The sequence below is a fragment of the Streptomyces sp. WAC00040 genome (genome assembly GCF_056835925.1).
The window spans coordinates 223675-279936 of record NZ_JAKQZE010000001.1 but is presented as its reverse complement, the minus strand read 5'-3'; the positions used below and the strand labels follow the sequence as shown (position 1 = coordinate 279936).

Sequence of the window (56262 nt, the reverse complement as noted above, 5' to 3'; positions counted from 1 at the left end):
ACGCTACGTCGGCCGCGGCCTGACCATGCTCGACCTCGTCCAGGAGGGGAATCTCGGCCTGATCAGGGCGGTGGAGAAGTTCGACTACGCCCGCGGCTACAAGTTCTCCACGTACGCGACCTGGTGGATCCGCCAGGCCATGTCCCGCGCCCTCGCCGACCAGGCCCGCACCATCCGGGTGCCCGTCCATGTCGTCGAACTGATCAACCGGGTGGTGCGGGTCCAGCGCCGGATGCTCCAGGAACGCGGCTACGAGCCCACACCGGAGGAGGTCGCCACGTACCTCGAACTGACCTCGGAGCGGGTCAGCGAGGTCCTGCGGCTGGCCCAGGAGCCGGTGTCCCTGCACGCCCCGGTGGGCGAGGAGGACGACGTCGCCCTCGGCGACCTCATCGAGGACGGCGACGCGGCGTCCCCGGTCGAGTCAGCCGCGTTCCTGCTGCTGCGAGAACACCTGGACGCGGTGCTGTCCACGCTGGGCGAGCGTGAACGCAAGGTGGTCCAGCTGCGCTACGGCCTGGACGACGGCCGCCCCCGCACACTCGAGGAGATCGGCCGCCTGTTCGGCGTGACCCGCGAACGCATCCGCCAGATCGAGTCGAAGACCCTCAACAAGCTCCGCGACCACGCGTTCGCGGACCAACTCCGCGGCTACCTCGACTGACCGGGGTCTTCGCCCCGACCCGTGCCGACCTCGGCGGTGTCTTCGCGCCGGGGTTCCTGGTGCCGGCCCCAGGAACCTCCGTCACTCGACCTCCACCACCGCCTGCGCGAACTGAGCCGAATACAGGCGCGCGTACGCCCCTTCCGCCGCCAGCAGCTCCTCGTGCGTGCCCTGTTCGACGATCGACCCGTCCTCCATCACCAGGATCACGTCCGCGTCCCGGATGGTCGAGAGCCGGTGCGCGATCACGAAGCTCGTCCGTCCGTGCGCGAGCCGCGCCATCGCCTTCTGGATCAGCACCTCCGTGCGGGTGTCGACGGAGCTCGTCGCCTCGTCCAACACCAGGATCACCGGATCGGACAGGAACGCCCGCGCGATGGTGATCAGCTGCTTCTCGCCCGCGCTGACGCCCGAACCCTCGTCGTCGATGACGGTGTCGTAGCCGTCGGGCAGCGTGCGGACGAACCGGTCGGCGTGTGCGGCCCGGGCCGCCTCCTCGATCTCCTCGCGAGTGACCTCACGGGAGGCCCCGTACGCGATGTTCTCCGCGATCGTGCCCCCGAACAGCCAGGTGTCCTGGAGCACCATGCCTATCTCGGAACGCAGGTCCTCGCGGGACATCTTGGCGATGTCGACGCCGTCGAGCGCGATCCGTCCGCCGGTCACCTCGTAGAACCGCATCAGCAGATTGACCAGCGTGGTCTTGCCCGCACCGGTCGGGCCCACGATCGCGACGGTGTGACCCGGTTCGACGGCGAGCGACAGATTCTCGATGAGGGGCTTGTCGGGGTCGTAGCGGAACGACACCTTCTCCAGCGACACCTGGCCGCGGGGGCGCTCCAGCCGCTCCGCGGACGGGGCGTCCGTCTCCTGCTCCTCGGCGTCCAGCAGCTCGAAGATGCGCTCGGCGGACGCGACGCCCGACTGGACCAGGTTCGCCATCGAGGCGACCTGGGTCAACGGCATCGAGAACTGCCGCGAGTACTGGATGAACGCCTGCACATCACCGATCGACAGCGAACCGGACGCGACCCGCAGACCGCCGACGACCGCCACCAGCACGTAGTTCAGGTTGGAGATGAAGAACATCAGCGGCTGCATCATGCCGCTGTTGAACTGCGCCTTGAACCCGGCCTCGTACAGTGCCTCGTTCTGCTCGGCGAAGTCCCGCGCCGACTCGTCCTGGCGACCGAAGACCTTCACCAGCGAGTGGCCGGTGTACATCTCCTCGATATGGGCGTTCAGCGTGCCCGTCGACTTCCACTGCGCCACGAACTGCGGCTGCGACCGCTTGCCGACCTTCGCCGCCACGAAGACGGACACGGGCACCGTCACCAGCGCGACCAGCGCCAGCAGCGGCGAGATCCAGAACATCATCGCCAGCACACCGACGATGGTCAGCAGCGAGTTGATCATCTGACCCATCGTCTGCTGCAGGGTCTGGGAGATGTTGTCGATGTCGTTGGTGGCCCGGCTGAGCACCTCGCCGCGCTTGGCCCTGTCGAAGTACGACAGCGGCAGCCGCGACAGCTTCGCCTGCACGTCCTCGCGCATCCGGTACACGGTGCGGTTGATGACCGTGATCGACAGTCGCGTCGCCACCAGCATCGTCAGTCCGGCGGCCACGAAAACCGCCAGCGCCAGCAGCAGGACCTCGCCGACGGCGTTGAAGTCGATGCCCTCGCCGGGGACGAAGTCCACACCGGAGAGCATGTCCGCGAGACCGTCGTCGCCGCTGTGCCGCATGCCCTCCAGGGCCTGTTCCTTGGAGGTGCCCTCCGGCATCTGCCGGCCGACGATCCCGGCGAAGATCAGGTCGGTCGCCCGGCCGAGGATCTTCGGCCCTACCACCGCGAAGGAGACACTCAGCACACCGGCCGCGAGCATCACCCACAGCGTCGCCCGCTCGGGAGCGAGCTGCCGCAGCAGTCGCTTGCCCGAGCCCTTGAAGTCCATCGATCGCTCGACGGGACCCGTCATCATGCGTCCACCCGGCCCGCTCATGCGGCCTCAGCCTCCGTCAGCTGCGAGAGCACGATCTCTCGGTACGTCTCATTGCTCTCCATCAGTTCGTGATGGCTTCCGGTCCCCACGACCCTGCCCTCGTCGAGGACCACGATCCGGTCCGCGTCACGGATCGTCGAAACCCGCTGGGCGACGATCACGACCGTCGCGCCCGACGTCTCACGGGCGAGCGCCTCACGCAGCGCCGCGTCCGTGGCGTAGTCGAGCGCCGAGAACGAATCGTCGAAAAGGTAGATCTCCGGCCGCTGGACGAGCGTCCTCGCGATCGCGAGCCGCTGACGCTGCCCGCCGGACACGTTCGTGCCGCCCTGGGCGATGGGCGCGTTGAGCCCGCCCTCCAGCCCGCGTACGAAGTCGGCCGCCTGCGCTGTCTCGAGCGCCTGCCACAGTTCCTCTTCGCTGGCGTCGGGCTTGCCGTAGCGCAGGTTGGTCGCCACGGTCCCGGAGAAGAGGTACGGCTTCTGCGGCACGAGACCCACGGTCCTCGCCATCAGCGCCGGCTCGAGCTCGCGCACGTCGACCCCGTCGACGAGCACCTCGCCGCCCGTCACGTCGAACAGCCTCGGCACCAGGCCGAGCAGTGTCGACTTGCCGCTGCCCGTGGAGCCGATGATCGCGGTCGTCTCACCCTGGTGCGCCACCAGGTCGACGCCCCGCAGCACCGACTCCTCGGCCCCCGGGTATCGGAAGTCGACGCCCCGGACCTCCAGCCGGCCGCGGCCGCGCAGCTCCGTCACGGGAGCGAGCGGCGGCACCACGCTCGAGTCGGTGTCCAGCACCTCCTGGATGCGCTCCGCGCACACCTCGGCGCGCGGCACCATCATGAACATGAAGGTGGCCATCATCACGGCCATCACGATCTGCATCAGGTAGGCGAGGAAGGCGGTCAGCGCACCGATCTGTATGGCGCCGCTGTCGATACGCTGCGCGCCGAACCAGACGACGGCGACCGAGGAGACGTTCACGACCGTCATCACCGTCGGGAACATCAGCGCCATCAGCCGGCCGGTGGACATCGAAACGTCGGTCAGGTCCTTGTTCGCCTCGCGGAAGCGCCCCTTCTCGTACTCGTCCCGTACGAAGGCCCGGATCACGCGGTTGCCGGTGATCTGCTCGCGCAGCACCCGGTTCACGGTGTCGAGCCGCTCCTGCATGGTGCGGAACAGCGGCCGCATCTTCTTCACGATCAGCGAGACGCAGATGCCGAGCACCGGCACGACCGCGAGGAGCACCGCCGACAGCGGCACGTCCTGGCCGAGCGCCATCACTATGCCGCCGACGCACATGATCGGCGCCGACACCATCAGCGTGAACGCCATCAGCACCAGCATCTGGACCTGCTGGACGTCATTGGTGGTGCGGGTGATGAGCGACGGCGCCCCGAAGTGGCCGACCTCACGGGCGGAGAAGCTCTGCACCCGGCCGAAGACGCCTGCTCGGACGTCGCGGCCGAGCGCGGCCGCCGTCCGCGCCCCGTAGAACACTGCCCCGATGTTGCAGAGCACCTGGACCACGCTGACGCCGATCATCAGGGCGCCGAGGGCCAGGATGTAGCCGGTGTCGCCCTTGACGACACCGTTGTCAATGATGTCCGCGTTCAGGGTGGGCAGATAGAGGGTGGCGCTGGTCTGCAGCAGTTGCAGTGCCACCAGGAGGCCAATGGGTCTCTTGTACGGACGGAGATAGGTCCGCAGCAGTCGTATCAGCACGCGCTGTCTCTCGGGCTCGGCAAGATCGGGGGTCACCCCATCTTCCGACACCGGGTCGGCAAAACCCCAAGAGTTTTCCCCAAGCGCCGGTCAAGAACAGCTGATACGACCGCGCGTCACGACATGGCGTCGAAGGCCCCGGGGTGGATCTGGTCCCGCGTCGCACCGTACTGCTGACGCACCGCCTGTCCCACCGCCAGTTCCTCACCCGGCTCGAAGACCTGCGCCGCGGCGCCCTGCCAGGCCGGCGGAGCCTGCGGGGACAGCGTGCCCTGCGCGGCGCCCAGCGCCCATGCGGCCTGCCGGGCCGCGCCCAGGGCCGCGTAGTCGGCCGGCTGAGGCACGACGACCTGCGCGCCGAAGATCGCGGGCGCGAGCGCCTGCACGGCGGGCAGCTCGGCGGCCGCCCCCAGCAGGAACACCCGGCGCACCTCCACGCCCCGCCGGCGCAGCACGTCCATGGCGTCCGCCAGCGAGCAGAGCATGCCCTCGAACGAGGCCCGCGCCAGGTGCTCCGGCTTCATCGACTCGCGTCGCAGACCGGTCAGCGTGCCCGCGGTGTGCGGCAGCTGCGGTGTCCGCTCGCCCTCCAGGTACGGCAGCAGCACCAGCCCTGACGAGCCGGGCGTGGACTTCAGAGCCAGCGCCGAGAGCTCGGAAAGGTCGGCGACCCCCAGCAGTTCGGCGCTGCCGCGCAGGGCCCGCACGGCGTTGAGGGTGTGCACGACCGGCAGGTGCATTCCGGTCGCGTCGGCGAACGAGGTGATCGTCCCGCTCGGGTCGGGCAGCGCCTGGTGGTGCACGGCCATCACGGAACCGGACGCCCCGAGCGAAACCACCGCGTCCCCGACGGCCACACCGAGACCGAAGGCCGCCGCCATCGTCTCGCCGGTGCCCGCCGAGATCAGCAGCCCTTCCGGTGTGGTGCCCGCGGCCTCGGCGGGGCCGAGCACCTCGGGAAGGGCGCACTGCCGTCCGAGCGCCAGCTCGACGAGATCGGAGCGGTACGCCCCCGTGCCGGCCGACCAGTAGCCGGTGCCGGACGCGTCGCCGCGGTCCGTGGTCCTGCGGGCCGGCCGGCCCAGCAGCTGCCACACCAGCCAGTCGTGCGGCTGCATCACGGCGGCGACCCGACGTGCCGCGTCCGGCTCAGCGCGGGCGAGCCAGCGGAGCTTCGCCACCGGCTGACCGGCCTGCGGCACAGAACCGACCGCTTCCGCCCAGGCCTGCCGGCCGCCGAGGGCGTCGATGAGGTCGGCCGCGGCGGCCTGCGCCCGTTTGTCGTTGCCGAGCAGGGCGGGGCGTACCGGAGCGCCCTGGGCGTCCAGGGTGATCAGGCCGTGCTGCTGCGCGGAGACCCCGATGGCCTGGACGCCCTCGAGCAGACCGCCGGTGGCCGCATCGCCGAGCGAGAGCAGCCACGCCTGCGGATCGATGTCGGTGGCCTTGGGTTCCACGGGGTGCGGCGCACACCCCTGACGCAGCACGGCTCCCGTGTCCGCGTCGCAGACGACGATGCGCGTGAACCCCGATGAACTGTCCAACCCTGCGACTATCCCCATGTCCGGAATTCTGCCGTACGCGGGCGGTGTCCGGCGTCACGCCCGCCGGGCACCGGGACCCGCCGCCTCAGGTGTTCGTCGTTCCCCAGTCGTCCTCGGCGCCGCCGCCCCGCTCCCTGAGCGCCCGTACCCGGTCCGCCACAGAGTCGGGGACCCGGTCGCCGACCTTGTCGCTGACCGCGTGGAAGGCTTTGCCTGCCGCCTCGCGACCGTTGTGGGCGGCGGACTCGGCGGCGTTGCGGACCGCCGGGTTCTGCGAGATCTGTCGCGCGGACTTCTTGAGCTGCTCGTAGCGCTCGCGCCCGGCCCGTGTCCCGAGCACGAAGCCGATGGCCAGTCCCGCGACGAACGTGAGCTTGTACCGCATGGGTGACACCCTTCCGTTGCGTCGGTGCTGCCCGCCTACCCGTCGGGAGCTGTGATCACCCGGCGCCATACCGATTGGCGGAGCACCCCCCTGGTTGCGCTAATGTATGTGTCGCAGCGAGCGCACGCCCCCTGGGACGCCCCGGGTAGGTACGTTCGGTGCACACGCAGCAATCCCCTGTAGCTCAATTGGCAGAGCAGCCGGCTGTTAACCGGCAGGTTACTGGTTCGAGTCCAGTCGGGGGAGCGCGATCCCCTGTAGCTCAATTGGCAGAGCATTCGGCTGTTAACCGGAGGGTTGCTGGTTCGAGTCCAGCCGGGGGAGCAGATGGGAAGAGGGCCCCTCGGGGGCCCTTTTTTCATGTGCGCGTACGGGAGCCCGGACAGTCCCTTCGGGGTGTTCCCGGCTACACCGGAACCGCGCGGGCCGCAGCGGAGTCCTCATGGTCGAGCGATGTCGACCATGCGAGGCAGGAGATCGTATGACCGGCTATGCTGCGGCAGACGGCGCGCACAAATGTGCGCGACGCGCCGTTAGGGGCGGTAGCTCAGCCGGTTAGAGCAGCGGACTCATAATCCGTCGGCCGTGGGTTCGAGTCCCACCCGCCCCACCCGAGGAAGGTAAGGGGAAACGCCTCCACTCCCCGTGAGGCGCGCGACATCCCTTCCGGATCCTCCGCGAGTTCACTCTCCCGGCCCCTCGAGCCCCTCGAGCCCCGAGATCAGCGGGGTGAGCTCGGTCGGTGTCCAGGCCTTCGCCGCTCCCGGGCACCGGGACAGATAGCGGGCCACGGCCGACGGCTCCCAGGTGCCGTCGGCGCACAGACCGTGGGCCAGGTGCAGCAGATACGGGGCCGAGGGTTTGTTCCAGGTCACTTCCGTCAGGCGCCACGGTGCGGTGAAGGAGAGGACCGGGATGCCCTCGAGGTGGCCAAGGAGGACCAGCGTCTCGTACCGGCCGGGGCCGAGGGCGGCCCTGCCGTCGGTGAACACCGCCGCAAGGTCGAGGTCCTCGCCGGGGACTTCGTACATCTCCTGCGCGGCGATGTCGGAGAACTGCTGCACGGTGAGGAGGTGGGCGCGGCCCCAGACGGTGCCGTCGGCGGCGGGGTCGTAGAAGGCCCGGCCGCCTTGCCATACGGGCGACTCGGTCGCGAAGTAGAGCGTCCCCGGGAACTCGACCGGTGCGGAGCGCACGGGCGGGCGCCGGTCGCGGCAGCCCGGGTAGGTCCGTGCCGCGCCGGGGGGCCGGCCGCCGGTGAGGTAGTACCGCAGCCGGCCTGTGTCCATGTTCGAGCCGTACGACGCGTACCAGATGTGCTCCGCGCCGCGCGTCGGTGCTGCCGACGCGGAAGCGAGGCGGTGGACGGTACTCACGGACGGCTCCGCTGACGTGTGTCGGGGTGGTTCCAGCCTACGGGGTGGCGTGCGGCCGGGCGGGCCGCACACACTCACCGGGGCGAAGGGCCCCAGGTCAGCCCTGGCTCTCGTTGATGTTGACCATCCAGGAGATGCCGAACCGGTCGACGCACATGCCGAACGTGTCGCCCCACATCTGCTTTTCGAGGGGGACGTTCACCGTGCCGTCGGCGGAGAGCTTCTCCCAGTATCCGCGGAGTTCGTCGGCGTCCTCGCCGCTCAGGCTGATCGAGAAGTTGTTGCCGGGCTTGTGCTCCATGCCGGGCGGGGTGTCGGCTCCCATCAGCGTGAAGCCGCGGTCGGTCTCGAGCATGCCGTGCATGATCTTGTCGGCGCTGTCGGGCGAGGTCTCGCCACCGATGTCGGCATAGGTGTTCAGCCGCAGGTTTCCGCCGAGGACGCTTTTGTAGAACTCCATGGCCTCGCGCGCGTTGCCGGCGAAGCTGATGTACGGGTTGAGGCGAGATGCCACTGGACGCTCCTTTTGTGGGGCAGGTCGGTTTCTCGCAGGGTAATTGCCCCGGTCCCGCTTTTTGCCGCCACACGCGGTCGGCGAACCGCGGGGTGCGAGCGGCTGATCCGCCCGGGTCGTCGTTGGCGGGGCGGTGGTCGTGGCCGCCGCTGGACCTGATTGCCGCTTCCGTCAACCACGGCCGTCGGAATGCTTCTCCATTGTTGTACTTACTCGACTTCCAGAAAGCGGTGTCCCTGCCCGAAAGTTGTCTTGACCGGCACGTGGTGAATGGTCGGGGTTCCAGAACTCTTGTTGCGGGCAGGCGAGTTGTGTAAGGGTGAGGCCCTCTCGTACCCGAACAGCACTGCTCAGATCAACCGTTCGAATTCTATTACGGTGGCCAACTCCAAAAGAGCGTCGAGCCGCCCCGCTCGAAGGTATGTACCAATCGGTGCACTTCTTTCGTCCCACACAGCAACCCCCCACCGCATTGCCATGGATGGAAAGACGTCAATGCAACATCCCCGCACGCCCGGAACCGCCCCTTCTCCGCAGCCCGGCCGCACCCCGGGGGTCTCCGACGAGGAGCTCGCCGCCGCACTGCAGACCGGTGGAGGGGGCCTCGAAGTCCGGCCGATGGCCGCGCTGCTCGCCCGGCACTGGCAGCCGGTGTTCGACTATGCCTCAATTTGTGCGACCTCGAACAAAACTGCTTCGATGCTGACCACCGCGGCTTTCGCGCAGCTCATGGAAAGTCTGGCGCGCAACGCGGCCGCGGGTGCGCTTCGGCCCCATCTTCTGGTGACAGCCCGTCATATCGCCAAGGCGTGGGCCGATGACCCGACGATGGCGTCGGTACTGACCGGACTCATGAATCCCGAAGGCCCTGGGGAAAACAGGCAGTTGGTCTCCCGGGCTTTCCATGTAATGCCGATGACGGCTCAGGTTCTCCTCTGGCATGCCGAGGTCGAGGCCGAGGGCATATCCATACCGGCGGGTTTGTCGGGGCTTGATCCACGTGTCGCCTCCGCCCAGCTGGAGCAGGCCCGCGACCAGTTCCGGCAGGCCTGTGTGCGGGTCCATCGGGAGTATGCGCCGACCGCGGAGTGCCGCCACTACAACCGCCTGCTCGACATCTCGCTGCGCCGGGGCGGGGTCCTGATCCCCGACATCCAGGTGCATCTGTCCGAATGCTCGTACTGCCGGTTCGCCGCCGACCAGTTGCGGCAGTCCGGCGGGCGGCTGGGCGTGCTGCTCGGGGAGGCGCTGCTCGGCGGCGCGGCCGGGCCGTATCTCGACTCGCGGCCGGGGAGGCGGCGCAGGGCCAGGGCGGCGCAGGACGCGGTCGGTGCCGGGCCCCGCGGCCCGCGGGGGAGCGGCCGGCACTCACGCGGCGGTGGGCCCCGCTCGCTGCGGAGCCTCGCCCTGAAAGGCCGGCGCATCGCGGCGGCCGGCACCGCGCCCGGAGCGCTGACCGTCGGGGCTGCCGCGGCCGCGACCGGGCTGCTCGTCATCACCCTGGCGTCGGCCCTCTGGCAGGACGACGACAGTCAGGCCGGCCCGTCCGTCCCCAGCGGCGCCGTCACCGGCACCGCCCCGCCCGCACCCGGGCCCACCACCCCCACGCCCGACCCGACGGCCACGTCGGCCAACCTTCCGGCGGCCCCGCTGACCACCCGGCTGCGCAACGCGGAGGCCGGACTGTGCCTCGACATCACCGCCCCCGCGCCGCAGGCCGGGACGGAGGTGACCATGGCGGCCTGCTCCTCCGCGGCCACCCAGAGGTGGGTGTACGAGAGCGACGGCCGGCTCCGCAGTTCCGCTGCCCCCGCGCTGTGCCTCAACTCCCACGGACTCGATGGCATCGTTGTCCTTGACGGCTGCACCAGCAGGACCGCCCCCGACGCGGTGGACGTCCGCTACGACCTGACCATCCAGGGCCAGGTGATCCCGCGGTGGAACGACCGGCTGGCCATGGTGCCCGCGTCGACGGAGCCAGGTGCGAACGTGGCGGTCAAGATCCGTGACGAATCGCCCGCCCAGGTCTGGCAGACCGACGACTCGCCCATGGGCACGCGGCAGCAGTCCGGCACGAGGCAGACCGCCCCGTACGCGGAGGAGGTCAACGGTCCGCCGGCGGCGGACCAGGGGTGCGTCCCCCAGCAGTGCCCCGCATCGCCCGCCGGCCGCGGCGCCGCGCCCGGCGACGCGGGGGGCCGCTCCGGGGCCGGCCACGGCGTTGCCCCCGAGGGCGCGAGGGACGCAGTGCGGGGAGGCGAGGCGCAGGCACCGGCGGAGGGCGATCTGCGCCGGGTCAACGATCCGCCGCCGGACCAGGAGGCGCAGCAGAGTCCGCCGCCGCCCGTGACCGCCGTGGTGAGCCGGATCGTGACGCCCCCGCCCGCCCGGCCCGCCGCCTCCGGGGTCAGGTGAACCGGGGCATCTCGCCGGCGGTCGTGGTGACGTCGATGACGGAGAACGCGGCGCCCTGCGGGTCACGGACCGACGCGTACCGTCCGTAGGGGCTGTCCAGTGGCCCACGCTGGAGCGTGCCGCCCAGCCTGGTGACCGTGTCGATCGCCGCGTCGCAGTCCTCGACGCCGAAGAACACGTTGATGTACGGGTGGAGGTCGGGTGGGAAATCGTCCGTCATGCGCAGCCGGCCCACGACGAGTTCACCACCGAGGTGCCACAGGGCGAAGTCGACCGAATCCCGCTGCATCCGCTTCGCTTCGTAAGGGAAGAGGGAGCAGAAGAAATGATCGGCCCGCTCCACGTCCCTGGTGGTGACCTCCGCCCAGCAGTACGAGCCGGGCTCGCCGGTCTTCCCGAACCCCGTGTGGGCGCCCGGTTGCCAGAGGCTGAAGAACACACCGCTGGGCTCCTCCGCCGTGACCATCGTGCCGAAGGAGCCGACCGGCATCGGATTCATCAGCAGCGCGCCGCCGTTGTCCCGGATCCTCTCCGCGGCGGAGGCCACGTCGGACGTGGCGAAGTAGAGGTTCCAGGCCGGCGGCCCGCCCGTTCCCGGCATCCGGGGAACGACGGCCGCGACGGCCTTGCCGTCGGAGAACGCCTGCGTGTAGCCGCCGAACTCGGGCGAGCCCTCGTCGAAGGTCCAGCTCAGCAGCTCGCCGTAGAAGCTCTTCGCGGCCTCCACGTCGGGGAACATCGCGTCGGCCCAGCAGGGCGTGCCTTCGGGGTGCGCTGCCATCGTCTCCAAGCCTTCCTGCCCGTCGGTCTCTCCCGTCGCACGCTATGCGCCCCCGTGCCGGGCCGCCCGTCGGACGCGCCGGGCGCCCACTGACGCGGCGGCGCAGCAGCTCATGCCCGGCTCCGGAGGGACGTCTGGCAGGTCGCCGCCATGGCACGTACCCGCTATCCGAGTCCCGTTCGCGACCTTCCACCGGGCGTTTCGAGGTGTCGTTCATGACCAGAGCACCCGCGAGACGCAGGGCCGGGCTGATCGCCGCCGGCCTGCCCCTCGTCATGCTCCCGGCCGGGCAGGCCGTCGCCGCGACCGTGGACCGGCCCCGGCCGCGGCGGGAACCGCCGCGAGGACCGCCCGGGCGGCGCACACCTTCACGCTGGTCACCGGCGACAAGGTGACCGTCACGGACCTCGGCAGCGGCCGGAAGTCGAGTCCGTCGCCAACGGCCCCGGCGCCCTCGAACAGCGCAGCGGCACCCCCGCCTACCAGGGCGGCAGCCGTGCTGAGCTCAACTGGTTCAAGCCGGTGCTGCACCCGTGGCTGGGCACCGGACTCGGCTGGGGACAGGCCCGGACCGGCAACAACCTCGAGTTCAACACCCCGGCTGGGGCGACTTCGGCCCCGACCGCACCGGCTTCGGCGACAGGTGGAACGAGCCGTCGATGACGCAGTTCACCGAGGTGTACGCGGACGGCGAGCTGGTGGACGGCAGGATGAGCTCGGGCGCCTACGCCTGGGTGCCGACCCGGCGGAGAAGACGTACAAGGTGGTCACCGATACCACCCGGACGCCGAACGGTGGCGGTTGACGACGAAGGGCCACACCGAGTGGACCGTCCGCTCCGCCGGCCGACCGGCGGACCGTGCTGCCGATGCTCAACCTCGGCTCCGACGTCGACACCGACCTGCGCGGTGACGTCCGGGCCGGCGAGCGCCTCCGTCTCGGGATCTTCGCCGAGTACATCAAGGGCGCGGCGGACACCGGCCGGATCGGCGGCGGGTCGCCGGAGGTGTCGTTCGACGACGGGAAGACCTGGACGGCCGTGGAATTCGACGGCGCCCGGCAGCTCCGCCGCCTGGGAGGGCACGGTCCGGGTCCCGGCGGACGCGCGGTACATCTCGGTCCGCGCCTCCGCGAAGGACGGCAAGGGCGGCTCGGTGCGACAGGAAATCATCCGTGCGGTGGGTGTGAAGTAGCCCGCCGGCAAAGGGGAGGCCCGGTACGTGCTCGTAACGGGCCTCGCGCCGTCACGCCGGCCCCACGATGCCCCGCACCACCCCCAGTTCGACCAGATCCTCGGGACGCAGCCGCAGCTGGTCGGCGAGGTGCGGCACCTGGTCGGGAGAGCGCTTGAGGATCGCGGCGGCGAGCTCCGGGGCGATGACGGAGAAGTAACTCGCCGGCGTGGCCCACGTGTTGCCCGGCGCGGCCAGCGCCAGCGCGCCCCCGGAGCCGCCCTCGCCGATGAGCAGGCCGGTCAGCGGTGTACGGGCGGCGGCGACAGCCGTGAACAGCTCGGCGATGGCCGCGCCGGCGCCGGAGCGTTCCGCCTCCGCGTCGTTGGCGGCCCCCGGGGTGTCGATCAGCGTCAGCACCGGCAGGCCAAGCCGGTCGGCGAGCCTCACGACCCGGGCGGCGGTACGGTAACCGGCCGGTCCGGTCGCGGTTCCGTCCTGGGCGACGTACGCGACAGGCCGCCCGTCCCGCAGGCCCACCCCGCAGAGCATGCCGGGGTCGTCCCCGCCGCACCGGTCGCCGCGCAGCGGTTCGCGGCGCGTGAAGTAGTCGTCGAGGTACGCCTCGGCCCGTGGCCTTTCCGCACCGCGCGCCTGCCGCACGGCGTCCCATCCGGTGCGCGCAGGCTCCCCGCCGGCGCCCAGCGCCCGCGGCGGGTCCACGGGTGCCCGTTCCCCGGCCGGGTTCGCAGGGGCGAGCGCCTTCACCCAGAACGCGAGCGTGTCGCGCAGGGAGCCGGGAGGGACGACGGCGTCGACCTGGCCCGCCGCGAGCTTTCCCTCCGCCGTGTACGCGGCCGGGTCCGCGTCCGCCGGACGCACGCGCGATCCGGCGAAGCCGACCTGAGCGCCGGGCAGCGCCAGGATCACGTCGGCGCCCGCGCCGAGCGTGGCCCAGCCGCCGCCGGTCGTCGGATCGCGGAGCACGGCGATGTGCGCCACACCCGCCTCCCGCAGCAGCACCGACGCACGGGCGACCCGCTGGAGCTGGCCGAGCGCGATCATCCCCTCCTGCATCCGGCTGCCGCCGGTCGCGATCAGCGAGACGAGCGGCAGCCGCCGCTCACGGGCCAGCCCGTACGCGGCCTCCAGCCGGTCCCCGGCCCGCTCGCTCAGCGAACCGCCGAGGAAGCCGAACTCGAAGGAGATCAGCACGCATTCGGCGCCGCCGAGCACCGCCGTGCCGTAGACGACGGACTCGGCCGAACCGGTCCGGAGTGAGGCGCGGTCGCGCTGTGCGCCGTAGCCCTCCCAGCCGAGCGGGCCGTCGCCCGCGTCGGGCAGGTCGGCGAGCTCCTGCTCGGTGAAGCCCTCGCTGACCAGGGCGATCGCCTCGCGGGCGGACACACGCTCAGCCATGGAGCGCCCGCTTCATGATCTTGCCCATGTCGTTGCGCGGCAGGACGTCGAGGAACCGGACCGTCCGTGGCCGCTTGTGCGGGGCGAGTTGCGAGGCGACGTGGGCGGTCAGCTCCTTTGCCGACGGCGGGTCCGCCGGGTCGGCGGCGACGATCCAGGCGACCACCCGCTCGCCCAGGTCCGCGTCGGGTTCGCCGGTCACCGCGGCCTCGCGGACGGCCGGATGGTCGAGCAGCACGTTCTCGATCTCGCCCGCCCCGATCTTGTAACCGCCGCTCTTGATCAGGTCGGTGCTCTTCCTGCCGACGATGCGCACGTAGCCGTCCGGCTCCAGCACGGCCATGTCGCCGGTGCGGAACCAGTCCCCGTCGAAGGCGGCGGCCGTGGCGTCGGGACGGTTCAGGTACTCGGTGAACAGATTGTCGCCTCGCACCTGGATCTCACCGATCGTCTCGCCGTCGCGTGCGGCGATCTCCGTACCGTCCTCGTCCACCAGCCGCAGCTCCACGCCGCGCAGCGGCACGCCGACGGTGCCCGGACGGGCCTCGCCGTCGACGCGGACGCTGGTGTTCATCAGGGTCTCCGTCATCCCGTACCGCTCGATCACCCGGCGCCCCGTCGCCTCCGCGATGCGGGCGTGGTCGGGCAGCGGCAGGGCGGCCGAACCGGAGACAAGCAGCCGCGCGCCGGACAGCGCCTTCGCCAGCTCGTCATCGCCGTCGAGCGCCTTTGCCAGCCGGTGGTACATCGTGGGCACGCCGAAGAGCATCGTGCCGCCCGAGTCCAGCTCCCGTGCCACGCCCTCCGGGCTGAAGCGGCCCAGATGGCGTACCTCGCCGCCGCGGCGCAGCGGTCCGAGGACGCCGAGGATGAGCCCGTGCACATGGAACAGCGGCAGGGCGTGGACCAGGACGTCGTCGGATCCCCACTGCCAGGCCTCCTGCAAGGCGTCGAGCGAGGCGGCTACCGCCCGCCGGGGCAGCACCGCGCCCTTGGGCGGGCCGGTGGTGCCGGAGGTGTAGACGATCAGCGCGGGTGATTCGGCCGCCGGCTCCGCGGGCAGGTCGCCCGCCGAACCCGTCACCGTGATGTCGACCCGCCTCAACGGGTGCAGGGGCGCGGGCAGTTGGTCGTCGGGGGCGGCGAGCACCGTGGTGGGCCCGCTGTCCGCCACGATGTGCGCCAGTTCCCGGTCACCGGTCCGCGGGTTCAACGGCACGACCGGTACGCCTGCCAGCAGCGCCGCCACCACACCGACCGCGGTCTCGAGGGTGGGGCCGGCCCACAGCGCGACCCGCTCCGCCCCGCCGATCCGGAGCGCGAGGGCTCCCGCCGCGCCGCGCAACTGCCCGTAGGTCAGCGACCGTTCGCCGAACCGGAGGGCTGCCCGGTCGGTGCCGGTGGCGGTCGTCGCCAGCGCTGGGAAGAGAGAACTCACTCGTCGGCCTCCTGGTGTCGTCCTATGCCGCACCCGGCGGGTTTCCCGGGACGGCCATTGTCTCCCCCGCGCGGAGGAGCCGCCGGGCGGGCGGCTCCCTCCAGGGAACGATGTGCCGGATCCCTCGAGTCCGGCAGGATCGGCGACGGCCGACGGGGGAACACCGCCGCCCGGCCGGCGTCCACGGGGGAGGCCGACCGGGCGGTGACGGTCGCTGCCGCCCGCCGACGCTTCCGGCCGGGGCGGCGTGGCTTCCCCGGCCCGGCGCCGCTCCGGGGCGGGGACGGTGAGGCTTCCGGTATACGGGACCTGTGGGCCGAGGTCGGCGCTGCTTCCCGGGCCGGCCCGCATCACAGCGCCCGGCTCGGGGCGCGTATCACAGCGGGCTGTGCCAGGTCAGCGTCGTGCCCCTGGTGCCCTCGTCGTCCAGGCCGTCGTCCGTCACCGTCAGCCGGACCGCCTGGCGTCCGTCCGGCAGCCGAACCGTCGCGTCGATGTGCACGTCGACCGACGAGACGTCACTCCTGCGGTGCGCGGCGGCCAGAGCACCGCGCAGGGCCGCCAGCAGCTCACGGTCCACCGGCTCCTGCAACAGGGTGTCGACGGCACCGCTGAAGTGCACCGACGGCAGCACACCGAGCGGCACGGCCGCCTCGCGGGTCTCGCGCAGCACCTGGCCCTTGAAGGTCGCCGGCGCGTCGGCGGGCGGCTGCTGGAGGGCGAAGATCGTGGTCCGGACCTCCTGGATGGTCGAGTCGAGCTCGTCGACGGCCTGGCTCAGCAACCGGTCCGTCGACCCGGCCTCGGCGGCCCGGCGCGTCGACTCGAGCATCATCTCGGTGGCGAACAGCCTCTGGACGACGAGGTCGTGGAGATCCCGGGCGATCCGGTCCCGGTCCTCGTACACGGCGAGCTGCTCGCGGTTGTGCCGGGCGTCCGCGAGCACCAGCGCCAGGGCGGCCTGGGAGGCGAACCGGGTGGCCAGCAGCCGTTCCGTCCCGGTGTACGGGCGGCCGCCCCGCCGCCGCGGCAGCGCCAGCACGCCGATCAGTCGCCCGCCGCTCTGCAGCGGCAGCATCATGCTCGGCCCGAAACGGCCGCGGACGGGGGCGGGCATCCGGGGGTCGGTGGCGGAGTCTTCGATGAACACCGGTTCCCCGCCGAGGAGTTGGGAGAGCACCGGCGAACCGGGCCGGATGGTCGCGGCGACGATGTCCCGCGGGTCGTCGAGGGTGGAGGCCGTGACGATCTCCATGCCGCCCTCTTCCGTGTGCCGGAGCACCACGCCGGCGGCGGCATCGGCGAGGTCGCGTGCCTGCTCGGCCACGGTCATCAGCGCGTCGTCGGCGCTCTCGCCGGTGAGCAGCGCGTCGGTGACGGCCGACGCGCCCTCGAACCACCGCTCGCGCTGCCGGGCCGTCTCGTGCAGCCGTGCGTTCCCGATGGCGATACCGGCCTGCGCCGCGAGTATCTGCAGCAGTGCCAGGTCCTCCTCGGTGCACGCGTCGCCGTCCCGTGGAGTCAGGCGCAGGTCGCCGAACCTCTCGGTGGCCACCCTGATCGGGATGCGCAGCGGCGCGGAGTCCGCCGTGGGTGCGTGCGCCGGCGTGGGAGGGCCGCCTGCCGGCCGGGGGCCGTGCCCTGCGCCGGCCTCCGTGGCCGTGAACCGCTCGACGACGCCGCCCCGCTCGGGGTCGGCCACGCCCAGGGATACGCCGTGCGCACCGGTCAGTACGGCGGCGGTGTCCACGACCTGCTGGAGGGTGGTGCGCAGATCGAGGCCGATGCCGATGCCGGTCACGGCCTCGAGGAACGCCGCGAGCCGCGGCGCCCCGGCAGGCCGCTGCCCCGGACGGCCCGTGCCGCCCGGGGTGTCCGGTTCGCTCGTGTGGGGTTCGTCGGGTTCGTCCGGGCAGCCTGTGCCCCGTCCGGCCCCGGGGTCCTCGGGGCCGGTGGTCACCGTCCCGTCTCCAGTGCCGGTGTCAGTCGGCCGTGGCGAGCGATTCGAGGTCCAGGGGCTGGATCCGGCCCTCGAGCATCGCGCCGAGCCCCTGCACCGTGCAGGTGTCGGGCCGTTCCGCGATGGTGACCGTCATCCCGGTGGCGTTGTGCAGCATCTGGTCCAGGCCCGGCAGCAGAGCGCTGCCGCCGACCATCGTGATGCCGCGGTCGACGAGGTCGGCGACGAGGTCCGGCGGGCAGTCCCGCAACACCTTGCCGATCCCGTCGAGCACCGAGGTGAGCGGGGTGTGGATCGCCTCCCTCACGGCCGCCGTGTCGACGCGGACGGAGCGGGCGAGGCCCGTGGCGACGTCCCGGCCGTGGATCTCCGTCACTTCCGGACCCTGCGAAGTGAGGCCGTTGCCGTGCAGGGCGACCTGGAGCGGCCGTACGGACTGGCTGGGAAGCATCAGCTCGTGCCGGTGGCGCAGGTGCTGGATCAACGCGTGGTCGATGGCGTTGCCGCCGATGGGGATGCGGGTGGCGGTGACGATCGAGCCGAGGGACAGGACGGCGATCTGGGTGGTCGCGGCGCCGCACACCATGATCATCGTCGCGCTCGGCTGCTCCACCGGGAGGCCGCAGCCGACGGCCGCCGCGATCAGGGTGTCCACCAGCTCGACCCGGCGGGCGCCGAGGCCGACCAGGGTCTCGACGGTGGCGCGCTGGGCGAGCGGGTCGCTGTCGTGCGGGGTGCTGGCGGCCGCGCGGAGCCGGGGCTTGCGGCGCAGCTGCCGACGGAGCTTCTCGCCGAGCAGATGACGCAGCATCCGCTGGGCCATGTCGATGTCGACGACCGTGCCGCCGGAGACGGGGCGCGCGACGCGGATGTAGTCGGGGGTGCGGCCGGTCATCTTCTCGGCGAGCTCGCCGACCGCGATCAACGCCCCCGTCCGGGTGTTCACGGCGGCGACGCTCGGTTCGTCGACGACAAGGCCGACGCCCTTGACGAAGACGCGGGTCCTGGCGGCGCCCAGATCGACTGCCACATGGCAACGGCGCAACTGGTCGAGGCTGACGGTCACGGCGGGTCCTCCCGAGTGCGGTACGTGTTCGCATCGTGCGATTGCCGCGGGCGGGGCGCGCGCTGGGCTGCGCCGGTCGGGGGTACGTACCTGACGGGCCGACAGATCAGTCCACGAGGCGTTGCAGCAGGCCCCAGGTGAACTCGGCGACGCGCATCTCGCCACCGGGCAGGGTGAACGAGAGCCGCCATCTGGTCGGTGCGGAGCCTTCCATGGGGCGGGCCGGCGGAAAGGCCTTCGCCACCTCGTCGACGGTGCACGACCAGGGCGCCAGGTCGTCCGCGGTGTGCAGTTCGGGGCCGGCCGCTCCTGGCGCGCGCACCAGCCATTCGTTCCACACGGCACCGTTGCCGGCGGCCAGAACTTCGAAGCGCAGGTCCGGCCAGAGCGGCAGTCGCCACAGCAGGGCGTCGCACTCCAGGTCGCCGATCCGCCGCCGGACGACCTGTTCGGGTTCGCCGAGCACCGAGCGGTAACGCGACAGCGCGCCGCGCGATCCGCGTGCGCGCAGCATCGCCTGCCAGCGCCGATTGGCCTCGCGCTGCTCCGCGAGTGACGCGCCCAGGGCGTGCCGCGCGTCCTCCGCGAGACCCGGCTGGAAGTCGGCCATCCGGCGCAGCAGCACCAGTTGGAAATCGAGCGGTCCGAAGCGGGCGTCAGGGGTCATGGCCGACATCCTGCCCGGTCGGCGGCGTCAACCGCGGCGAGTCGGCTCGCCGCGGAATCGAGCTTTTCACACAGGATCTGCACAGGCTGACCCACCGCAGGTGCCCGGTCGCCGAATAATCTGCGGGCGCCATGGATTACTGCCACCCGTGCGGACGGCACCTCAACGGCGCCCTGGCCTGTGCCGGGTGCGGTACACCGGTCGAGGAGCTCCGCCACCACAGCCCCCGTGCTCCCGAGCCCGACCACGTCTACGAACTGGACGTGGTGAGCGAGCCCGCGGACAGCACCGGGCCGCGCCGCTCGCACCGCCAGGCCCCGTCGCGGCGCAAGCCCGCGGGCCGCCGTGCCCGTAAGCGGCGCGGTCGCAAGGTGATGCTCGGGACGCTCGGCCTCGTGCTGGCGGCCGGGGCGCTGAGCCTGGCGGAGCTGGCCATGGAGGACTCCGGCGACGACGGCGCGGCGACGGCGGTCAAGGAGGATCCGGTCGTCGAGTCGGAGATGCCGGACCCGACGGCCTCCGAAGAGTCGCCGGACGCCCCGGGCCATGTGAAGGAGCCGGCCATCACGAAGTCCTCCTCGCCGCGGCCGGGGAAGTCCCGGACGGGCGGTGGTGGCGACGATGGCGACGGCTCGGGCCCCACGGGCCCGGGCGCCGGGAGCGGCGAGCCGTCGGAGGCCGGGCCGAGCGGCGACATCTCCCCTTCCGCGTCGTCCTCCGGCGACCCCGGGAGCAGCGAGGGGCCCGGGAGCACGGACGGGACCTCCTCCGGCCCGGCCGATCCCGAGGAGCCGGGCCAGCAGGACCCGCCGCCTCCCGAGCCGACGCCGAGCGAGACGTGCAGCCGCTTTCTGTTCTGGTGCGTCTAGGGTCTCTGGTGAGTCCAGGGTCGGGGCGGACCTGACCTCCGCCCCCACGCCGTGTGCGTCCGGGCGCCTCGCGGGTGCCGGGCGCCCCGGGGCTTCAGGAACCGGCGGCGGGCGGCTCTGACACGTCCTCGCCCAGCATCCGTCTGAGCAGGTCCCGCAGCACCGAACGCTCGACCGCCGTCAGCTGCGCCAGGGGCTCGCGCGCGAAGTCCAGCGAATCCCGCAGCCGGCGTGCCGTGCCGCGGCCCTCCTGGGTGGCAGCGGCGATCTTCACCCTGCGGTCGGCCGGGTCCGGACGGCGCTCGACCAGGCCGCGCGCCTCGAGCCGGTCCACGATCCCCGTCACGTTCGACGGCTCGCACCTCAGCTTCTGGGCAATGCGGCGCATGGGGGTGGGCTCCATGGAGAGCAGCCCCAGCACACGGGCCTGCGCCCCGGTGAGGGAGTGCTCGGCCGCGGCCTGCTCGTACTCCTCGTGGTAACGCGCCACGACGGTGCCGATGAGCTCGACGACCTCGAGGGTCAGGGGATCTGTTCGCTGGGCGGCCATGCACATCAGGATAACCCGATACTTGACAACCTGAAATATTCAGGCGCATGGTTGTTTCAAGTAATGAAGCTTTTCTAGGAGGAACGCAGCATGTCCGCACTTCCCGCGTCCGGCCGTGAATGGCACCTTGTCGCCCGCCCGCACGGCTGGCCCAAGGCCGAGGACTTCGCGCTGCGCGACGCGCCCGTCACCGAGCCCGGGGAGGGCCGCATCCTCGTGCGGAACCTCCACTTCTCCGTCGATCCCTACATGCGCGGCCGGATGAACGACGTGAAGTCGTACGTCCCGCCCTTCCAGCTCGACCGGCCCATGGACGGCGGCGCGGTCGGCGAGGTCGTCGCTTCGAACGCGGAGGGCTTCGCCGTCGGCGACCACGTGCTGCACGGCCTCGGCTGGCGGGAGTACGCGGAGGTGCCGGCCAAGAACGCCACCAAGGTCGACTCCTCGCTCGCGCCGCTCTCCGCCTACCTCGGAGTGCTCGGCATGACCGGCCTGACCGCCTACGCGGGTCTGTTCGATGTCGCGTCCTTCAAGGAGGGCGACGCCGTGTTCGTCTCCGGCGCCGCGGGTGCAGTCGGCGGCCAGGTCGGCCAGATGGCCCGGATCAAGGGTGCCTCGCGCGTCATAGGCTCGGCCGGCTCGGACGAGAAGGTCAAGCTCCTCGTCGAGGAGTACGGCTTCGACGCGGCCTTCAACTACAAGAACGGCCCCGTGGCCGCGCAGCTGAAGGAGGCCGCCCCCGACGGCATCGACGTCTACTTCGACAACGTCGGCGGCGAGCATCTCGAGGCGGCGATCTCGTCGTTCAACGTCGGCGGCCGGGCGACCATCTGCGGAATGATCGCCCAGTACAACGACACCGAGCCGACCCCCGGCCCGCGCAACCTCGCGCTCGTCATCGGCAAGCGGCTGCGCCTCCAGGGCATGCTGGTGAACGACCACACCGCGCTCCAGCCGCAGTTCGTGCAGGACGTGGCGGCCTGGATCGCCTCCGGTGAGCTCAAGTACGACGAGACCGTCGTCGAGGGCATCGAGAACGGCTACGAGGCCTTCGTCGGACTGCTCCGCGGAGAGAACACCGGCAAGATGATCGTTTCTCTCACCGGCTGATTCACCCGTTAGGCTCTTGCCCAGCCGTCGCGATCGTGGGCGCGAGTCGCGGCGAACCAGCAGGAGGAAGACTCCATGTCCATCCAGCAGTCCGACGTGCTCTACACCGCGGTGGCCACGGCGGAGAACGGCCGGGACGGCCGTGTCGCCACGCACGACGGTCAACTCGACGTCGTGGTCAACCCGCCCAAGGAGATGGGCGGCAGCGGTGCCGGCACCAACCCGGAGCAACTCTTCGCCGCCGGGTACAGCGCCTGCTTCCAAGGGGCCCTCGGTGTCGTCGCCCGCCAGGAGAAGGCGGACATCTCCGGCTCGACGGTCACCGCCGAGGTCGGTATCGGGAAGAACGACGACGGCTTCGGCATCATCGTCAAGATCTCCGCGACCATCCCGAACGTGGACGCCGCCACCGCCAAGGACCTTCTCGAGAAGGCCCACCAGGTCTGCCCGTACTCCAAGGCGACCCGCGGCAACATCACGGTCGACCTCGCGGTCTGACCGACGGCGCCGAGCGTGAAGCAGGGCCGCACCCCGCCCGGGGTGCGGCCCTGCGGCCTGTGAGGGGATCAGCGGGTCAGCAGCGCCCGGCCGATCTGAGCGAAGACACCCTTCGGGTGCGCCCGGAACATCGGCTCCGTGCCGAACAGCGCCACCGGCGTGCCGGCCGACGACGTCCCGGAGACCACGGCGGCGTGGCCCGCCGCGTCGCCCGGCCCGCCCGTGCCCTGCTCCGTGGCGCGCCAGTGGCCGGACACCAGGGGGTTGCCCGTGGCGTACGACTGGTCGACGCGCACGCCGGCGCCCGCCCCGGTGAACCACATCGGCGAGTAGACGAAGGTGTGCGCCGGAGCGCCGCCCGTGATGGGGCCGCCCGTGTTCCGCACCCGCACCACACCGTTGGCGTCGCCGTTGCCCGCCACCGCCGTGACGTCGAGGAGCGACGCTGCCTCGTTGAACGCCGCGCCCTGCTCACCGACCCCGACCACGCCGACGCCGCTCGCCTCGAACGCGGCGCGGGCGGCGGGGGTCAGCTTCGCGTGGTCCAGCCCGGACGACACGTACAGCACATCGGCCGTCGACCAGTCGAAGCCCGCGTTCAGCACCGCCGTGGAGACCGGCACCACGTCGAAGCCCATCTCGCGCAGCGCGAACAGCTCGCCCGCCGTGACGGCCGCGGCGACCCTGGTCCGCTCCAGCGCTGTCGTGCCCTTCTCCCGCGTGGCGTGGAACGCCACGCCCAGCCGGTGCGCGAGCACCGCCGCCCGGCCACGCGCCGAGCCCGGCACGATCGCCGAGCCGTCGGTTGCGCGCCGGACGTCGACCCCCTGCTTCAGCAGGGAGTTGAGAGCGGCCAGCTCCTTGGGGTCGTCCAGGCGCAGCCGGAGGTCGCCGCTCGGAGCGACGTGTCCGGTGGGTGCCGCTGCGTGGACCGTACGGGTGCGGACCCGCAGGTCACCGGAGGCGGCGGCGTCCACGTCCGCGCCCCACAGCAGGCCGAGGCTCCAGCCCGAGATGTCGTACATGGCTCCGACGTCGGCACTGATGTCGCGGCCGTCGGCGAGGATCACATTGGCGATGCCCCGCTTGGGCTGGTGCATGTCGACGATGTACGACCCGGCGGGGTACGTGCGGCCCGCGAGCCGGAAGGCGGTGAGCGCCCGCTCCACCCGGACGTCATTGGCGACAAGGTGGTCGACCAGCCGGGCCGCGGCAGTCGCCGACCGCTGCGAACGCCCGGCGGGAATGACGTACGCCCTCGGGAACTTCGTGGTGTAGACGTCCTCGGGGCCGATGCCCGGCACACCCGGGACGGTCTCCTCGGAGACGGGCCGCTGCGGCTCGCCGGCCGCGCCCCTGCGGAACGTGTCGATCTGGTCGGCCAGCACCGAGGCGCGGTGCGCGTGGGTGTGGTCGAGCGTCGCGCGCATCGCCGCGCCGGCGATGTCGGTGTTGATGGCGGCCCTGCGGCGCAGTTCCTCGACCGGCAGCGTGTTGTACGCGTTGTTGTTGACGGTCATCGGGAACTCGATGGTGTGCGAGGCGACAGCGCCATGGAAGGGCATGTACTGCGGGGTGAAGATGGGCGGCCAGTCGTCCCAGCCCTCCTCCTCGTCCCGGAAGGGGATCACGGCAGGACGCACACCGTCCTTCTCCGCCGTGTAGCCGAGGCCGTTGACGGCCTGCTCCATCCCGAGAGCGTTCGCGTAGGCGTTCTTCAGGAACAGGTCGTACTCGTAGTTCTCGCCGTGCGGCGGGGTGGTCGGCTCGATCAGTGTGCCGTTGACGTATCCGTGCAGGTCGAGCATCACGGCCGGCTGCTTGTCGATCGCGATCTGCCGGATCGCCCGTGTCTCGGGCTGCGTGGCGGTGATGAAGTCGCGGTTGAGGTCGAAGCCGCCGGCGTTGGCGCGGGTTCCGGCGATCCTCCCGTCCGGGTTGGCCGTGACGTTCAGGTAGACGCGGTTCTTGGCGAGCAGGTCGGCCGTCTTCGCGTCCTTGGCCGTCGCCAGTTCCTCGATGAGCTTGAGGGCGGCGTCCGTGCCCTCCCACTCGTTGCCGTGGATGTTGTTGTTGATGAACACCGGCGTCTTGTAGAGCGCCCTGATGTTCCGGTCCCCGGCCGCGGCGGCGGGCGCGTTCTCTATGCGCTGCCGCATCCGCTCCTGGTCGCGCGCCTGGGCGGCGCTCTCCGGCGCGGTGACGGTGACGAGGTACAGCTCGCGACCGCCTGCCGAGTGGCCGGCGACCTCGACGCTCACCCGGTTGCCCCGTGCTTGCAGGGCGTTGAGCCGCGGGGCGAGGGAGTGATAGGGAGCGAGGCCCAGTTTTATCGACTTGTCGGCCGGGTTCTCCGGCGGGACCTCGAGTGCGGTCCTTCTCGGGTATCCGCCCTCCCCGGTGAGGTCGCGGTTCTCGTCGGTGAGCGCGCCGGCGGTCGCGGAGAGCGGCGCCCTGGCCGCCGTCGTGGGCGCGTCGCGACTCCCTTCTCTCACGGGGTGCGGCTGGGGCCGGTCCTCCGCGGGAGCGGCCACGGCGCCCGGTAACGGCGCGAGCAGAGCGCCGGCGAGTGCCGCGGCGAGGGTGGCGGTGATCAGTACGGGGCGGGGTGAGCCCATGCGGTTCGAGCCTCCGTGGGTCGGAAGGAATCGTCACAAGATCAGTACGCACGGTCTACCGGTTCGGCGTCCGAACAACAAGGGGCACCCCGATAAGGTGTGCGCATGCGTGATCTCGGGGTGGGTTTCGGGTACTTGATGAAGGGCCAGCGCTGGGTCGCCGGCCACGGCCGGTGGTTCGGTTTCGGTCTGCTTCCCGGACTCGTGACCCTGGTGCTCTACACGGCCGCGCTCGTCGGACTCGTCCTCGGCGCTGACGACGTGACCGCCTGGGCGACCCCCTTCGCCGACGACTGGTCCACGCCCTGGCGCGGCATCATCCGCGGCACGCTCACCGCACTGCTGTTCGCCTTCGGGCTGTTCGTGGCCGTCATCACCTTCACGGCCGTGACGCTCCTGGTCGGCCAGCCCTTCTACGAGAACCTCTCCGAGCAGGTCGACCGCTCGGAGGGCGGCGACGTGCCCCACTCCGGGCTGCCGCTCTGGCGTGAACTGTGGATCTCCGCCAGGGACTCGCTGCGGGTCGTGCTGCGCGTTGTCTGCTACGGCGTGCTGCTCTTCGCCTGCGGCTTCATCCCGGTCGTCGGGCAGACGGTGGTCCCGGTGATCGGTTTCTGCGTCTCCGGCTTCTTCCTCGCGGAGGAGCTGACGGCGGTTGCCCTCCAGCGGCGCGGCATCGAACTCAAGGACCGTCTCACCCTTCTGAGGGGCCGCCGGATGCGCACGCTGGGTTTCGGCGTGCCGCTGACGCTGGCGTTCCTCGTCCCGTTCGTCGCGGTCTTCCTGATGCCGGGCGCGGTGGCGGGCGCGACGCTGATGGCACGTGACCTCGTGCCGGACCCGGCCGCCGACCCGGAGCCGGCGCAGCCGGGCCCGAACACCTTCCGCAAGGCGGACTAGCGCTCAGCTCTCCAGGCGCTCCAGGCCGGCGTGGTCCGGCCCGGCGGCGCACCGGGCGGCCGGGATCCGCGCCACCGCGAGGGCGGGGGCTTCGGTGCCCGCCGTGGCGAGCAGCGCGCCGTCAGGACCCCAGAGCGCGCTGCCGCCCAGGCAGTCACCGACGCCGGACGGCCCCACCGCGTTGGCGAGCAGCACCGGGAGGGCGTTGTCCCTGGCCCGGATCGGATAGACCCGCTCGAACGAGTCGTTGTGCTCGTCGAGCACCGAACTGGCCACGTACACCTGGCAGCCGTCGGCCTTCGCACGCTCCGCCACGTCGGGGAAGCGGTTGTCGTAGCAGACCGCCACCGCGAACCGGACGCCGCCGAGGGTGAAACGGCCGTCCCGCGTACCGGCCGTGAAGACGTCGTTCTCCTCGCCGTACAGATGCGTCTTGTCGTAGCGGGCGAGCAGCTCGCCGTCCGGGCCGATCACCAGCGCCGTCATCGTGGGGCGCGGCCCGGGCGTGCGGGCCGCGCAGCCGACGAGCGCCGCGGTCGACGTCGCACGGCACGCCTCCCGCAGTGGTTCCAGCCGGGGATCGTCCTGCGACAGCCACAACTCGGGACGTCCGGCGATCATGTCCAGGTCGTAGCCGGTGACCGCCAGCTCGCAGAAGGCGACCAGGGCGGCCCCCTGCCCGCCCGCCGCCCGCACCAGCCCCCGCATGCTGTCGACGTTCGCCCCGATGTCGCCCGGTACCGAGGTGAACTGCCCCGCCGCGATCTTCATGTGTCCGTCATCCCGTCCCGTTGTTCTCTGCAGCCACCCGGATGATCTCGCGGACCTGGGCGATGATGTCCAGCCGGTTGCGGACGAACTCAGGGTCGGTTATCTCCGTCGTGTTGCCTGCCGCGAACTGGAGCACCGGGGTGTGCACATGGCCACCGGGGATGTCCAGGCCGAGCCGGTCGCGCAGCAGGGTCGCGCGGTAGGCGATCTCGTTGGACAGGTAGTCGCCGCCGCCTCCGGCCCGAGCGGTCGAGCCCGGGGTCGGGCCGTCCGGCCGGGTCACGGGGGCGGTTTGACCGACCGGTATCTCGGTCACGGAGGTGTTGTCGTACACCGGGAAGCGGCCCGTGTCCGTGGCGGTGATCGCCTTGTACGGGAGCGACGTCGGCGTCCACTGGGGCTGCGAGGCAGGATCGGACACCGGCACGGTCTCCCGTCGGGAGACGTTGTCGTTGTCCGGGAAACCACCCCGCCAGGCCCCGTTGAAACGCTCGATGTCGATGCGGCCCACCCGGCCCTGGCTGACCGTCGTGAAAAGGTCCGCCTCCGGGAGCCGGCCCTCGAGGGTCCGTTCGACCGTGCCGTCGGTGAAGTCCTGCCAGCGCACCGGGAAGACGGCCGTCTCGATCCTCGCCGGCCCGTCCGCGGTGCGGATCCACGTGCCGTCGAGGGCGAGCGCGGTCGCCCCGGAAGGGTTGCTGATCCGGATGTCCCGGTCGAGCGTGAACGGGTCGAAGCCCGTCATCACGATCCGCTTGACGCCCTTGCCGTGGGGGAAGTCCATCGAGTCCTGCCCGCGCGAGGACCGTTCCAGACCGTCCAGCAGGTGCGCCCGCTGAGCGGCGGTCATGTCGAACGCGGGCTGCCACTGCCGCAGGCCGGCTGTCATCCCGAGCCGCGCCCAGTACAGGGGGCGGTCGTCGTCCCGGCTCAGGTCGCCCCGTACCGAGCCCCTGCCCTGCGCCCGGTCCACGGCCCGCTCCCACAGCGCCGACCCGTGGCGAAGGACGGCACGCTCGGCCTGGCGGTACGAAGTCGCGCCCTCCAGCGCCCGGACGAAGTCCGGTGCCGTGGAGTCGAATCCGCTGCGCCGCAGGATCTCCTGCGGCACGGCCCGTCCGAGTCGCTGCTCCTCGGCCGTGAGCGGGACGGCGGCGGGGGAGGGGGCGGCGGAAACGAGCGGGGACGCCGTGAGCGTGAGCGCGGCGGAGGCGAGCAGGGCGACGCCAAGTACGTCCAGACGGGCGCGTATCCGGGGCACGGGAATCCTTTCGTCGGGTGGCGGAAGTATCGCCGTCCGGCCGCGGCGGCGAAAGGCGGCCTACGACCCGGCCCGTGGAGCCTGCGCGGCCGTGATGTTGCGGTAGGCGATCTCCGCCAGCCGCTGCTGGCCGTCCCTGCTGGGGTGGAACCAGTCCCAGCGGCTCAACTGCTCACCCGTGAAGCGGTAGTCGAAGACCTCGCCGCCGTCGTACCGGCAGCTGTCGTCCTTGGCGCACACGTCCTCGAGCACGCCGTTGTACGCGACGACCCGCTGCTGGACGGTGTCCCGGCGCTGCTGCGCCCGCACGCTCAGGTCCTGCGCGTCGCCGAGCATCGAGGCGCAGATGCCCAGTTCCCATATCCGGCTGCCCAGCGCGTCGCCGCGGCCGGCCGACCACAGCCGCTTGAGGTCCGGCACGCTGGAGACGTAGACCTGAGCCTTCGGGGCATCCTTGCGCAGCGCGGCCATGGCGGCCTCCAGGGAGGCCCGGAAGTCCTCGACGGGGGTCATGCGGTCCACGGTGTCCGCGCAGGCATCGTTCGCACCGACCATGACCGTGACCAGTTCCGGCTTGCGGGCCGCGGCCCGTGCCATCTGCTCCGGCAGGTCGGAGGCGTCGGCGCCGGAACGGGCCAGGTTCCAGCTGCGCTCCGACACGGCGGACGGTCCGAGCAGGCGCAGGGCGAGGCTGTTCACCGTGGTGTCCGTACCGGTCGCCCACGACACCTCGGGGCAGTCGGCGAGGATCATGCACGCGTCGAACCCACGCGTGATGGAGTCGCCGACCGCGGCCAGCGAGCGTGGGCTGGTGTCCCACACGCGGGTCGGGCTCGGGCTCGGGGAAGGACGCGCGGACGCCGCCGACGGGTCCTGGCCGGATGATCCTGACGGCGAGTCACATGCCGCCAGCGCGCCCGCCGCCAGCACGGCGGTGGCCAGTGCGGCCGCCACGCCGGTGCGTGCCCGGAACGTCCGGCTCCGCTGTCGCAAGGTCAATTTCCCCTCCACAAACCCGGCATCCGACCTCCTGCCGAGTGAAAGCTTGGTGCGTACGGGCCCCAGGACCGACATTACGTCACCCCTCGGCGCGTTCTGCACGGTAACTTTTGCCACGTCGACCCAGAGGCCCACCTCGCCCATCGGCGCCGGTAAATTACATCTCGTCACATACCGTCCCTTTTGTGGAGACTTGTTCCCGATGCTGTTTACTGAGGCCGCTGGGAAGGCGATCCTCGTCCCACACTGGAGGTCCCGGTGACGACACGTGGCGTTCTGTACGTTCACTCCGCACCGCGCGCGCTGTGCCCCCACGTCGAATGGGCGGTCGCGGGCGTGCTCGGCGTACGGGTCCAGCTGGACTGGATCCGCCAGCCCGCATCGCCCGGCACCTGGAGAGCCGAATTCTCCTGGCGCGGGGAAGTGGGCACCGCCTCCAAGCTGGCGTCCGCGCTGCGCGGTTGGCACCTGCTGCGGTTCGAGGTGACGGCTGAGCCGTGCGCGACCGCCGAGGGCGAGCGCTACAGCGCCACGCCGGACCTCGGAATCTTCCACGCGGTGACCGGCATGCACGGCGACATCCTCGTGCCCGAGGACCGTCTGCGGGCGGCTCTGGCGCGGTCCACACAGGGCGAGACGGACCTCGAGGCGGAGATCGCGAAGCTGCTGGGGAAGCCGTGGGACGACGAGCTGGAGCCGTTCCGGTACGCGGGGGAGGGCGCGCCGGTGCGGTGGCTCCACCAGGTGGTGTGACGCGGTAGCCCCTGAAGGGCCGTTCCGTTCCCCCACCCCCCCCCCCCCCCCCCCGCCCCGCCCGAACCGGGCTCCGCCCGGCCCCCTGCGGCCTCCGCCCCCGCACCCCGCGCCTCAATCGCCGGCGGGGCTCGAGTTGCCCGTGCTTCGGGAACGAACAGAGGCCCGCGCCCCGAGGGGCACGGGCCTCGCACGTGAAGCGGGATCAGGCAGGTCAGACGGTGCGGAACGCCAGCACCACGTTGTGGCCGCCGAAGCCGAACGAGTTGTTGATCGCCGCGATCGTGCCCTCCGGCAGCGCGCGGGGCTCCCCGCGCACGATGTCCGCGTCCACCGTCTCGTCGAGTTCGTCGACGTTGATCGTCGGCGGGGCTGTGCGGTGGTGGAGCGCGAGCACCGTCGCCACCGTCTCGATGCCGCCCGCGCCGCCGAGCAGATGACCCGTCATGGACTTGGTCGCGGAGACCGCGACGTGGTCCAGGTCGTCGCCCAGCACGCTGCGCAGCGCCTTGATCTCGGCGACGTCACCCTGCGGCGTCGACGTCGCGTGCGCGTTGAGGTGCACGACCTCGGCCGGCTTGAGGTCCGTGGTCTCGAGCAGGTTCCGCAGCGCCGCCGCGATACCGCGGCCGGTCGGCTCCGGCTGCGCGATGTGGTGGCTGTCCGCGGACAGGCCCTGTCCCAGCACCTCGCAGTAGACCTTCGCGCCGCGTGCGGCGGCGTGCTCGGCCGACTCCAGGATCACGACGCCCGCGCCCTCGCCGAGGACGAAGCCGTCGCGGGCCGTGTCGTAGGGGCGCGAGGCCTTCGTCGGCTCGTCGTTGTTCTTGGACATCGCCATCATGTTGGCGAAGGCCGCGATCGGCAGCGGGTGGATCGCCGCCTCGGTGCCGCCGGCGACGACCACGTCGGCACGGCCGGTGCGGATCATCTCGACGGCGTAGCCGATCGCCTCGGCGCCCGACGCGCACGCCGAGACCGGGGTGTGCACGCCCGCCTGGGCGTTCACCTCGAGGCCGACGTTGGCGGAGGGGCCGTTGGGCATCAGCATGGGGACGGTGTGCGGGGAGACGCGGCGTACGCCCTTCTCCTTGAGCACGTCGTACTGGTCGAGCAGAGTCGTCACGCCGCCGATGCCGGAGGCGATGACGGTGCCGAGACGGGCCGGGGCGATCGCCCCGTCCTCGCCGGCGGGGGCGGTGTAGCCGGCATCGGCCCAGGCCTCGCGGGCCGCGATCAGCGCGAACTGCGCGGAGCGGTCCAGCCGTCGGGCCAGCGGGCGCGGCAGAACCTCGCCCGGGTCGACCGCGGCGGTCGCCGCGATCTTCACCGGCAGGTCGGCGAAGCGCTCCCCCTCGAGCAGCTTCACACCGGAACGCCCGGCGATGAGACCTTCCCAGGTCGATGCGCTGTCGCCACCCAACGGTGTGGTTGCGCCGATACCGGTGACGACCACGGTGCGATTGGTCGAGTTCACAGGAATTCTTTCTCCACGTGTAGAGGGTGCTGAATTTTCACGGCGCCACCGGAGAGTGGCGACAAACGCGACGTGAGACTCAGGCCTGGTGCTTTGCGATGTAGTCCGCGGCGTCGCCGACGGTCTTCAGGTTCTTGACGTCCTCGTCGGGGATCTTGACGTCGAAGCGCTCTTCGGCGGCGACGACGACCTCGACCATGGACAGCGAGTCGACGTCGAGGTCGTCGGTGAAGGACTTGTCCAGCTGGACGTCCTCGGTCGGGATACCGGCGATCTCGTTGACGATCTCGGCGAGACCCTTGACGATCTCTTCCTGCGTGGCGGCCATGGTGGCGCTCCTTCGGTGTGTATCAGAGGGTGTGGCAGCAGCCGTCCGGAAGATCCGTACGGTGCCTAGGGGAGGGTAACGACCGTCGCGGCGTAGACGAGACCCGCCCCGAAGCCGATGATGAGCGCTGTGTCGCCGCTCTTCGCCTGTCCGGTCGCCAGGAGCCGCTCCATTGCGAGCGGGATCGAGGCGGCCGAGGTGTTGCCGGTGGTTTCCACGTCGCGGGCGACCGTGACGTGCTCCGGCAGCTTCAGGGTCTTCACCATCGAGTCGATGATCCGCATATTGGCCTGGTGCGGGATGAAGACGTCCAGGTCGGCCGCGCTGATGCCGGCGGCGTCGAGCGCCTGCTGCGCGACCTTCGCCATCTCGAAGACGGCCCAGCGGAACACCGCCTGGCCCTCCTGCGTGATGGCAGGGAACTTGATCTCGCCGCGCCCGTTGAGCGGCAGGCGGGAGACGTCGCCGAGGTGGAAGTCGTTCCACGGCACGGTCTGCTTGATCGTCTCGGACTTGTCGCCCTCCGAGCCCCAGACCGTGGGGCCGATGTGCGGCTCGTCGGACGGGCCGACGACGACCGCGCCCGCGCCGTCGCCGAACAGGAAGGCCGTCGCGCGGTCCTCCAGGTCAGTCAGGTCGCTGAGCCGCTCGACGCCGATGACGAGCACATACTCTGCGGAGCCCTCGACGATCATGCCCTTGGCGAGGGTGAGGCCGTAGCCGAAGCCCGCGCAGCCGGCGGAGATGTCGAACGCGGCGGGCTTGCCCGCGCCGACCTTGTCGGCGATCTCGGTGGCCACGGCCGGGGTCTGCTTGAAGTGCGAGACGGTGGAGACGACGACGGCGCCGATCTGGTCGGCGGTGATCCCGGCGTCCGCGATCGCCTTGCCCGACGCCTCGACCGACATCGCGGTCACGGTCTCCTCGGGTGAGGCCCAGTGGCGGGTGGCGATACCCGAGCGGGAGCGGATCCACTCGTCGGAGGAGTCGATGTTCTCGAGGATCACCTCGTTGGGCACGACCCGGGTCGGACGGTAGCCGCCGACACCCAGGATGCGCGCGTACGGGGCGCCCTTGCTGGGCTTGATCTTCGACATGCTCTACGGCTCCTTGTCAGGCTGAAAGCTCGGCGACGAGCGCGCGGGCCGCGTCGAGATCGTCGGGGGTCTTCAGCGCCGACGTCCGCACGCCAGGCAGGGCGCGCTTGGCGAGGCCGGTGAGCGTGCCTCCGGGGCAGACCTCGATCAGGGCGGTGACGCCCTGCTCCTTGAAGGTCTCCATGCACAGGTCCCAGCGGACCGGGTTGGCGACCTGACCCACGAGACGGGAGATGACGTCGGCGCCGTCGGCGACGATCTGCCCGTCCTTGTTCGAGACGTACGGGACCGCCGGCGCGGAGACCGTGAGGGCCTTCGCGGCCTCCTCGAGCTTCGCGACGGCGGGTGCCATGTGATGAGTGTGGAACGCGCCGGCCACCTTGAGCGGCAGGACACGGCGGACGCCTTCCGGCTTGTCCTCCGCGAGTGCTGCGAGCTGCTCGGCGGTGCCGGCGGCGACGATCTGCCCCGCGCCGTTCACATTGGCCGGGGTGAGGCCGAGCTTCTCGAGGTGTGCCACGACCGTGTCGGGCTCACCGCCGAGGATGGCCGACATGCCGGTCTCCGTGATCGCGGCGGCCTCTGCCATCGCCAGGCCGCGGGCCCGTACGAGCTTCAGCGCGGAGGTGTCGTCGATGACACCGGCGAACGCGGCGGCGGTGATCTCACCGACGCTGTGTCCGGCGACCGCGCCGGGAGCCACCTCACCGAGCGCCGACGCGGACAGCAGTCCGGCGGCGACGAGCAGGGGCTGCGCAACGGCGGTGTCGCGGATCTCGTCCGCGTCGGCCTTGGTGCCGTAGTGGGCAAGGTCGAGCCCGATGGCGTCCGACCAGGCCGCGATGCGGTCGGCGGCGCCGGGGAGGTCGAGCCAGGGAGTCAGGAAGCCGGGCGTCTGAGCGCCTTGGCCGGGAGCGACGAGTACGAGCACCCTCACACTCTCTCTTGTGGACGGCCTCTCCCGCCCGTGGGGACAGGGACGAAGAACCGTCAGGGGAATTGTCGGTGTTCAACAAAAGTCTAGGGCTGGGCATCCCCGTCGGCCAGACGCCCCAGGATCAGCGCGATTCGCAGAGTGAACGCCGAACGCACGTCGGAGGGTGACCAGCCGGTGACGTCTGTCACACGTCGGAGCCGGTAGCGCACGGTGTTGGGGTGGACGAAGAGCATTCTGGCGGCGCCTTCCAGGCTGCTCGCCTGCTCCAGATAGACACTCAGAGTTTCCAGGAGGGCCGAGCCGGCTTCCTCCAGTGGTCTGTAGATCTCCTCCACCAACTGCTCACGCGCGGAAGGGTCGGAGGCGATGGCGCGCTCCGGCAGCAGATCGTCCGCGAGAACCGGCCGCGGGGCGTCCTGCCAGGCAGAGCACGCCTTGAGACCCGCGGCGGCGGCCTGCGCGGAGCGGGTCGCCGCCAGCAGGTCGGGCACGATCGGGCCGGCGACGACGGGACCCGCCGCGTACGGGCCGATCAGCGCCTTGGCGACGTGCAGCGGGTTGTCGCTGCCGCCGGCGATGACGACGAGCCGGTCGCCGAGCACGCCCGTCAGCACCTGGAGCTTGGCGTGCCGGGCGGCGCGGCGGATGGCCTCGACGGTCAGTTCGCTGTCCCCGTCGGGTGCGGTGCCGAGGATCACACACACATGCTCGGGCGAGTTCCAGCCGAGCGCCGCGGCGCGGGAGACCGCGCCCTCGTCGGCCTCGCCGGACAGCACCGCGTTGACGACGAGCGATTCGAGGCGGGCGTCCCACGCGCCGCGGGCCTCGGCGGCCTGGGCGTAGACCTGGGCGGTGGCGAAGGCGATCTCCCGTGCGTAGACGAGGAGTGCCTCGCGCAGGACGGATTCATCGCCGGGGGCGGCCACCTCCTCGATCGCCGCCTCCATGACCTCGATGGTGGTGCGCACCATCTCCACGGTCTGGCGCAGGGTGATCGCCCGGGTCAGCTCGCGGGGGGCGGTGCCGAAGACGTCGGTCGAGATGGCCTGCGGGGTCTCCGGGTGCCGGAACCATTCGGTGAAAGCCGCGATACCGGCCTGGGCGACCAGCCCGATCCACGACCGGTTCTCCGGTGGCATGGCCCGGTACCAGGGCAGCGACTGGTCCATGCGGGCGATCGCGTTCGCGGCGAGCCGGCCGGATGACTGCTCGAGGCGGCGCAGGGTCGCGGAGTGCGGGTGGGAGGAGTTCGCTGCAGGTTCGGGCACGGGACAAGAGTGCCTTATCAGGACGCGAGCCCCGGGGGGCGGGGTTCTTGTTCATCCCGTCGTCGCCCGATGGTTCCCGGCTACCGTGGTGGCGTGATATCCGTTCGGCGCGCCGGTGAGCGCTACAGAGGCGGCGACCCCGCGGCCGGCATCGAGTCCCTGCACGCCTTCTCCTTCGGGCGGCACTACGACCCCGGCAATCTCCGCTTCGGCGCGATCCTGGCCTGCAACGAGGAGCGTCTCGCCCCCGGCGCCGGGTTCGACGAGCATCCGCACAGCCACACGGAGATCGTCACCTGGGTCGTCGAGGGCGAGCTCACCCACCGCGACACCGCCGGGCACGCCACCGTCGTCCGCCCCGGAGATGTGCAGCGGCTCGGCTCGGCGGGCGGGGTTCGGCACGTGGAGCGCAACGACGGCGATGTGCCGCTGGTGTTCGTGCAGATGTGGCTGGCGCCGCTCCGGCCCGGCGGCGAGCCGTCGTACGAGATCGTGCGCGGTATCGCCGACTCGACTCCGTACGCCCTGCCCGAGGCGGGCGCGATGCTGCACGCGCGCCGGCTGGCCGCGGGGGAGCGGACGGCGGTGCCGGACGCGCCGTACGTGTACGCGCACGTGGTGCGGGGTCGCGTGCGGCTCGCCGCCGACGAGTTGGGGCCGGGGGACGCGGCGCGGATCACGGACGCGGAAGGGCTGGAGCTCACCGCGGAGGGGGCGGCGGAGATGCTGCTGTGGGAGATGGGCCGGTGAGGCATCGGGCGACAGGTCGGTCCTGCCAGTAGAACAGCAGCGGCCCTCGACGCGTCGGCGCGGGTCGCTCTGCAGCTGGCGTCGCGACGCGTACTCGTGCACGTTAACCGCCCGCAACGCGTTGCCCGGGCCGGGGGACTTCGACGCGGGGGCGGCGAGCCGGTCGTGGATCCGCCGGATCGTGCCGGTCTCCTCGGTGTCCCTGAGCCGCGCGACGAGTTCGGGCACGTAAGCCTCGGGCACTTGCCCCTCCAGCGCGACGACGCACGCCCCCGGAACCACGGGCTCGCGGTGTCCGCCGCGTACCGGGCGAGGGCATCGGGCTCGAGCGCGCTCAGGTTCGGGGTCGACCCGGCGCCCCCAGGGGGAGCAGTGCCTCCCCGGAGAGGGTCGACCAGGTCGGCAACCGGGCCCGGCGCGGCAGCCGGGGCGGCCGCCCGCCGGCCTTCGACAAGCAGGTCTACAAGCGGCGCAACGTCGTGGAACGGTGCTTCAGTCGCCTGAAGCAGTGGCGCGGGATCGCCACCCGGTACGACAAGACCGCCGAGTCCTACCAAGCAGCCGTCACCCTCGCCTCACTCCTGATGTGGGCGTGCTGGACGCTGGTCTCCGATCTGAGCGTCGGTGACCGCCTGCGCACCCCGGACGGCTCCGTCCGCGCGCTGACGGCCCTCCGCGACCGCTCGGGCCTGACTCCGCGCACGGTCTACGACCTCACCGTCGACGACCTGCACACCTTCTTCGTGCGCACGAAGGGGCAGCGGCCGGACGACGTGCTCGTCCACAACTGCCTGAACCTCACGCTGCACGAGGGAGACCGGGGTGCCCACACGATCAGGGACCATGGGGACCCCAGCCCGCAGCAAGCCGTTGACAAGGCCATCGACGACATGCGAAGGATCCCCGGCCACCCGGGAGTAACGAGCGTCTGGAAGGACCTCGCAACGGCCCAGGCCTCTGTGGACGCGGCCTTCGCGAAGTGGTACGCGACTCACAGGAAGGAGCTGGAGACGTGGATGAAGAACACCCCCAAGGACTCGGAGAGTGCGGCGCACCTCAAGTCGTTCAAGGTCCAGCTGGACACCCCGGGCTCACTCGGGGCCATCTACCCTCACACTGGCGTTGCGGATGCTCGTCAAGCCGGAAACTGGGTCTCCATCACCCTGAAGAGGTCCCGGCACAAGCCCGGGTACATGGTCTACACGTCGCACCCGGAATGAGAGTCACCCAGCAATGGATCGTAAGGACATCTGGATCGACTTCGGTTTCAGCGGCCTCACCAAGTGGTACGGCAGCACCTTCGAGTTCACTCCCCTGGAAATCGTCGTGGCTGCCGCGGACTGGGGGGAGGGTGCCTACGCGCCCACCCTCCGGGAAGACGCTCTCAGGCTGCTGGAGTCACCCCTGCCGACCAGGGTGATCGACATCCTGTGGTGCGCGGCCGTGCGCTCCAAGTTCGTCCCGGATGAGCGATGGACGGACGGACGCGACTGGCTCCGCCAGATCGTGGACGTCTGCGAGGAACGCATCCGCCGGGACGAATCGCGATTCGATGCCCTCCCTCCTGCGCCCGTCTGCGATCCGGAACTGAGGGACGCGGTCCTCGCCGAGGTGCGAGCCTTCGCCGCGGAACTGGAGCACACCACCGCCGACCACCCCTACTACGGGGTGCCGGAAGTGGTCCCGTCGCTGGAACGGGTGGTCACCGAGGTCGACCCCGACCTCGGGTTCAGGCTGTTCCTGCGGGTCCTCAAGGCGTACTTGGTTCCGATCAGCGAGTCGCAGCACCTCCGGTACCGCGAGCTGGGCGAGAGATTCGGGTACAACGAGCTCGTTGTCGATGACGGCACTCTCCAGTTCATGCCGCCACGCTCTCCCGGGCCCCTGGGGGCAGCCAGCACCCTGTCCAACCGCAGGAACGACGGTCCTGGTACCGCGAGGGCCACCCGTACTTGAACGCATGGACGGCGTGGATCACATCGAGCGCACTGGTACGGACGGAGCCGGCGGCGGGAACGGCGACCCGCGGCGGGCCCTCGGCGGCTTCCTGCGCGCCCGCCGCTCACGGGTCGCTCCGGAGCACGTGGGGCTCGCGGTCGGCGGCCGGCGGGGGGTGCGTGGCCTGCGGCGCGAGGAACTCGCCCAACTCGCCGGGATCAGCGTGAACTACTACGTGCGCCTCGAACAGGGCCGCGCGACGCAGCCCTCGCCCGAGGTCCTCGACGCGCTCGCGAGGGCGCTCGGCCTCGAGGCGGCGGAACGCAAGCACCTGGCCACACTGACCGCAGCCCGGCGGGGGCCCGTGCCCGCGACCAGCGTCAGCCCTCTGCTCCGTCGGCTGCTGGCCGCCGTGGAGGGGTTCCCGGCGTTCGTGACGAACCCGCGCGCCGACGTCGTCGCCTGGAACGCTCTCGGCGCCGAACTGCTGGGCGGCCTCGGTCACCCGGGCCGCCGCGACCGCAACAACGCCAGCTACCTCTTCCTCGCCCCCGCCTCCCGGAGCGCCTTCCCCGACCGACAGGGCAGGGCCCGGCTCTGGAGGCCGTCGGCCGGCTGCGGGTCTCCCAGGGGCACTGTCCCGACGACTCGGAACTGGCCGGGCTCCTCGCCGAACTGACCTCCCACAGCGACGACTTCCGGCGGATCCGGGACACGGGCGAGGTCCTGATGTGTACGGCGGGCCGCAGACGGCTGTGCCACCCGGTGGCCGGGCTGCTCACCCTCGACCACGAGACCCTGCACGTACCGGACGCGCCCGGCGAAACGGGCCTGGTGGTGCACGTGTACAGCGCGGAGGAGGGCAGCGAGGACGCTGCCGCGCTCTCGCGGCTGGAACGTCAGTCCTGCCAGTAGAAGAGCAGGGTGCCGACATCGAGCGGGGCGCGGCCGCCGAAGTAGTAGACGCACAGGTCGGTGACGGTGATCGAGCCGGTCTCCTCGTCGATCCAGCGGAAGTCCGCCGCTTCGAGGGCGGACCTGGCGGCGGGGTCGGGGTCGTGGGCGGTGGTGAAGGGGCCCAGGGTGCTGACGCAGAGGTGCTTGCCGTTGTACGGGATCACGTAATACGTGCCTTCGCCCTGCTGGTTGTGCTCGCCGATGGGAACCGGGGCTCCCGGCTTCAGGCCCGCCGCGGTCAGCGCGGCCGTCGCCCGGCGGAGCCGGTCGTCCATGTCGGCGGTCGTGGGCGGATCCGTGGCGAGGGCCTCCACGCGCCAGCGCGGGTCACTCTGCCGCCGGCAGCCGGGCGCGTACTCGTGCACGATCGCCGCCCGAAGGTCCTCGTCCAGACCGGGGACCTCCACCCGGGGGCGCCCGAGGCTCTGGTAGATCTCCCGGGTCTCGCCGCCGTCCTCGGTGAGGCGGTGCAACGCGTACGCGGCCCACAGCTTCGCCTCCGTCGTCGGGGCCTCGGCCAGATAGGCGCGCAGCCGGTCCGGGTCGTCGGCGAGGGACTGGGCGAGGTGGGCCACCGAGCGGTCGGGGTCAGCGAGTGCGTCGGTGACGTCCTCGTCGTTGCGGGCGCGCATCCGGATGCGCAACATCCGGTCCTCGGGACGCGCCTCACTGAGCCCGGTCAGCACCACGTCGGGCCCGTGGCGGGCGACGAGGGCGTCGAGTCCGGCCCGGCCCGCGTCGTGTTCCCGGGACCAGGGGGAGGCCGCGAGCGTCGCCAGTTCTCCGGTGGCGGAGAGGTCGCCGAGCCGGCCGCGCGCCTTGAGGATCGCCTCTGCCATGCCGTACCGCTTCTCGTCCCGCCGCTTCTCGTGCAGGAGCCACGGCAGCAGTTCCGTACGGTCGCCGAGGACGTCCAGCAGCGCGACGCGGACCTCGGCCGTTTCCCCGATGTCGCGTACGCGCGCGATCAGCTCGGGCACGCGCGGCTCCGGCACCCGCCCGTCCAGCGCCTGCACGCAATGCCGGCGACGCCACCACGCGTTGGCCGGGTCGGCCACGTACCGGGCGAGCGTGTTCGGATCGAACTGCCGCAGGGCGGCGGTGTCCTTCCCCCGGCCGAGCGGGAGCAGTGTGTCGATGTCGTGCATCCGGCGGATGCTACGGCGCGGGGGACGACGAAGGCGCGCCGTTTTCGCCGGCCCTGCAGCAGTTCGGCACTGTCGGACCCTCCTGCCATGATCCGCGTATGGATCTCGCACGCGCACTCGACGGTCTGGACGCGCACCCCTGGGCCGGCACCACGCACGCCTACGGCAGTGCCGAGGACGTCCCCGACGTGCTGCGGGCGCTCACCGGGGACGACGAGGAAGCCGCGGTCGAAGCGGTGTCCGAGCTCTACGGCAGTGTCCTGCACCAGGGGACCGTCTACGCGGCCAGTGCCGAGGTGGCGCCCTTCCTCGCCCGTATAGCGGCAGCCGGCCACAAGTCCGCCGATCTGCTGAGACTGCTCGGCGACATGGCCGGGAGCGACGACGAGTACGGGGTGGAGCCGGGCACCGTGCGCAGGGCCGTCGCCGGACAACTGCCGCTGGTGACGCCCTCGTTGGCAGACCCGGATCCCGCGGTGCGTCAGGCCGCCGTGTGGGCCGTCGCACAGACGCGCGCTGCGGACACGGTGCTGCCCGAGCTGCTGGGCCGGTGGGACACGGAGGGCGATCCTCTCGTACTGGCCGAACTGCTCGGCGCTGTCGCCGGGTTGGACCCGGCAGCCGGCGCCGCCCTGGCGAAGGCGGCCCTCGGACCGGAACAGCCCGCCCATCTGCGGCTCGCCGCCGTGTTCGCCCGACTGGACGCGGGCGGGGAGTGGGACGCCGCACACCACCGGGCGATGCTGTCGGCGCTGCCCGCGGGCCCGCTCGGCCGGGAGCGGCTCGACCTCGACCGGGCCGAGCCGTTGTGCGCCGTGGTCGAGGAACTGCTGCGGAGGGGGACCGAAGCGGACACCGCGGCGGCCGTGGACCTGCTCGACGCCGCGCTGCGGGACGAACGCGCCGATGTGCGGGCAGAAGCCGTGTGGGCGGCCGACCGGGCCTGCCATATGTCCCGCAGCGCCCCGCGGCGGCTGCTGCCCGCCCTGCTCCCGCTGGTCACGGCGGGCGACGCGCTCGGCGTGCTGTCCCTGCTCGGCAAGCTGGGTCCGATCGCGGCGCAGGCCGCGCCCGCCCTGGCCGAACTCGCGGAAACCGGCGACGACGACCTCGCGGACCGCGCGCTCGGCGTGCTGGCCCTGATGGCGCCGGACCGGGCCGCTCCGCTGCTCGCCCGCGACCTGGGGAAGCGGCCCTGGGGCCTGGACGCCGCCGCCGGGTTCCGTGCACCGGAGGATGTGTCGTTCCCTTTCCAACCCGAGCTGTTGACCGCGGTCGTGGCCAGGCTGGCGGAGGACGACCTCACCGGGAACGAGCCCATCCGTCTGATGCGCCTGCTGCGGCAGTGGGGCGGCCAGGCCGCCGGCGCGCTGCCCGCGCTGTACGAGCTGCTCGCCCGGTTCCCGCTGCTCGCCGCCCCGGCCGTCGCCGCGATCGCCGCCGAGTGCCCGCCCCACGAGCGTTGCCGCGCGGCCCAGCTGTTGCGGGCGCAGGCCCCCGACGGGCCGCTCCCGGTGGCGGAGGCCCACTGCGAACTGACCGGTGAGACGGACGTTCTCCTTGCGCGGCTTGCCAGGGAGCTCTCGGCCGCCTCCGGCGACGCGGCCTGTGCGGCCCGGGTGGCAGGCCGACTGGGTGCGGCGGCAACGGAGTTGGCGGACGCACTGCGCGGCGCCCTCAGCGGCGTGGACGCCCGGGTCGTCTCGCCCGTGCTCGACGCGGACGTGGCGCTGGCCGACGCCCTGTGGCGGATCACCGGAGACGCCCGGACGGTCGTACCCGTGCTGGACTCGGTGTTCGCACGGGCCGCCGGCGAGCGCTGGTTCCGGTGGAGCGCGATACGTGCGGCCCGTGTGGCCGTGGCACTCGGCCCGGCCGGCCGGCCGCTGGTGCCAAGGCTGGAAGCACTCCTGAAGGACCCGGAGCAGGTACCGGCGGCGGTGCTCGCCCTGCTGGCCGTGGCGGAGGAGGAAACGCTCGACCGTCGATCACTCGCGGAGCTCGTCCTCGCCGCGGCGGAACAGGAGTCGAACGCGCTGGAAGCCTGCGACGCCCTGGAGGTCCTTGGGGCGGACGCTCTGACCGCCGACCATCTGCGCAGGCTGGACGATTTGGCCGAGGGCGACCGGCGGGTGATCCGCTCGGGCGTGGAGAACCGGATCATCGGCACCGACGAGTTCCTGCGGGGGCGTGTCCGCGCGGTGGTCGCCACCTCACGGCAGGCGCCCTGACCGGTGCATCGGCGCAGGCCGTCCAAGAAGCCCGCCAGGCACCCGCACCGAGGACGACGCGCGGGCCGTCCGGGTTCCTGCCGTCACGGACCGGGACGGCGGCGGTCCGGCAACCGTCGCCGCATCGCCGCATCGCCGCATTGCCGCATCGCCGAGTAGTCGCGTCGGCGCGACCTCGTGCGCCAGTCACGTAACCGGCAGCGGCGCCCTACAACCAAACGGGCTCCATCATGGTCCCTTCCCTGGGTGCGCCGCAGGCGGCGCGAAATACATAGGAGGAAGGCGTACAGATGGCCGTGTCACGGAGGTTGTTCCTCGGAGGTTTCACCGCGGGGGCGGTGACGGTGGCCGCGGGCGGCGCCGCTTCACCGGCCGCGGCGGCCGAAGCGGAAGGCCCCACCACGACGTTCGACGGGCCGGTGGCGGCCGAGGGGTTCAGAACGGACTCCACCATCAACTCCGGCTTCTTCAAAACGACTTCCACGACCGAGCATGCCGTCACGGTCTGGCAGGCGGGCACCACCGGCAGCGGCGTGGCCTTGAACATCGTCTCGGACAACCCGGATGACTCCGCCGTGTATCTCAGGGGCACGGAGAAGGCGCACGGCACGCTGAAGATCTCGCACACAGGGCACGCGGACGGTTCCGACCAGAAGGCTTCCGCGCTGTCCATCGATCTGCTGACGGCGGGGACCGCGGCCCAGGGCATCTTCGTCAAGGCGGGCAACGGACCCACCACCGGCAACCTGATATGCCTGCGCAACAACGGTCGGGACGACTTCGTCGTGAAGGGCAGCGGCCGGGTCGGCATCGGCATGAGCGTGGGCGCCAATCCTTGGTCGCAGCTTCATGTCGTGCAGCAGCAGGGCACCGACTCGGCGCTGATGGTGGAGGGCACGGTGCGGATCGTCGACGTAGCCTCCGTGCCCACGGGCATCGACTCGAAGGGCGGCGGCGTGCTGTACGCGAAGAACGGGGAGCTGTGGTGGCGCGGACCCGGCACCACGCCCACCCGTATCGCCCCCGCCTGAGCACCACATACGCAACCCCGGAGAGAACGACATGGAACTGACCCCGGAAGAACTGGTCGCGGAGTTCCGCGACGCGGTCACGGAGCTGTACTTCGCGCGTAAGCGCATCGCGATCCTGGAGGCGGAGAACGCCGCGCTGCGGGCCCGCCTCGCGGCAGCGACGGCCGCGGACGAGCCCGCGGGCGCGCCCGCCTGAGCAGCAGGGGGCACGCCAAAGGGCGGGCGGTCGCCGGACCGGTGACCGCCCGCAACCCGCTCGGCTCAGCGCAGCGCACTGCGCGCCTGCCACTTTGTCCACGGCACGTTCCACGCACCGAAGCCGTTGCCGGGGGCAGGGACGCCCTTGGTGTCCTTGCCCTTGATCTCGAAGGGGTCGCCCGGGCGGACCTGTGCGTAGAACCAGGCGGCGTTCGCGTCGCTCATTCCGATGCAGCCGGAGCTCTTGTTGGCCTTGCCCATCCACCTGTCGTTCCAGGGCGCCGCGTGCGCGTACATCCCCGACCAGGTGAGCCGCATCGAGAAGTCGACCATCTTGTCGTAGGCGTCGGCGAGGCCGACCGTTTCGGAGTTCATGTTGATCGTGCCCTCCTTGGCCATCAGGACCGTCGTCCCGCGCCAGGAGCGCTTGTCGCCGCCGGGGGTGCCGCCGGAGACCGGGATCGTACGGACCGCCTTCCCGTCCCGCTCCAGGGTGAGCTGCTTGCGGTCGAGGTCGACCTTGACGACCTGGCCGGCGCCGATCGTGAACGTGGTCGCGTAGTCGCGGACGAACCACCCGCCGTCGCCGGAGTCGGTGCCGTTCAGCTCGGCCCGGAGGGTGACCCTGGTGCCGGGCTTCCAGTACTCCTTGGGCCGCCAGTCGATCCGGTCACGGCCGGAGTGGTCCTCCATCCAGCCCCAGGAGCCCTCCGTGCCGCCGGAGGTGGTGATCTTCAGCTGCTTCTCGACGGCGGCCTTGTCCGTGACCGGGTTGTCGAAGACCAGGGAGACGGGCTGGGCGATGCCGACCGTCGTGTCGGCGCCCGGCCGCCAGTCGACCTTGTTGACCTTGTCGGCCGACGCCGTGGTGAACGTGGAGGTGGCCGTGTTCTTCGTGCCGGCCTTGGTGGCTGTCACGGCGGTGACCTTGTACGAGGCGCCGGGGACGGCCTTGCGTCGCGAGCTCCAACTCGCCTTGTCCGTGGAGAGCTTGCCCGCGAGGGAGCGGCCCTCGGCGTCGGTGACCGTGACCGAGGTGAGCGTGCCGCCGGTCGCGGTGACCGTCACCGGCACGCCGGCCCGCACGGCCTTGCCCTGCGGGGAAACGGTCACCGTCGCCGGGCGGCCCTCGGCCGCCGCAGGGGCTCCGGCCTTGCCGTCCGCGGCGGGCGTGTCCGATCCGGACGAGCAGGCGGCGAGCGGGGCCAGCAGCACCGCGGCCGCCGCGATGCGCACACGTATGTGGCTCAACGGAGCCTCCGTCAGTGGTCGATGGGTGGGTTCGTGGCGACTCTAGAGCGGCAGAAGCGCAGGTGAGAGGCGCTGCGGCGATGTGACAGCGACTGCAGACGAACGGTCATCGTCCGGTCACATACGCCGCGCGGAGCGGTCACGGACGGCTGTGAGCATCCTCGTCGTCACCCAGAGAGAGGCTCACACCGTGTCAGCGCTGCTCGTGCCGGCCGCCGCCCGCGGCCAGGAAACACCGCTGGGTTCCGTCGACGCCGCGACGTACCGCGCGTTCCTCGCGTCCCGCACCGGTTCGGACCTCGGCGCCGGGTTCCTCCAGTGCCCGTCCTGGGCGCAGGTCAAGGAGGGCTGGCAGGCCCGGCTCGTCGGCTGGGGGCCCGATCCGTCCTCCGGCGCGCTGTCCGGTGCCGCGCTCGTCCTGCTGCGCCAACTGCCGCGTACGCGCAAGTTCTTCGCCTATCTGCCGGAGGGGCCCGTCGCCGACTGGGCGGACCCCGGGATCGACGCCTGGCTCGACCCGCTGCTGCGGCATCTGCGGGCGGCGGGCGCCTTCGCCGTACGGATCGGGCCGTCGCCCGCGTACCGCAGCTGGAGCGCGGCCGGGCTGAAGGCGGCGACGGGGCCGGGGCGCCGGCTGTCCGACGTCCTCGCGACCGAGGTGGATCCGCTGGGCACGGCGGTCGCGGAGCGGCTGCGGGCGCGGGGCTGGCAGCGGTGCGGCGGCGAGAACGACGGTGACGCGCAGCCGCGTCACGTCTTCCGTGTCCCGCTCGCCGGGCGTACCCAGGAGGAGCTGTGGTCCGGGCTGAACCAGGAGTGGCGGCGCAACGTCCGGCGCGCGCAGAAGTCCGGCGTGGAAGTGGTGGTCGGCAGCGCGGCCGACCTGCCCGAGTTCTACCGGCTGCTGCGCATCACGGAGGAACGCGACGGTTTCCGGCTCGGTCGGTCGCTCGCGTACTACGAGCGCCAGTACGCGGCCCTCAACGCGGAGGAGCCCGGCCGGATGAAGCTGTACCTCGCCCGCCACGGCGGCGAGACACTCGCCGCGCACACCATGATCCATGTGGGTCGCCGCGTCTGGTACCAGACCGGCGCCTCCGCCGACCACCGCCGTGAGGTCCGCCCGTCCAACCTGCTGCAATGGCGGATGCTCCTGGACGCCAAGGCACTTGGCGCCGATGTCTACGACATGCGCGGGGTACCCTCCACCCTCGACCCCGACGACCGTCCGTACGGGCTGTTGCGCTGGAAGCTCGGCACCGGCGGCGAGGTCGTCGAGACGCTGGGGGAATGGGAGAGACCGTTGGACGGCACCGCCAACCACGCGCTGTACCGCGCGTTCCAGGCCTATCTGGCCCGCCGGTGAGCCGCCTCGCCGACACCGCGCCGACGGCCGCCGGTGCCCCGGACGACGGTCCCGCTGCCGCCCATGAGCGGGACGGCGGCCGGGAGCAGAGCCGGGAGGGGACTCTCGACGGCGGGTCCGTCGCGCGGAGCGGCCTGCTCATGGCGGCCGGTTCCGTCGTGTCACGGGCCACCGGTTTCGTACGGTCCGCCGTGGTGGCCTCGGCGCTGGGCGTCGGTCTGGTCGCCGACGGGTACGCCGTCGGCAACGCGGTCCCCACCATCGTCTACATGCTCCTCCTCGGTGGCGCGCTCAACGCCGTCTTCGTGCCCGAACTCGTCAAGGCGGCCAAGGAGCACGCCGACGGCGGGGCCGCCTACACCGACCGGCTGCTCACGCTCTGCGTCCTCGCCCTGCTGGTGCTCACCGGCGCCGCCGTGTGGGCCGCCCCCGCGATCATCGGCGCGTACACCGACTACGACGGCCAACAGGCCGCCATGACGGTCGCCTTCGCCCGCTACTGCCTGCCGCAGATCTTCTTCCTCGGACTGTTCACCCTGCTCGGGCAGGTGCTCAACGCCCGTGGCCGGTTCGGCGCCATGATGTGGACGCCCGTCCTCAACAACGTCGTCGTCATCGCTGTGTTCGGCCTGTACCTGGCCACCGGCGGCAGCGGCGGACTCTCCCCGTCCGAGACCGTGCTCCTCGGCTGGGGCACCACCGCAGGCATCGCCGTGCAGGCGCTCGCGCTGCTGCCCGCCCTGCGGGCGGCGCGCTTCCGCTTCCGGCCCCGCCTCGACTGGCGCGGCGCCGGACTGACCCGGCCGATGCGCTCCGCGGGCTGGCTGGTGCTGCTGGTGCTCACCAACCAGGCCGCGTTCTGGGTGACGACCCGGCTGGCCACGACCGCCGGCCTCCAGGCGCAGTCCGCCGGCATCGAGGGCGCCGGTTTCAGCGCCTACAACAACGCCTACATCCTGTGGGCCGTGCCGCACGGCATCGTCACCGTCTCCCTCATGACCGCCCTGCTGCCCCGGATGAGCGCCGCCGCGGCCGACGGTGACACGGGCGGACTGCGCCGGGACATCGGGTACGCCCAGCGCAAGAGCGCCGCCCTCGTGGTGCCTGCCGCCTGCGTCCTGCTCGCCCTCGCCCAGCCCGTCCTGGCCCTCGTCTTCCAGTACGGGCGCACCGGCGCCGACGACATCGCCGTCATGGCGGGCACGCTCATGGCCTTCGCGCCCGGACTCGTCGCCTTCTCGGGGCAGTACGTGCTGTCCCGGTCGTTCTACGCCCTGTCCGACACCCGTACGCCGTTTCTTCTGAACCTTCTCATCGCGGGCCTCAACGCGGGCCTGTCCCTGGCCGCCTACGTGCTGCTGCCCGCCCGCTGGGCCGTCACAGGGATCGCCGGCGCCTATTCGCTGGCCCTGTTCGCGGGCTGGCTGCTGACCGCCACCGTCCTGCGCCGCCGCCTCGCACCGCCGGTGCCCGGGGCGGCGCGCCCCGCCGGACTGTGGCGCTCCGCAACCGTCGCCGCCCAGGCCCGGCTGCTCACCGCCGCCGTCCCCGCCACAGCACTCGGCCTCCTGGTGGCACGCTGGGCGGCGCCGGCCGGGCCCGCCGCCCAGGCCGCGGCCGGCATGCTCGCCATCGCCGCGGCGTTCGCCGCGCTCGCCCGCCCGCTGCGGCTCACCGAACTCGACGCGCTGCTCTCCGGCGCCGCCGCCCGGCTGCGCCGCGCCCTGTCCACCCGCCGCTGATCACGACCTGGAGCCCCACCGATGCCCCGCGTCCTCCTCATCGAAGACGACCCCTCCGTACGCGAAGGCGTCGAGCTCGGGCTGCGCCGCCGCGGCCACGAGGTGCGGACCGCGGCCACCGGCGAGTCCGGGCTCGCCGCGCTCGCCGAGTTCCGTCCCGACCTGCTGCTGCTGGACCTGATGCTGCCCGGCATGAACGGCGTACAGGTCTGCCGCCGGGTACGGGAGGACAGCCAGCTGCCGATCATCATGCTCACCGCTCGCGGCGACGACTTCGACGTCGTCATCGGCCTCGAGGCGGGCGCCGACGACTACATCGTCAAACCCGCCCGCACCGAGGTCATCGAGGCCCGTATCCGTGCCGTGCTGCGCAGGATGGAGGCGCCGGGCGGCCGTCCGTCCGTCGAGTTCCACGGCGAACTCGCGATCGACCGCGCGGGCCTCACCGTCGCCAAGAACGGCGAACGCCTCGCCCTGGCGCCCTCCGAGATGAAGCTGCTCCTGCACCTGACCGCCGCGCCGGAGCAGGTGTTCAGCCGCCAGCAGCTGCTGGAACACGTCTGGGAGCACAGCTACCACGGTGACGCGCGGCTCGTCGACGCGTGCGTACGGCGGCTGCGCAACAAGATCGAGGACACACCGGGCAGTCCGCGCTACATACAGACCCTGCGGGGCTTCGGCTACCGCTTCGGGCCGCTGTGACCGGCCGCCGCACGGGCGTCCCGGCCCGTGACCGCCGCATCGCCCCCTTCGGGTTGCGCACCCGCCTCGTCCTCGCGTTCCTGCTGGTCGCGGCGGTCAGCGCGGGGACCACCGCCACCCTCACCTACCGTGAGGCGCGCAGCGCCGTCCTGGCCAGTGCCCAGGACACCGCGGTCGCCTCGTTCCGCGAGCAGGTCGGGACCCTGGCCCCGGAGCTGCCGATCGATCCGGAGATGCTCCGGGAGTACCTCTTCGTGATCGCGAGCAAGTCCAAGCCGCACCCCTGGGTCGTCTTCGCCGAGTACGGTTCGCTGCGCGTGTCCTCCGGCACACACCCCACATCGACCGTCATCACGCCGGATCTGCGACGTATGACCCTCGCCCGCTCCCGGGGCAGCTTCCAACGGGTCGTCAGCGACGGCGTTCCGTATCTGACCATCGGGGTGCCCGTCCTGGTGCGCACCGGCCCCGGCAGCAGCATGCCCAGCGGACTCGTGATGTTCGCCGTGATGCGGATGACCGACGAGGAGGCGAACGTCGACGCCCTCGTCACCGCCGCCCGCGACGGGGCACTGCCCGGACTCGCCGTCGCTCTGGTACCCGCGCTGATCGCGGCGCGTGGTGTGCTGCGCCCGGTGCGCCAACTCCGGCGCGCCGCCCGCTCGATGGGCCGTGGTCGGCTCGACACCCGTATCCCGGTCCGGGGCAGCGACGAACTCGCCGAGCTGGCCCGCACCTTCAACGAGTCCGCGGGCCAGCTCGAACGGTCCGTGGACGAACTGCAGCAGGCGGAGGCGAGGGCCCGCCGCTTCGCCTCCGACGTCTCGCACGAGCTGCGCACCCCGCTGGCCGGGATGCTCGCCGTCACCGAGGTGCTCGACGAGGACGCCGACGGCCTGGACCCGGACACCGCGCGGGCCGTGCGGCTGATCAGCGCCGAGACAGGCAAACTCGCCGTGCTCGTCGAGGACCTGATGGAGATCTCCCGGTTCGACGCACGCGCGGCGGAACTGAACACCGACGAGGTCGACGTCGGCGAGACCGTCCGCAAGACCCTGGACCACCGCCGCTGGGGCGAGCGGGTCCGCACCGACCTCCCCGACGGCATCCGGGCACGCCTCGATCCGCGGCGCTTCGACGTCGTCGTCGCCAACCTGGTCGGCAACGCGCTGCGGCACGGCTCGGAACCCGTCACCGTGCGGCTGTCGGTCCAGGGCGAACTGCTGGTCGTCGACGTGGCCGACAGCGGACCGGGCATCCGGCCCGAGGTGCTGCCGCACATCTTCGAACGGTTCTACAAGGCCGACGCGGCCCGCGCCCGCTCGGCCGGAAGCGGGCTCGGACTGGCCATCACCCAGGAGAACGTCCACCTGCACGGCGGGACGATCCGGGCGGCGAACGGACCGGACGGCGGGGCCGTCCTCACCGTCGAGATCCCGCTGCACGGACCGCACGGCACCCAGGAGGCGACGGGATGAGACGGCGCATCCGCGCGGGGACGGCCCTGGCGGCGCTGCTCGCGCTCACCGGCTGCGGCATACAGGAGACGGACGTCATCGAGGCGGGCGGTCCGGCGACGCTCGACGTCCTGCCGGCCCGCGAGCACCGCATGATGGCGTTCTTCCTCTCCCCGGACGGCCTGCTGGTGCCGTCGCCGAGATCGGTCGACACAAGGGTCTGGGACGGAGCCGTCGGCCCGGAGTCGAGCACCGCCCCGGAGCGGCCGGCGACCGCCAAGACGGTCTCGGCCCTGCTGGCCGGCCCGAACGCGGCCGAGAAACGCGCCGGGCTGAGCAATGCGCCGTCGCTGCCCGATCCGTCGACCGTGGCGGGGACCGAGGTGTCCGGGGGCACAGCGAGGCTCACACTGGACACCCCGCTGGCCCCGCTGACCAGCGTCGCCCGGCAGCAGCTCGTGTGCACCATCGCTTACGCGGAGAGCGACAACGGCGGTATGCCGGTGGTCTTGGTGGGCACGGACGGCGCACGGCCCGCCGCGACATGCGACAACGGGGCCCGCCGTCCGGCGCCGACCGTGACCCCTTCGGAGACGGGCTGATCCTCGGGTACCTGTCGGCGCCCGGCCCGTCAGCCGCGCAGCTCCGCCAGCACCGCGTCGGTGAACGTGGGCCACGCCTCGATCGCCCACGGCCCGAAGTCCCGGTCGGTGAGTGCCACGCACGCCGCCCGCGCGTCCGGGTCGATCCACAGGAACGTGCCGGACTGGCCGAAGTGGCCGAAGGTGCGCGGCGATGACGAAGCACCCGTCCAGTGCGGGGACTTGGAGTCGCGAATCTCGAAGCCCAGACCCCAGTCGTTGGGCTTCTGGTTCCCGTAACCGGGCAGCACACCGGACAGGCCGGGGTGGACGACCGTCATGGCCTCGAGCACCGTCCGCGCGTCGAGCAGCCGTGGCGCCTGCACCTCGGCCGCGAACCGCGCCAGGTCGTCGACGGTCGACAGACCGTCCTTGGCGGGGGAACCGTCCAGCGTGGTGGACGTCATGCGGAGCGGCTCCAGCACGGCCTGGTGGAGATAGTCGGCGAACGGGATGTCGGTGGCCTTGGCGATGTGGTCGCCGAGCACCTCGAAGCCGGCGTTCGAGTACAGCCGGCGGGTGCCGGGCGCGGCCATGGCCCGGTGCTCGTCGAAGGCCAGCCCCGACGCGTGCGCGAGCAGGTGCCGGACGGTTGCCCCCTCCGGGCCGGCAGGCTCGTCGAGCTCGATCGCGCCTTCCTCGTACGCGACGAGCGCCGCGTAGGCGGCGAGCGGCTTCGTCACGGAGGCGAGGGGGAAGCGCCGGTCCGTCGGGCCGTACGAACCGGCGACCGTGCCGTCCGCTCGTACGACGGCGGCCGCCGCGGTCGGTACCGGCCAGTTCTCGATCATCGCCAGGCTCTGCATGGCTACGAGCCTAAACGGTGCTACAGACTCAGCCGCATCGCCGGGTCAGGGGTGCGGACGAAGCCCAGGGAGGCGTACAGCGGCTCACCGTCCTCGGAGGCGCGCAGATCGATCTTGCGGACGCCGCGCTCACGGAACCAGCCGAGCAGTCCCTCCACGCAGGCGCGTGAGTAGCCGCGGCGGCGCATGTCCTCGTCCGTGGCGACACTGAACACATAGCCGCAGGTGCCCTCCGGGTTGCCCGGGCTGCCGAGCCGGTACTCGATCGTGCCGACCGCGCACGCGGCGAGCCCGCCGCCGGGACGCTCGACGACGAACGCCGTGAGGCTGCCGTCCGGGTCCGCGAGCCGGTCGCGCAGCGTCGCCACGGCCGCGGGCTGCCAGCTGACATCGGGGCTCGGCCCGGCGACGGAGTCCGTCATGACCTTGCGGAGACGGACCAGCTCTTCGGCGTCGGCGGGGGCGGCGCGGCGGGAGATGCTCATGAGCAGCAGGCTAATTCCGGCCGCGCCGGAAATGCCAGCGGATCGAGCTTGCTTCGAGTGCACTCCAACGTTTTAGCGTGGAGGGCATGACGGTGATCGAGAGCACCCCCGCCAGGACCGATCTCTGCAAGGCCGCCCCTCGCGCGCACCCGCGTCCCGAAGGGCAGGACCGCTACACCATCAGCGAGGTCGTCGCCTTCACCGGACTCACCGCGCACACCCTGCGCTGGTACGAGCGGATCGGGCTGATGCCGCACGTCGACCGTTCCCACACGGGCCAGCGGCGGTTCACCAACCGCGACCTTGACTGGCTGGCCTTCGTCGGCAAACTGCGGCTGACGGGGATGCCCGTCGCCGACATGGTCACGTACGCCGAGATGGTCCGGGAGGGCGAGTCGACCTTCGAGGCACGCGCGGAACTGCTCCAGCGCACCCGGCGCGACGTGCTCGCCCGGATCGCCGAACTCCACGACACCCTCGCCGTCCTGGACCACAAGATCGAGTTCTACGCGGACGCCCGGCGGGCTCCGGAGAGGTCCTGACCTGATGAACGACAGCAAGATCGCGCAGGTGCGTCTCGGCACGGAAGGACCCCTCGTCGGCGTCCAGGGCCTCGGCTGCATGGGCATGAGCGAGTTCTACGGCGACACCGACGAGGCGGCGGCGAGAAAGACCCTCGAGGTGGCGCTCGCCGAGGGCGTGACCCTCTTCGACACGGCCGACGTGTACGGGCGGGGCGCCAACGAGCGGTTCCTCGCGCCGTTCGTCGCCGCGCACCGGGACGAGATCACGCTCGCCACCAAGTTCGCGATCGTACGGAACGACGACCCCCACTACCGGGCCGTGCGCAACGACCCCGCGTACATCCGGCAATCCGTCGAAGGCAGCCTGCGGCGGCTCGGCGTCGACGTCATCGACCTCTACTACATGCACCGGCGCGACCCGGCCGTACCGCTCGAGGAGTCCGTCGGCGCGATGGCGGAACTCGTCGAACGGGGCCTCGTCAAGCACCTCGGCCTCAGCGAGGTGACCGGCGCCGAACTGCGCGAGGCGCACGCCGTGCACCCCATCGCGGCCCTCCAGTCGGAATGGTCCCTCTTCAGCCGCGACGTGGAGCGCAGTGCGGCCGGTGCGGCCGCCGAACTCGGTGTCGCGCTCGTGCCGTACTCGCCCCTCGGCCGGGGCTTCCTCACCGGCGCGTTCACCGACGCCGGCAAGGACCTGTCCGAGGACGACTTCCGCCGCCACCAGCCCCGCTTCACCGGGGACAACGCGCAGAGGAACGCGGCGCTCGTGGAGCCCGTCCACAAGATCGCGGCGGCGCGCGGGGCGAGCGCGGCTCAGGTGGCGCTGGCATGGGTCCACCAGCGTGCCGATGCCCACGGCCTGACGGTCGTCCCCATCCCGGGCACCCGCAGGCCCACGCGCCTGCGGGAGAACCTGGCGGCGACGCGGCTGGTCCTGACGGAGGCGGAGCTGGCGTCGCTGGAGCCGGTGGCGGGGCGGGTGGCGGGTGACCGGTACCCGGACATGTCGTCGACGTCGACGGCGCGCGAGTAGCACCTGCGGGGGCGTTTCGCCGATGACCGAGTGGCGCCGGCGCTACCGGCCCCGGCCACCGTCGCACCGGCCGCAGCTGGGAGGGGGACCGGGCCCGACGGCGAACCTGGTCCATGAACGGGTCTCGACCGATCAGCAGTCGACAACGAGAACCGTGTCGCGGCCCATGGCCGCCGCTGCTGAACGGCCGTCAGGATCAAAGCCGACGTTACGCAGGGCTGCGTGCCACTGGCCGTAGCTGTACGAGGACAGGGCCTCCCCAGCAGGGCCGGAGCCCTCGGCGAGGCTGGAGTGCCGGCCAATTCCAGCCCGCCCCGGGCACCTCCCCACCGCCGCGAGGCCGTGGGAGGAGGGAGGGGAACACGATTTGCGCAGCGGCCACGCCCACCGTCACGCCCACCCGAACGCGAACACCGCGAACCCCACCGCCAGCGCTCCCGCCACCGCACGCACACCCCGCGCGCCCCGCGGCCACGGCGTCTCGAAGACCTGCGCCCGGCGGGCGATCAGAGTCAGCAGGCACGCGAACACCGGCAGCCACGCCACCCTCGCCGGGATCCAGCCGATCGAGTCCGGCGGTGTGGTCAGGCCGGGGATCTCCCCGAGGAAGGACGCCGGTACGGCCGCCGCCAGCATCGCCGTCTGGTGCCAGCACAGGATCGTCATCGCCGACAGGTTGACGACGACCACCGGCGCCCACAGCGCGGGCCGCCTCAGCAGTCGGCCGAGCCGGCCGTGCAGCAGGATCGCCGCCCCGCTCTGCGCCGCGGCCAGCGCGAGGACCAGCAGTGACGGCGGATGCGAGTTGGTGCGGGCCTCGCCGGGCACGCCGACCATCGACGCCGGGTAGTCGAAGACGAGCAGCAGCAGCGCGAACAGCGCCGCGCCGCCGATCAGGAGCCCCCGCGCATGGCGTCCCCCGACGCGGCCCTCGCCCCGGCTCACTCCGAGCTGGTAGGCGAACAGCCAGCCGGGGAGGATGTTGACGACTCCGAGCCACCCCGGCACCGCGCCGGCGTCGGCGTACGGCCCGTACCGCAGCAGGTCGACCACCGCGACGGTGAGCAGCAGTGGCGCCGCCGCCCACGCGCCCATGCGGCCGGCGGCCCGTGCGCAGCACGGGGTGAGGGCGGTGATCACTGTGTACACGCCCACGAACCACAGGGGTTGCACCACCAGCGTCGACCCGGTCCGCAACGTGTCGCCGGGTACGCCGAGCCACCACAGCACCGGGATCAGCACGGCCCACACAGCGGTGACGCCGAGGACCGGCCGGCCGAGGCGGGCGACGCGATGCCGCAGCCACGCACCGGTGCTGCCGGTGCGACGGTGGTAGGAGAGGACGGACGCGTGACCGCCGACGAGGAAGAAGACGCCCAGCATCTGAAGCACCCAGCTGACCGGCGCGAAGAAGCCGAACGCCGTGAGCGGGCTGGCGTTGTGCAGCGCGCCGTCCGTGCCGAGGGTGAAGCCGCCGAGCAGCCAGTGGCCGGTCGGTACGGCGAGCAGGGCGAGCGCTCGCAGCCCGTCGATGGCGCGGTCACGGTGGGCGGGCGTTTCGGCCTCGATCTTCTCGACGAGCCTCATCGCGCCACTCCTTCCAGGCTTCCGCCCGGGACGGCGGCCCCGCCCGGGACGGCGGCCCCGCCCGCGACGGCGGACCTGCCCAGTTCGACGGCCCCGTTCGCGATCGCGGCGAACGCGCGCAGCGAGTCGGTGCCCGGCACGAAGTAGCCGGTGTGGCCCTCGGCCAGCTCCGCGGGGATCGAACGGGCGCCGAACGACGGGTCGGTGGGATCGTGGCCGTGGCCGAGGCCGAGAAGCTGGACGCCGGGGACCTTGGAGATCCAGTCGGAGTCGTCCTTGGCGGCCCACACCCGCGCGTCCGTGCGCAGTTCGCGCACGTGGCCGGCCCGCATCCCGGGAGAGGCCAGCACCACGATGTCGCGGGCGTTCACCTCGTCGGCGGCGAGCCCGCAGACGACGGAGCCGTAGCTGTGGCAGAACAGCACGGGCTTCGGCACGCCGGTCGCGGCGAGGCCCTCGGTGAACCGGGCGAGCCGCGCCGCGCCCGCCTCCGCGAGCTTCCCGGTCGCGGCGTCGAGACCGACCCCGACGGGCGTGGTGTAGCCGGTCCAGGCGACTACGGCGGTGCCCCCGCCGGCCGCTGCCCGCAGGGCGGTCGCCATGCCGGCGGGTGTGCCGTACGGGTCGCTCGCCCGGTCGAAGGTTCCGGCGTCGATGTCGGAGCCGGGGACGACCACGGACACCTGGCGGGCCCGCTCGAGGTCCCCGTGGACCTCGGCGACCTGACCACGGCCGCGCGGGTCGAAGGCGAGGATCTGCCGTCCTGCGAGCCGCTCGTACGCGGTGCCCCGCAGGGCAAGGGCGTTGGCCCGGTAGCGCAGCCGGACGGGCACGCCGTCGAGGTTGCCCACGACGAGCGGATGGCGGCGGACCAGCCACTGCCGCTCGTCGTCACTCAACGACCCGAAGAACGCGGCGACTTCAGCGGGCGCCGCCGCTGCCGGGTCGGGCAGGGCCCGGCCCAGCGAGGTGTCGGCCGCCCAGGCGGCGCTGCCCGGCGGCGGCCCCGTCACCGGGCGCTGTGCGTTGCCCGAGGCCCATCCGGTGGTTCCCGCGGCCACCGTCGTCGCGAACGCGACGGCGACCAGGGTCCTCTTGTAGCGGCGCATCGGCCCGCCTCCTTCTTCCCGACTCCGTGCTGTGGCGGGAGGAAGGTAGGAAGGGGACGGGTGACGGCACGTCACACCGGAGGGCCAACTCCGTCGTCATACCGGAGTATCACCGGGTGGAGAAGTGCCGGAGCGGCCTGCGCGCCTCAGCCCGCGGCCTCGCCCGGCCGGACCAGGCCCGACTCGTAGGCGAAGATCACGGCCTGGGCCCGGTCGCGCAGGTCGAGCTTGGCCAGCACGCGGCCGATGTGCGTCTTCACGGTCTGCTCGGCCAGCACCAGATGCCCGGCGATCTCCTGGTTGGACAGGCCTCGCGCGATCAGCTCGAGGACCTCGCTCTCACGCGGCGTCAGCCCGTTCAGTCGCAGCGAAGGGTCCCTGCGCGGGGCGGGCCGCTGGGCGGCGAAGTCCGCGATCAGCCGGCGGGTCACGGACGGCGCGAGGAGCGCCTCCCCTGCGGCGACGATCCGTACGGCGGCGATCAGGTCGGCGGGCGGCGCGTCCTTCAGCAGGAAGCCGGACGCGCCGGCGCGCAGCGCCTCGTACACGTAGTCGTCAACGTCGAACGTCGTCAGCATCAGCACCTTGGGGCGGTGCACGACGCCGGTCGGCGGGTTCAGCAGCTCACGTGCGGCGGCGAGCCCGTCCATCTCCGGCATCCGTACGTCCATCAGGACCACGTCGGGGTGCGTGGTGCGGCTGACCTCCACGCCCTTGCGACCGTCCGGAGCC

Annotated in this window: 51 protein-coding genes, 3 tRNA genes and 1 pseudogene (2 of these 55 cut by a window edge); 26 read left to right on the top strand and 29 right to left on the bottom strand. The window is 71.9% G+C overall.

The genetic code is table 11. From position 1 onward, the window contains the following. Positions 1 to 664, top strand: partial view of an RNA polymerase sigma factor gene (locus MDN94_RS01360; RefSeq protein ID WP_482724175.1) — the 3' portion only. It extends 437 nt beyond the left edge of the window; only the last 664 of its 1101 coding nucleotides appear in the window; its start codon lies beyond the left edge, outside the window; the stop codon is at positions 662 to 664. Between the two features lie 81 nt (positions 665 to 745). On the opposite strand, the gene MDN94_RS01355 is transcribed toward MDN94_RS01360, so the two are convergent. From MDN94_RS01355 to MDN94_RS01340, 4 genes are all read right to left on the bottom strand, one after another. Beyond that, on the bottom strand, positions 746 to 2668 hold the full coding sequence (locus tag MDN94_RS01355; protein WP_482724174.1) for an ABC transporter ATP-binding protein: 1923 nt from the start codon (positions 2666 to 2668) through the stop codon (positions 746 to 748). Further along, positions 2665 to 4398 carry an ABC transporter ATP-binding protein gene (locus tag MDN94_RS01350; protein ID WP_482724173.1) on the bottom strand — a complete coding sequence of 578 codons (1734 nt, stop codon included), beginning with the start codon at positions 4396 to 4398 and terminating at the stop codon, positions 2665 to 2667. Before MDN94_RS01350 ends, MDN94_RS01355 begins: the two co-directional genes overlap by 4 nt. A 116-nt stretch (positions 4399 to 4514) precedes the next feature. Further along, a complete protein-coding gene (locus MDN94_RS01345; protein ID WP_482724172.1) occupies positions 4515 to 5960 on the bottom strand; it encodes an FGGY family carbohydrate kinase in 1446 nt (481 codons plus the stop codon). Positions 5961 to 6027: 67 nt separating this feature from the next. Continuing rightward, positions 6028 to 6327: a YtxH domain-containing protein gene (locus MDN94_RS01340; protein WP_364591292.1), complete on the bottom strand. Its 300-nt coding sequence runs from the start codon at positions 6325 to 6327 to the stop codon at positions 6028 to 6030. 173 nt (positions 6328 to 6500) lie between these two features. On the opposite strand from MDN94_RS01340, the gene MDN94_RS01335 reads away from it, so the two are divergent. From MDN94_RS01335 to MDN94_RS01325, 3 genes are all read left to right on the top strand, one after another. Further along, a tRNA-Asn gene (locus MDN94_RS01335) sits at positions 6501 to 6573 on the top strand. Positions 6574 to 6578: 5 nt separating this feature from the next. Continuing rightward, a tRNA-Asn gene (locus MDN94_RS01330) sits at positions 6579 to 6651 on the top strand. 212 nt (positions 6652 to 6863) lie between these two features. Beyond that, positions 6864 to 6937: transfer RNA gene (locus MDN94_RS01325), tRNA-Ile, on the top strand. Between the two features lie 73 nt (positions 6938 to 7010). Here the strand turns inward: MDN94_RS01325 and MDN94_RS01320 are convergent. Together MDN94_RS01320 and MDN94_RS01315 are read right to left on the bottom strand one after the other, a co-directional pair. Further along, positions 7011 to 7703 (bottom strand): histone deacetylase, encoded by a 693-nt coding sequence (locus MDN94_RS01320; protein ID WP_482724171.1) that lies wholly within the window; start codon positions 7701 to 7703, stop codon positions 7011 to 7013. Positions 7704 to 7800: 97 nt separating this feature from the next. Continuing rightward, on the bottom strand, positions 7801 to 8217 hold the full coding sequence (locus MDN94_RS01315) for a VOC family protein (RefSeq protein WP_482724170.1): 417 nt from the start codon (positions 8215 to 8217) through the stop codon (positions 7801 to 7803). 495 nt (positions 8218 to 8712) lie between these two features. On the opposite strand from MDN94_RS01315, the gene MDN94_RS01310 reads away from it, so the two are divergent. After that, positions 8713 to 10632 carry an RICIN domain-containing protein gene (locus MDN94_RS01310; protein WP_482724169.1) on the top strand — a complete coding sequence of 640 codons (1920 nt, stop codon included), beginning with the start codon at positions 8713 to 8715 and terminating at the stop codon, positions 10630 to 10632. On the opposite strand, the gene MDN94_RS01305 is transcribed toward MDN94_RS01310, so the two are convergent. The 6 genes from MDN94_RS01305 to MDN94_RS01280 all read right to left on the bottom strand — a co-directional run bounded on the left by MDN94_RS01305 (position 10625) and on the right by MDN94_RS01280 (position 19135). After that, complete coding sequence (locus MDN94_RS01305) at positions 10625 to 11413, bottom strand: VOC family protein (RefSeq protein WP_482724168.1); 789 nt, start codon at positions 11411 to 11413, stop codon at positions 10625 to 10627. The two genes, MDN94_RS01310 and MDN94_RS01305, sit on opposite strands and share 8 nt — an antisense overlap. A 1244-nt stretch (positions 11414 to 12657) precedes the next feature. Beyond that, the gene (locus tag MDN94_RS01300) at positions 12658 to 14004 is read right to left on the bottom strand and encodes a carboxyl transferase domain-containing protein (RefSeq protein ID WP_482724167.1); all 1347 of its coding nucleotides are present in this window, start codon (positions 14002 to 14004) and stop codon (positions 12658 to 12660) included. Then, the gene (locus MDN94_RS01295; RefSeq protein ID WP_482724166.1) at positions 13997 to 15442 is read right to left on the bottom strand and encodes an acyl-CoA synthetase; all 1446 of its coding nucleotides are present in this window, start codon (positions 15440 to 15442) and stop codon (positions 13997 to 13999) included. Before MDN94_RS01295 ends, MDN94_RS01300 begins: the two co-directional genes overlap by 8 nt. 376 nt (positions 15443 to 15818) lie before the next feature. Beyond that, positions 15819 to 17402, bottom strand: a complete 1584-nt coding sequence (locus MDN94_RS01290; protein ID WP_482724165.1) for a sensor histidine kinase — start codon at positions 17400 to 17402, stop codon at positions 15819 to 15821. A gap of 22 nt (positions 17403 to 17424) precedes the next feature. Next, positions 17425 to 18468 (bottom strand): rod shape-determining protein, encoded by a 1044-nt coding sequence (locus MDN94_RS01285; protein WP_482724164.1) that lies wholly within the window; start codon positions 18466 to 18468, stop codon positions 17425 to 17427. 106 nt (positions 18469 to 18574) lie between these two features. Further along, positions 18575 to 19135, bottom strand: coding sequence for a hypothetical protein (locus tag MDN94_RS01280; RefSeq protein ID WP_482724163.1), 561 nt, complete (start codon positions 19133 to 19135; stop codon positions 18575 to 18577). A 131-nt stretch (positions 19136 to 19266) separates the two neighbouring features. Between MDN94_RS01280 and MDN94_RS01275 the strand changes: the two genes are divergently transcribed. After that, on the top strand, positions 19267 to 20004 hold the full coding sequence (locus MDN94_RS01275) for an SCO2400 family protein (RefSeq protein ID WP_482724162.1): 738 nt from the start codon (positions 19267 to 19269) through the stop codon (positions 20002 to 20004). Positions 20005 to 20098: 94 nt separating this feature from the next. Here MDN94_RS01275 and MDN94_RS01270 read toward each other — a convergent pair whose 3' ends face one another. Then, positions 20099 to 20554 (bottom strand): MarR family winged helix-turn-helix transcriptional regulator, encoded by a 456-nt coding sequence (locus MDN94_RS01270; protein WP_482724161.1) that lies wholly within the window; start codon positions 20552 to 20554, stop codon positions 20099 to 20101. A 90-nt stretch (positions 20555 to 20644) separates the two neighbouring features. Between MDN94_RS01270 and MDN94_RS01265 the strand changes: the two genes are divergently transcribed. Both MDN94_RS01265 and MDN94_RS01260 read left to right on the top strand, forming a co-directional pair. Continuing rightward, on the top strand, positions 20645 to 21664 hold the full coding sequence (locus MDN94_RS01265; protein ID WP_482724160.1) for an NADP-dependent oxidoreductase: 1020 nt from the start codon (positions 20645 to 20647) through the stop codon (positions 21662 to 21664). 75 nt (positions 21665 to 21739) lie between these two features. Next, a complete protein-coding gene (locus MDN94_RS01260) occupies positions 21740 to 22162 on the top strand; it encodes an organic hydroperoxide resistance protein (RefSeq protein ID WP_441262867.1) in 423 nt (140 codons plus the stop codon). A 68-nt stretch (positions 22163 to 22230) separates the two neighbouring features. Here the strand turns inward: MDN94_RS01260 and MDN94_RS01255 are convergent, their stop codons facing one another. Beyond that, positions 22231 to 24780, bottom strand: coding sequence for a M14 family zinc carboxypeptidase (locus MDN94_RS01255; protein ID WP_482724159.1), 2550 nt, complete (start codon positions 24778 to 24780; stop codon positions 22231 to 22233). A gap of 105 nt (positions 24781 to 24885) precedes the next feature. On the opposite strand from MDN94_RS01255, the gene MDN94_RS01250 reads away from it, so the two are divergent. After that, the gene (locus tag MDN94_RS01250; RefSeq protein ID WP_482724158.1) at positions 24886 to 25680 is read left to right on the top strand and encodes an EI24 domain-containing protein; all 795 of its coding nucleotides are present in this window, start codon (positions 24886 to 24888) and stop codon (positions 25678 to 25680) included. A gap of 3 nt (positions 25681 to 25683) precedes the next feature. Here the strand turns inward: MDN94_RS01250 and MDN94_RS01245 are convergent, their stop codons facing one another. Genes MDN94_RS01245 through MDN94_RS01235 form a run of 3 tightly spaced genes read right to left on the bottom strand, consistent with a single transcriptional unit; the run spans position 25684 to position 28705 of the window. After that, the gene (locus MDN94_RS01245; RefSeq protein WP_482724157.1) at positions 25684 to 26451 is read right to left on the bottom strand and encodes a carbon-nitrogen hydrolase family protein; all 768 of its coding nucleotides are present in this window, start codon (positions 26449 to 26451) and stop codon (positions 25684 to 25686) included. A gap of 7 nt (positions 26452 to 26458) precedes the next feature. Next, entirely contained in the window at positions 26459 to 27712 is a 1254-nt protein-coding gene (locus MDN94_RS01240; protein ID WP_482724156.1) for a pyroglutamyl-peptidase I, read from the bottom strand. 60 nt (positions 27713 to 27772) lie between these two features. Continuing rightward, a complete protein-coding gene (locus MDN94_RS01235) occupies positions 27773 to 28705 on the bottom strand; it encodes an SGNH/GDSL hydrolase family protein (RefSeq protein WP_482726967.1) in 933 nt (310 codons plus the stop codon). 264 nt (positions 28706 to 28969) lie between these two features. Here MDN94_RS01235 and MDN94_RS01230 point away from each other — a divergent pair, with 264 nt between their 5' ends. Beyond that, positions 28970 to 29464, top strand: coding sequence for a DUF3145 domain-containing protein (locus MDN94_RS01230; protein WP_441262862.1), 495 nt, complete (start codon positions 28970 to 28972; stop codon positions 29462 to 29464). A 214-nt stretch (positions 29465 to 29678) separates the two neighbouring features. On the opposite strand, the gene MDN94_RS01225 is transcribed toward MDN94_RS01230, so the two are convergent. The 5 genes from MDN94_RS01225 to MDN94_RS01205 all read right to left on the bottom strand — a co-directional run bounded on the left by MDN94_RS01225 (position 29679) and on the right by MDN94_RS01205 (position 34571). Next, positions 29679 to 30941 carry a beta-ketoacyl-[acyl-carrier-protein] synthase family protein gene (locus MDN94_RS01225; RefSeq protein WP_482724155.1) on the bottom strand — a complete coding sequence of 421 codons (1263 nt, stop codon included), beginning with the start codon at positions 30939 to 30941 and terminating at the stop codon, positions 29679 to 29681. 79 nt (positions 30942 to 31020) lie between these two features. Beyond that, on the bottom strand, positions 31021 to 31269 hold the full coding sequence (locus MDN94_RS01220) for an acyl carrier protein (RefSeq protein WP_005318091.1): 249 nt from the start codon (positions 31267 to 31269) through the stop codon (positions 31021 to 31023). Positions 31270 to 31334: 65 nt separating this feature from the next. Beyond that, a complete protein-coding gene (locus tag MDN94_RS01215; protein WP_482724154.1) occupies positions 31335 to 32366 on the bottom strand; it encodes a beta-ketoacyl-ACP synthase 3 in 1032 nt (343 codons plus the stop codon). Between the two features lie 16 nt (positions 32367 to 32382). Further along, positions 32383 to 33297 carry an ACP S-malonyltransferase gene (locus MDN94_RS01210; RefSeq protein WP_441263160.1) on the bottom strand — a complete coding sequence of 305 codons (915 nt, stop codon included), beginning with the start codon at positions 33295 to 33297 and terminating at the stop codon, positions 32383 to 32385. Between the two features lie 89 nt (positions 33298 to 33386). After that, positions 33387 to 34571 carry a PucR family transcriptional regulator gene (locus MDN94_RS01205; protein WP_005318100.1) on the bottom strand — a complete coding sequence of 395 codons (1185 nt, stop codon included), beginning with the start codon at positions 34569 to 34571 and terminating at the stop codon, positions 33387 to 33389. Between the two features lie 93 nt (positions 34572 to 34664). On the opposite strand from MDN94_RS01205, the gene MDN94_RS01200 reads away from it, so the two are divergent. The 6 genes and pseudogenes from MDN94_RS01200 (at position 34665) to MDN94_RS01175 (ending at position 38174) form a co-directional block, all read left to right on the top strand. Then, a complete protein-coding gene (locus MDN94_RS01200; RefSeq protein ID WP_482724153.1) occupies positions 34665 to 35321 on the top strand; it encodes a pirin family protein in 657 nt (218 codons plus the stop codon). Between the two features lie 380 nt (positions 35322 to 35701). Next, a pseudogene (locus tag MDN94_RS01195) lies at positions 35702 to 35914 on the top strand (transposase); the annotation flags it as partial. Then, positions 35906 to 36541 (top strand): RNase A-like domain-containing protein, encoded by a 636-nt coding sequence (locus MDN94_RS01190; RefSeq protein WP_482726966.1) that lies wholly within the window; start codon positions 35906 to 35908, stop codon positions 36539 to 36541. The pseudogene MDN94_RS01195 and the gene MDN94_RS01190, both read left to right, overlap by 9 nt. Positions 36542 to 36554: 13 nt before the next feature. Then, a complete protein-coding gene (locus MDN94_RS01185) occupies positions 36555 to 37277 on the top strand; it encodes a hypothetical protein (RefSeq protein ID WP_482724152.1) in 723 nt (240 codons plus the stop codon). A 4-nt stretch (positions 37278 to 37281) separates the two neighbouring features. Beyond that, positions 37282 to 37938, top strand: coding sequence for a helix-turn-helix domain-containing protein (locus MDN94_RS01180; RefSeq protein ID WP_482724151.1), 657 nt, complete (start codon positions 37282 to 37284; stop codon positions 37936 to 37938). Then, positions 37857 to 38174, top strand: coding sequence for an MmyB family transcriptional regulator (locus MDN94_RS01175; RefSeq protein ID WP_482726965.1), 318 nt, complete (start codon positions 37857 to 37859; stop codon positions 38172 to 38174). Before MDN94_RS01180 ends, MDN94_RS01175 begins: the two co-directional genes overlap by 82 nt. Here MDN94_RS01175 and MDN94_RS01170 read toward each other — a convergent pair. After that, the gene (locus MDN94_RS01170; protein WP_482724150.1) at positions 38159 to 39364 is read right to left on the bottom strand and encodes a hypothetical protein; all 1206 of its coding nucleotides are present in this window, start codon (positions 39362 to 39364) and stop codon (positions 38159 to 38161) included. The two genes, MDN94_RS01175 and MDN94_RS01170, sit on opposite strands and share 16 nt — an antisense overlap. 98 nt (positions 39365 to 39462) lie before the next feature. On the opposite strand from MDN94_RS01170, the gene MDN94_RS01165 reads away from it, so the two are divergent. From MDN94_RS01165 to MDN94_RS01155, 3 genes are all read left to right on the top strand, one after another. Then, positions 39463 to 41595 (top strand): hypothetical protein, encoded by a 2133-nt coding sequence (locus MDN94_RS01165; protein ID WP_482724149.1) that lies wholly within the window; start codon positions 39463 to 39465, stop codon positions 41593 to 41595. 290 nt (positions 41596 to 41885) lie between these two features. Further along, positions 41886 to 42626, top strand: coding sequence for a hyaluronoglucosaminidase (locus MDN94_RS01160; protein ID WP_482724148.1), 741 nt, complete (start codon positions 41886 to 41888; stop codon positions 42624 to 42626). A 31-nt stretch (positions 42627 to 42657) separates the two neighbouring features. Continuing rightward, entirely contained in the window at positions 42658 to 42822 is a 165-nt protein-coding gene (locus MDN94_RS01155) for a hypothetical protein (RefSeq protein WP_482724147.1), read from the top strand. A gap of 65 nt (positions 42823 to 42887) precedes the next feature. Here the strand turns inward: MDN94_RS01155 and MDN94_RS01150 are convergent, their stop codons facing one another. Continuing rightward, positions 42888 to 44075 carry a L,D-transpeptidase gene (locus tag MDN94_RS01150; RefSeq protein WP_482724146.1) on the bottom strand — a complete coding sequence of 396 codons (1188 nt, stop codon included), beginning with the start codon at positions 44073 to 44075 and terminating at the stop codon, positions 42888 to 42890. Positions 44076 to 44265: 190 nt separating this feature from the next. On the opposite strand from MDN94_RS01150, the gene MDN94_RS01145 reads away from it, so the two are divergent. From MDN94_RS01145 to MDN94_RS01125, 5 genes are all read left to right on the top strand, one after another. Further along, positions 44266 to 45441: a lipid II:glycine glycyltransferase FemX gene (locus tag MDN94_RS01145; protein WP_482724145.1), complete on the top strand. Its 1176-nt coding sequence runs from the start codon at positions 44266 to 44268 to the stop codon at positions 45439 to 45441. A 140-nt stretch (positions 45442 to 45581) separates the two neighbouring features. Beyond that, a complete protein-coding gene (murJ, locus tag MDN94_RS01140) occupies positions 45582 to 47183 on the top strand; it encodes a murein biosynthesis integral membrane protein MurJ (protein ID WP_482726964.1) in 1602 nt (533 codons plus the stop codon). 21 nt (positions 47184 to 47204) lie between these two features. Further along, positions 47205 to 47885, top strand: coding sequence for a response regulator transcription factor (locus MDN94_RS01135; RefSeq protein WP_159692327.1), 681 nt, complete (start codon positions 47205 to 47207; stop codon positions 47883 to 47885). After that, complete coding sequence (locus MDN94_RS01130; RefSeq protein ID WP_482724144.1) at positions 47882 to 49363, top strand: sensor histidine kinase; 1482 nt, start codon at positions 47882 to 47884, stop codon at positions 49361 to 49363. Before MDN94_RS01135 ends, MDN94_RS01130 begins: the two co-directional genes overlap by 4 nt. Then, positions 49360 to 49944, top strand: a complete 585-nt coding sequence (locus MDN94_RS01125; protein WP_482724143.1) for a hypothetical protein — start codon at positions 49360 to 49362, stop codon at positions 49942 to 49944. Before MDN94_RS01130 ends, MDN94_RS01125 begins: the two co-directional genes overlap by 4 nt. Positions 49945 to 49973: 29 nt before the next feature. Here MDN94_RS01125 and MDN94_RS01120 read toward each other — a convergent pair whose 3' ends face one another. Continuing rightward, entirely contained in the window at positions 49974 to 50789 is an 816-nt protein-coding gene (locus MDN94_RS01120) for a serine hydrolase domain-containing protein (protein WP_482724142.1), read from the bottom strand. A gap of 20 nt (positions 50790 to 50809) precedes the next feature. Further along, the gene (locus MDN94_RS01115; protein WP_482724141.1) at positions 50810 to 51274 is read right to left on the bottom strand and encodes a GNAT family N-acetyltransferase; all 465 of its coding nucleotides are present in this window, start codon (positions 51272 to 51274) and stop codon (positions 50810 to 50812) included. Between the two features lie 86 nt (positions 51275 to 51360). Between MDN94_RS01115 and MDN94_RS01110 the strand changes: the two genes are divergently transcribed. Continuing rightward, positions 51361 to 51816, top strand: a complete 456-nt coding sequence (locus tag MDN94_RS01110; protein WP_441262840.1) for a MerR family transcriptional regulator — start codon at positions 51361 to 51363, stop codon at positions 51814 to 51816. A gap of 4 nt (positions 51817 to 51820) precedes the next feature. Continuing rightward, complete coding sequence (locus MDN94_RS01105) at positions 51821 to 52834, top strand: aldo/keto reductase (protein ID WP_482724140.1); 1014 nt, start codon at positions 51821 to 51823, stop codon at positions 52832 to 52834. A 390-nt stretch (positions 52835 to 53224) separates the two neighbouring features. Here the strand turns inward: MDN94_RS01105 and MDN94_RS01100 are convergent, their stop codons facing one another. The 3 genes from MDN94_RS01100 to MDN94_RS01090 form a co-directional block, all read right to left on the bottom strand. Beyond that, on the bottom strand, positions 53225 to 54421 hold the full coding sequence (locus tag MDN94_RS01100; RefSeq protein WP_482724139.1) for an acyltransferase family protein: 1197 nt from the start codon (positions 54419 to 54421) through the stop codon (positions 53225 to 53227). Then, positions 54418 to 55530, bottom strand: coding sequence for an alpha/beta hydrolase (locus MDN94_RS01095; RefSeq protein ID WP_482724138.1), 1113 nt, complete (start codon positions 55528 to 55530; stop codon positions 54418 to 54420). Before MDN94_RS01095 ends, MDN94_RS01100 begins: the two co-directional genes overlap by 4 nt. Before the next feature lie 146 nt (positions 55531 to 55676). Further along, positions 55677 to 56262, bottom strand: the 3' portion of a protein-coding gene (locus tag MDN94_RS01090; RefSeq protein ID WP_482724137.1) for a response regulator. It continues 98 nt past the right edge of the window; only the last 586 of its 684 coding nucleotides appear in the window; the start codon falls outside the window, past its right edge; the stop codon is at positions 55677 to 55679.

What these genes read in the sequence shown, in the direction of transcription:
- MDN94_RS01135 (WP_159692327.1), top strand. Translation starts at nt 47,205, where the DNA reads ATGCCCCGCGTCCTCCTCATCGAAGACGACCCCTCCGTACGCGAAGGC.
- MDN94_RS01120 (WP_482724142.1), bottom strand. Translation starts at nt 50,789, where the DNA reads ATGCAGAGCCTGGCGATGATCGAGAACTGGCCGGTACCGACCGCGGCG.
- MDN94_RS01265 (WP_482724160.1), top strand. Translation starts at nt 20,645, where the DNA reads ATGTCCGCACTTCCCGCGTCCGGCCGTGAATGGCACCTTGTCGCCCGC.
- MDN94_RS01125 (WP_482724143.1), top strand. Translation starts at nt 49,360, where the DNA reads ATGAGACGGCGCATCCGCGCGGGGACGGCCCTGGCGGCGCTGCTCGCG.
- MDN94_RS01180 (WP_482724151.1), top strand. Translation starts at nt 37,282, where the DNA reads ATGGACGGCGTGGATCACATCGAGCGCACTGGTACGGACGGAGCCGGC.
- murJ (WP_482726964.1), top strand. Translation starts at nt 45,582, where the DNA reads ATGGCGGCCGGTTCCGTCGTGTCACGGGCCACCGGTTTCGTACGGTCC.
- MDN94_RS01300 (WP_482724167.1), bottom strand. Translation starts at nt 14,004, where the DNA reads ATGGCTGAGCGTGTGTCCGCCCGCGAGGCGATCGCCCTGGTCAGCGAG.
- MDN94_RS01310 (WP_482724169.1), top strand. Translation starts at nt 8,713, where the DNA reads ATGCAACATCCCCGCACGCCCGGAACCGCCCCTTCTCCGCAGCCCGGC.
- MDN94_RS01105 (WP_482724140.1), top strand. Translation starts at nt 51,821, where the DNA reads ATGAACGACAGCAAGATCGCGCAGGTGCGTCTCGGCACGGAAGGACCC.
- MDN94_RS01095 (WP_482724138.1), bottom strand. Translation starts at nt 55,530, where the DNA reads ATGCGCCGCTACAAGAGGACCCTGGTCGCCGTCGCGTTCGCGACGACG.
- MDN94_RS01250 (WP_482724158.1), top strand. Translation starts at nt 24,886, where the DNA reads ATGCGTGATCTCGGGGTGGGTTTCGGGTACTTGATGAAGGGCCAGCGC.
- MDN94_RS01270 (WP_482724161.1), bottom strand. Translation starts at nt 20,554, where the DNA reads ATGGCCGCCCAGCGAACAGATCCCCTGACCCTCGAGGTCGTCGAGCTC.
- MDN94_RS01100 (WP_482724139.1), bottom strand. Translation starts at nt 54,421, where the DNA reads ATGAGGCTCGTCGAGAAGATCGAGGCCGAAACGCCCGCCCACCGTGAC.
- MDN94_RS01275 (WP_482724162.1), top strand. Translation starts at nt 19,267, where the DNA reads ATGGATTACTGCCACCCGTGCGGACGGCACCTCAACGGCGCCCTGGCC.
- MDN94_RS01220 (WP_005318091.1), bottom strand. Translation starts at nt 31,269, where the DNA reads ATGGCCGCCACGCAGGAAGAGATCGTCAAGGGTCTCGCCGAGATCGTC.
- MDN94_RS01355 (WP_482724174.1), bottom strand. Translation starts at nt 2,668, where the DNA reads ATGAGCGGGCCGGGTGGACGCATGATGACGGGTCCCGTCGAGCGATCG.
- MDN94_RS01155 (WP_482724147.1), top strand. Translation starts at nt 42,658, where the DNA reads ATGGAACTGACCCCGGAAGAACTGGTCGCGGAGTTCCGCGACGCGGTC.
- MDN94_RS01345 (WP_482724172.1), bottom strand. Translation starts at nt 5,960, where the DNA reads ATGGGGATAGTCGCAGGGTTGGACAGTTCATCGGGGTTCACGCGCATC.
- MDN94_RS01280 (WP_482724163.1), bottom strand. Translation starts at nt 19,135, where the DNA reads ATGACCCCTGACGCCCGCTTCGGACCGCTCGATTTCCAACTGGTGCTG.
- MDN94_RS01185 (WP_482724152.1), top strand. Translation starts at nt 36,555, where the DNA reads ATGGATCGTAAGGACATCTGGATCGACTTCGGTTTCAGCGGCCTCACC.
- MDN94_RS01190 (WP_482726966.1), top strand. Translation starts at nt 35,906, where the DNA reads ATGTGGGCGTGCTGGACGCTGGTCTCCGATCTGAGCGTCGGTGACCGC.
- MDN94_RS01170 (WP_482724150.1), bottom strand. Translation starts at nt 39,364, where the DNA reads ATGCACGACATCGACACACTGCTCCCGCTCGGCCGGGGGAAGGACACC.
- MDN94_RS01340 (WP_364591292.1), bottom strand. Translation starts at nt 6,327, where the DNA reads ATGCGGTACAAGCTCACGTTCGTCGCGGGACTGGCCATCGGCTTCGTG.
- MDN94_RS01110 (WP_441262840.1), top strand. Translation starts at nt 51,361, where the DNA reads ATGACGGTGATCGAGAGCACCCCCGCCAGGACCGATCTCTGCAAGGCC.
- MDN94_RS01160 (WP_482724148.1), top strand. Translation starts at nt 41,886, where the DNA reads ATGGCCGTGTCACGGAGGTTGTTCCTCGGAGGTTTCACCGCGGGGGCG.
- MDN94_RS01215 (WP_482724154.1), bottom strand. Translation starts at nt 32,366, where the DNA reads ATGTCGAAGATCAAGCCCAGCAAGGGCGCCCCGTACGCGCGCATCCTG.
- MDN94_RS01165 (WP_482724149.1), top strand. Translation starts at nt 39,463, where the DNA reads ATGGATCTCGCACGCGCACTCGACGGTCTGGACGCGCACCCCTGGGCC.
- MDN94_RS01260 (WP_441262867.1), top strand. Translation starts at nt 21,740, where the DNA reads ATGTCCATCCAGCAGTCCGACGTGCTCTACACCGCGGTGGCCACGGCG.
- MDN94_RS01115 (WP_482724141.1), bottom strand. Translation starts at nt 51,274, where the DNA reads ATGAGCATCTCCCGCCGCGCCGCCCCCGCCGACGCCGAAGAGCTGGTC.
- MDN94_RS01255 (WP_482724159.1), bottom strand. Translation starts at nt 24,780, where the DNA reads ATGGGCTCACCCCGCCCCGTACTGATCACCGCCACCCTCGCCGCGGCA.
- MDN94_RS01305 (WP_482724168.1), bottom strand. Translation starts at nt 11,413, where the DNA reads ATGGCAGCGCACCCCGAAGGCACGCCCTGCTGGGCCGACGCGATGTTC.
- MDN94_RS01245 (WP_482724157.1), bottom strand. Translation starts at nt 26,451, where the DNA reads ATGAAGATCGCGGCGGGGCAGTTCACCTCGGTACCGGGCGACATCGGG.